Raw genomic sequence first — 55407 nt, 5'->3', positions numbered from 1 at the left:
CGTCTCCCCCGACGGGGGTGACTTCGCCGTCGGCGCGGCCACCGCGCCCACCCCGACCGGCCCGTGGACCTTCGCCGACGAGCCCGTGGTCGCGCCCCGCCCCGGCGGTGGCGGGGGCTGGCTGTGGACCATCGACCCGAGCCAGTTCACCGACGTCGACGGCCGGCACTACCTCTACCACGGCAGCTACTACGGCGGCATCTCGGTGACCGAGCTCTCCGCCGACGGGCTGCGCGCGGTCGGCACGCCCACCCTGGTCGCCGTCGACAACAAGTTCGAGGGCAGCCACGTGGTGCGCCACGACGGCTGGTACTACCTGTTCGCCTCCGCGGCCAACTGCTGCGCCGGCCCGGCCACCGGCTACTCCGTGCACGTCGGCCGGTCCCGCGACCCGCGCGGGCCGTTCGTCGACCGCGACGGCATCGCGCTGACCGCCTCCCGGGCCGGCGGCACGCCGGTGCTCACCCAGAACGGCAACCGGTGGATCGGCACCGGCCACAACGGCTTCCTCACCGACCTCTCCGGCCAGGACTGGATCGTCTACCACGCGATCGACCGCGCCGACCCGTACCTGGACGAGCCGTTCGGCATCAACGAGCGGCCGATGCTGCTGGACCGCCTCGACTGGATCGACGGCTGGCCGACGGTGAACGCCGGCGCCGGCCCCTCCGAGGGTGCCCGGCCCGCGCCGGTCACCACCGGCCGGGTGAACGAGCGCTTCGACGCCGGGCTGGCCGGCTGGCGACGCGGCGCCGGGGACTGGCGGGTCGCCGACGGCCGGCTCACCGGCAGCGGCGCGCTGACCAGCCGTACGACCGTGGGCGGGGACGTGCGCGCGGAGGCCGACCTGCGGCTGCCCGCCGCCGCAGCGGCCGGGCTCACGCTCGGCGACCGGGTCTCGGTGCGGGTGGACGCCGCCGCCGGCCGGCTGGTCGCCCGAGACGGCGACCGCACCGCGAGCGCGCCGCTGCCCGCCGGCTTCGACGCCGCGGCCGGGCACCACCTCGCCGTCGAGGTCCGCGGCCGGCACCTGGTGGCCGAGCTGAGCCCGGCCCGGCTCGGCGACCAGTTGGCGGTGGTGTCGCTGCCGCTGGCGCGGCCGGTGGCCGGGGGGCTCACGCTCACCGCGACCGGCGGGGCCGCCGGGTTCGACAACGTCAGCGTCGCCCGGCTGCACCGGCCGGTGCGCCACGCCGTGGCCGAGCCGCGGGCGGGCCGCCTGCTGCCGGCGTTCTCCGACGAGTTCACCGGCGGGCTGGACCCGGCGTGGCGGTGGGTCCGGCAGGACCCGGCGGCCACCGTGTCCGGCGGGGCGCTGCGCTGGCCGGTGCAGGGCGCCGACCTGACCGGCACCGGCAACACCGCCGGCGTGCTGCTGCGCGACGCGCCCGACGGCGACTACGTCGTGGAGACGAAGGTGACCCTGGACCTCGGCGAGGAGACCGTCCGCAACTACCAGCAGGCCGGGCTGGTCGCCTACGTCGACGACGACCGGTTCGCCCGGCTGGCGCAGGTCGCCATCTGGAACACCCGGCAGGTGGAGTACGGCTACGAGCTGCCCTTCGCCGGCCAGCCGGTCTACGGCGGAAACATCGTCGGCACCCCGGCGACCACCACCTGGCTGCGGCTGGCACACCGGGTCGACCCGGCCACCGGCGAGCACGAGTTCCGGGCCGGGTCCAGCCGGGACGGGCGGAACTGGACGTGGGGCGGGGTGTGGACCTTCCCGGCCGACACCATCCCCCGGATCGGGCTGGTCGCGCACGGCGGCGCCGACCCGGCGGTCACCGCGCACTTCGACTACCTGCGTTTCCACCGCTGACCCCGCGCGATCGGTCGGGCCCCCGCCGGACGGTGGGGGCCCGGTCCCGTCCCGGGCGCCCGGCGGGGCGCGCCTTCCAGTAGTGCCCGGCGGGGCGCGCCTTCCAGCAGTCAGGTGCGGTGGTCGGCACCGCCGAGGGGGCTGACCGTCCGGCTCTGTCCGTCGTAGCTGCGCCCGGCGACGAAGGCACCGTCGGGGCGGTCGGCGCCCGCCACCGCGCGGGCCAGCCGGCGGTCGGCGTCGCGGAAGCGCAGCGCCAGACTCAGGTGCGGCCGCCAGCGCCCCGGCGCGTGCCAGGGGCGCTGGCCCGGGGCCCCGGCGAGGACGTCCCACACCGACGCGTGCAGGGCGGTCAGCTCCGGCGACGGGTGCACCAGCCACACCAGCGGGGCGCTGCCGTCGAGCACCGCGATCCGGTCCAGCCGCACGGGCAGGGGCAACGCCGCGCCGAACAGGCCGGCCAGCCGCCGCTGCGCGCCGGGCGGGAAGTCGTCGACCGCGGCGAGGGTCAGGTGCGGCCGGTTCGTCGGGTGGGCGTTGCGGGCCAGGCTGGGCAGCCCCACCGCGGCCAGCCGCTCCCAGGCGCCGCGCACGGCGGCCTCCAGGTCGGGCGAGCAGACCAGTTCGACCGTACGCACGCCGCCAGGCTAGCCCTCTGGGCACGGCGACGGGCGCCCGTCGGACCCGCGCGGGAGCCCGTTGTGCCGGTCGGCGAAACGGCGTCGCGGCGGTGATGAAAAGCTTGACGGCATGAGTTCCGCACCCGTACGGCACGACCCGCCCACCGAGCCCGGCCCCGACGCCCTCGACGACACGAGCGCCTTCGCGGACCTCGGGCTGCGCGCCGAGTTGCTGGGCGCGCTGACCGCCCTGGGCTACGAGGAGCCCACTCCGATCCAGCGGGAGGCCATCCCACCCCTGCTGGCCGGTCGGGACCTGCTGGGCCAGGCCGCGACGGGTACGGGCAAGACGGCCGCCTTCGCGCTGCCGCTGTTGCAGCGGATGCCCGACGACCGGCCCGGCGGCGCCCCGGTGGCGCTCGTGCTGGTGCCCACCCGCGAACTCGCGGTGCAAGTCTCCGAGGCGTTCCACCGTTACGGCAAGGACCTGGGCGCGCGGGTGCTGCCGATCTACGGCGGGCAGCCGATCGGCCGGCAGCTGCGCGCCCTGGACCTCGGGGTGGACGTCGTGGTCGCCACCCCGGGCCGCGCGCTCGACCACATCGCCCGGGGCACGCTCGACCTGGGCTCGCTGGCCACGGTGGTGCTCGACGAGGCCGACGAGATGCTCGACATGGGCTTCGCCGAGGACATCGAGGCGATCCTGGAGCACGCGCCGGAGCAGCGCCAGACGGTGCTCTTCTCGGCGACGATGCCGGCGCGCATCGACGGGCTGGCCCGCAAGCACCTGACCGACCCGGTACGCATCCTCATCGCCCGCGAGCAGCCGGTGGCCGGCGAGGCGCCCCGGGTGCGGCAGAGCGCGTACATCGTCGCCCGGGCGCACAAGCCGGCGGCGCTGGGCCGGGTGCTGGACGTCGAGTCCCCCACGGCGGCGATCGTCTTCTGCCGTAGCCGCGAGGAGGTCGACCGGCTCACCGAGACCATGAACGGCCGGGGCTACCGGGCCGAGGCGCTGCACGGCGGGATGAGCCAGGAGCAGCGCGACCGGGTGATGGGCCGGCTGCGCACCGGCACCGCGGACCTGCTGGTGGCCACCGACGTGGCCGCCCGTGGCCTGGACGTCGAGCAGCTCACGCACGTGGTCAACTACGACGTCCCGTCGGCCCCCGAGTCGTACGTGCACCGGATCGGGCGGGTCGGCCGGGCCGGGCGGGAGGGCGTGGCGATCACCCTCGCCGAGCCGCGCGAGCACCGGATGCTCAAGACCATCGAGCGGGTCACCGGCCAGCGCATCGCCATCGACAAGATCCCGACGGTGGCGGACATGCGCACCCGGCGGTTGGAGCTGACCCAGGGCGCGCTGCGGGAGAGCCTGCTGGAGGACGACCTCGACCCGTACCGGGCGATCGTCGAGTCGTTGACCGACGAGTTCGACCTGGTGGAGGTGGCCCTCGCGGCGGTGAAGCTGGCCCACGAGGCGACGTCGCCGGGCTCGGACGACGAGGAGGAGATCCCCCAGGTCCCCGTCCGGGGCCCGCGCGAGGGGCGGCCGGAGGCCGGCGGCCGGGGCGAGCGCCGGGGCGGTGCCCGGCCCCGCACCGGCGGCACCACCCAGGTCTTCATCGGGCTGGGGCGGCGCGCCGGGGTCCGCCCGCAGGATCTGGTGGGCGCGATCACCGGCGAGACGGGGGTCAGCGGCCGGGACATCGGCTCGATCGAGATCGCCGACCGGTTCTCGCTGGTGGAGGTGCCCCAGACCGTCGCCGACGAGGTGATCGCGGGGCTGCGTGGCAGCACCATCAAGGGCCGCAAGGCGACCGTACGCCGGGACCGTGACGGCGACGGCGGCGGCGAGCGCCGCTTCGACGGGGCCGACCGGCGCGAGCGCCGCGACCGGGACTTCGACCGCCGCGACCGCCGCTAGGACGGTGTGGGCAGGGGCCTTCCCCTTCCCGCGCCCTGGACGAAGGAAGGGGCCCCTGCCGCGTGGCGGGGCCCCTTCCTCGACGCCTCAGGCGGCGGCGAGAGCCGGATCGGGGCGGGTGTCGGCGTCGGCCGGGCGCAGCGCCAGGGCGAGCACGTCGGCGACGTCGGCCAGGGTGTGCACGGTCAGCGCCTCCCGGACCTCGGCGGGCAGGTCGTCGAGGTCCGGCTCGTTGCGGGCCGGGATGATCACCTCGGTCAGGCCGGCCCGGTGGGCGGCGAGCAGCTTCTGCTTCACCCCGCCGATGGGCAGCACCCGACCGGAGAGGGTCACCTCGCCGGTCATCCCGAACTCGGGTCGCACCGGCCGGCCGCTGGCCAGCGACGCCAGGGCGGTCACCATGGTGATGCCGGCGCTGGGGCCGTCCTTCGGCACCGCGCCCGCCGGCACGTGCAGGTGGATCCGCCGTCCGGCGAGGGCGTTCGGGTCGAGTCCGAGGCGGCGCCCGTTGGAGCGCAGGTACGACAGCGCGATGTGCGCCGACTCCTTCATGACGTCGCCGAGCTGGCCAGTCAGGGTCAGCCCCGGCTCGCCCTCCATGCTGGTCGCCTCGATGAAGAGCACGTCGCCCCCGGCTCCGGTGACCGCCAGGCCGGTGGCCACGCCGGGTACGGCCGTGCGCTCCGCCGACTCCGGGGTGAACTTCGGCCGCCCGAGGTAGGTGGCGAGGTTGCCGGTGTCGACGCGGACCGGCGCCGGGTCGGTCGCCAGGGCCACGGCGACCTTGCGGAGGATCTTCGCCAGGGACCGTTCGAGCTGCCGCACGCCGGCCTCGCGGGTGTACTCGCCCGCGATCCGGGCGAGGGCCTCGTCGGCGACGTCGACCTCCTCGGCGGTGAGCCCGGCCCGCTCGCGCTGCCGGGGCAGCAGGTGGTCCCGGGCGATGGCGACCTTCTCCTCCTCCGTGTACCCGTCGAGGGTGACCAGTTCCATCCGGTCCAGCAGCGGGCCGGGGATGGCCTCCACCACGTTGGCGGTGGCCAGGAAGAGCACGTCCGACAGGTCGAGGTCGACCTCGAGGTAGTGGTCGCGGAAGGTGTGGTTCTGCGCCGGGTCGAGCACCTCGAGCAGGGCGGCGGCCGGGTCGCCGGAGTAGCCGGCGGCGAGCTTGTCGACCTCGTCGAGGAGCACGACCGGGTTCATCGAGCCGGCCTCGCGCAGGGCGCGCACGATCCGGCCGGGCAGCGCACCGACGTAGGTGCGCCGGTGGCCACGGATCTCCGCCTCGTCGCGTACGCCGCCGAGGGAGACCCGGACGAAGTTGCGGCCGAGCGCGTGGGCGATCGACTCGCCGAGGCTGGTCTTGCCGACGCCGGGCGGGCCGGCGAGGGCGAGCACCGCGCCGGAGCCCCGGCCGCCGACGACGCCGAGGTTGCGCTCGGCCCGCCGGTTGCGCACGGCGAGGTACTCCAGGATGCGGTCCTTCACGTCGGCCAGGCCGGCGTGGTCGGCGTCGAGCACGGCGCGGGCCGCGGCCAGGTCGGTGTTGTCCTCGGTACGGGTGCCCCACGGCATCTCCAGCACCGTGTCGAGCCAGGTCCGGATCCAGCCCGCCTCCGGGGAGGCGTCGCTGGCGCGTTCCAGCTTGCCGACCTCGCGCAGCGCCGCCTCGCGGACCTTGTCGGGCAGGTCGGCGGTCTCCACGCGGGCCCGGTAGTCGGCGGAGCCGTCCGGCTCGTCCTCGCCGAGTTCCTTGCGGATGGCGGAGAGCTGCTGGCGGAGCAGGAACTCCCGCTGGGACTTCTCCAGCCCCTCGCGGACGTCGGTGCTGATCTGCTCGGCGATCTCCTGCTCGGCCAGGTGGTCCTTCACCCAGCCGACGAGCAGCTCCAGCCGGGCGGTGACGTCCGGCGCGGCGAGCAGCTCGGTCTTCTGGGCGAGGCTGAGCCAGGAGACGTAGCCGGCCGAGTCGGCCAGCTCGGAGAGGTCGGTCATCCGCTCGATCGCGTCGATGACCTGCCAGGCGCCGCGCTGCTGGAGCACGGACGTCATCAGGGCGCGGTACTCGCGGGCGAGTTCGCGGGCGCGGCCGGCGGGGGCGGGTTCGTCGAGTTCGGTCGCCTCGACCCAGAGGGCGGCGCCGGGCCCGGGCACGCCGGAGCCGATCCGGGCGCGCGACAGGCCCCGGACGACGGCGGCCGGTTCGCCGCTGGGCAGCCGGCCGACCTTCTCGATGGTGGCGACCGCGCCGACGGGGCCGTACTCGCCGTCGAGGCGGGGCACGGCGAGCAGCTTGCCCTCGCCGGTGGCGCGGGCCGCGTCGACGGCGGCCTGGGTGGTCGGGTCGAGGGTCACCGGGATCACCATGCCGGGCAGGAGCACGGCGTCGGTCAGGGGAAGTACCGGGAGAGTTGCCATCGAACACCTGCTATCGCGTTGAGTTGAGCGTGTCCAACTCAAGTAACAAATCGTTCCCCTTGTTCCGGGCTGTGACCCAGACCACCCGCGCCCGTCGGGCGGCGCCGCGGGCGCAGCAGCTCCCGCGCCAGGCCGGCGCCCCCGGCGGCCGCCACGGCGAGCGGGATCGCCAGGCAGGTCAGCGCCAGCGCGGCGACCGTCCAGCCCGGCAGGCCGGCCACCGCGGCGACACCGGTCAGCACGGCGAAGGCGAGGAGCTTGCGACGGGTGCGGGCGATCGGGATCGCGACGGACATCGGGATCTCCCCTCCGTACGGGATCAGAGCAGGACGAGCAGGGCGGCGCCGACGGCCGCCGCCGGAACGGTGGTGACGACGGTGGCGAGCGCCGCCGAGTGCCGGCGCAGCGCGGCGAGCGGGATCAGCGCGTCGCCGTCCTGGCTGATCGCGTTGGCGACCAGGGTGGGCAGCGGCAGGCCGCCGCTGACGTACAGGCCGGTGAAGACGATCTGCACCGCGCACCCGGGAATGAGGCCGATGCCCGCGCCGACCAGCACGCCGACGAGCCCGGTGAGGGCGAGCTGCGAGCCGTCGAAGCCGGTCGTGGTGGTCACCACCTGCCAGCCCAGGTACGCCACGGCGACCCAGACGGTGACGAAGGACGCCTCGTGCGCGCTGTGCCGCAGCGTCTGCCGCAACGACCGGGGCTGCGCCGTCTCCAGGCTGTCGTCGGCCAGCTTCCCGCGCCCCCCGCCGAAGATCAGCGCCGCGGTGAGCGAGCCGAGCACCCCCAGCGCCAGGTACGGGTCGACGCCCCCGAGGGAGCGGGTCAGCGCGCCCGGGTCGACCAGCTGGAAGACCACCGGCACCGACACCGCGAACGCCGGCGTGGTCAACCCCCAGAACGCCGTGGACGCCGGCACGCGGGGCAGCAGCCCGCCGAGCAGCCGCCGCGACCCGGCGAGGTCCGGCCCGCCCGCGGCGGCCAGGCCGACCGGTGCGGGCGCGGGCGCGGCGGCGACCCGGTGGTCGACCGCGCGGGCCGGGTCGATGCCGAGCGCGTCGACGACGTACCCGGTCACCAGGCCGACCGCGAAGAGCAGCGCATGGATCTTGAGGGCGAACACCGGGTTCCAGGCGAGCACCACCCACGACGAGTCGCCCATGGTGGCCGCCAGGGCGGCGACCACGGTGCCGAAGGAGACCTTGCCCCGGGCGTACAGCGGCATCAGGATGATCGCCCCGCCGCAGCCGGGACTGACGCCCAGCAGGGCGCCGACCAGCGGACCGAGGCGGGGCCGGCGGGTGAGCCCGTCGGTGACCCGGTCGCCGTGGCGCCAGCGCAGCCAGCCGAAGAAGGCCACCATGACGGCGACGTAGACACCCACCTGCATGAACGCGTTCGCGAGCGGGCGGAGCACGAGTTCGGTCACGGCACACCTCCTCCGGTGCGGTGCCGCCGGGCCGTCCGCCGCTCGCGGACGACCCGGCGCGACGGCGTCAGGTGAGCTTGCTCTTGACCTTGTTGACGGCGCCCTTGGCGAGGCCCGGGTTCGTGCCGTAGAGCCGCGGGTCGCCGGGCGGCAGGACCGGCTCGGGGGCGTGCGCGCGAGGGCTGTGGTCGTAGCGGAACTCGCCCTTGCCGTCGGGCGCCGGCCCGGACGCCCAGCGCCCCTCCGACGCGTCGGTGCCCGGCGAGAAGTCCAGGTACGTGTAGCTGAACTGCTCGGTGAACTCCTTGGAGTCGGGGAACGCGTCCGGCACCGGCATCTCCTCCAGGCCGTCCTCCTTGAGCTGCTCGATGGCCGCCATCCACATGTTCTGGTGCATGGTGTCCCGGGCCAGCAGGAAGCGCAGCATGTTCTTGACCCCGGGGTCGTCGGTCATGTTGAACAGCCGGGCCACCTGGAGCCGGCCCTGCGCCTCGGCGGTGACGTTGAGCTGGAAGTCGGCCATCAGGTTGCCGCTGGCGGTGATGAAGGCGCCGCTCCAGGGCACGCCGTTGCTGTCGGCCGGCAGCGCTCCGCCGCCGCCGTGGATGAAGTGCGCCGGGTTCGACCCGCCGTAGATCGCCCCCACCATCGGGTTGTCGGCGGCGGCCTCCTGCAACGACAGCGGCGCGTTCTCCAGCAGCCGGGTGATCATCGTGGCGATCATCTCGACGTGGCCCATCTCCTCGGTGCCGACGTCGAGGAACAGGTCCTTGTACTTGCCGGGCAGCCGGCAGTTCCAGCCCTGGTAGAGGTACTGGTTGGCGACGGTCATCTCGCCCCACTTGCCGCCCAGGATCTCCTGGAGCCGGCGGGCGAACGCGGCGTCCGGGCCGTCCGGCTTGGCCTCGAACTGCAGGTCCTTGATGTGGCTGAACACGTGTCCTCCTCGGTGCCGGTCGGGCTGTCACCGAGGCGGTTCCCGCGACGGGCGGCCCTATCGGGCCAACCGGCGACCCGGCGGGGTCAACCTGTCGACGGGAACGCGGGCAGCACCACCTCGAGGGCCACCCCGCGCGGCCGAAGCCGGTGCAGGCGCAGCCGGCCGCCGTCGGCGGCGAGCAGCCGCCGGACGATCCACAGCCCCAGCCCGGAGGCCCCGGAGCCGGGCGCGGGCCGGCACAGCGCCTCGACGAGGGGCGGATCGACCCGCCCCTCGTCGGTGACGACGATGCGCAGGCCGGAGCGGCCGAGCGCGGCGTGGATGCCGATGCGGCCCTCGGCCGGACCGTGCCGCAGCGCGTTCTCCACCAGGTTGGTCACCACCTGCCGGGTCCGCCGCCGCGGCACCGGGCAGTCCCCGGCCCGCCGTGTCACCCCGGTCCGCCGCCGGTGCGGGGCACGAGGGCCGCCGCACCGCGCAGGACCTGCGCCAGCGGTGCCGCCGGGTCCGCCGCCGCCAGCGCCCCGGTGCCGGCGGCGGCGTCACGCAGCAGGCCCTGCAGGTGTACGGCCTGCTCGTGGGCGAGGGCCGTGATGGCACGCCGGTCGTCACCGGTGAGCGGGAGCCTGTCGTCGGCGAGCGCCCGGGTGAGCGAGGTGAGGGCGCTGACCGGGGTACGGAACTCGTGGCAGAGCACGCGCAGCAGCAGTTCCGGGTCGGTGTCCAGCGCCGCCGCGTCGGCCGGACCGGGTTCGGGCCCCGCCCAGCGGAGCAGTCGCAGCGGTCCCCGCCCCCCGTGCCGTCCGCGCATCCGCCCGACCTCCCTCGTTCGGCCGCATGATCGGTACCCGCTCGGGAACGGACCAGGCATGCCCGCTCCCCCCGTCGTCCGGTTGGCCGTGGTGGACGACCACCCGCTGTTCGTCCGCGGGCTGGAACTGCTGCTGCCGGCCACGACCGACGGGCGGGCGGAGGTGGTGGGCTCCACCGGCGACGCGTCGGCCGCCGCCTCGCTGGTCAGCCGATGCCTGCCCGACCTGGCGCTGGTCGACCTGCACATGCCGCCACCGGGCGGGATCCGGGCCGTGGCGGCGATCCGGCGCACCACGCCCCAGGTGCGGGTGGTGGCCATGTCGGGCGCGGAGGACCCGGCCCCCGCCCTGGAGGCGTTGCGCGCCGGCGCGGAGGCCTACCTGCCGAAGACCGCCGAGCCGGAGGAGTTGCTGCCCCCGCTGCTGGCCGTCCTCGACGGCTGGGCGGTGCTGCCGGGGCACCTGCTCCGCGCGCTGCTGCGTCCCGGCCGGGCGGCTCCGGTCGATCTCGACGACGAGGAACGGGCGATGCTCCGGGCCATCGCGGCGGGCCGCAGCACCGTCGAGATCGCCGAACGGATGCACGTCTCGGAACGCACCGTGAAGCGGATGACGGCCGCGCTGCTGCGGAAGTTGCGGGTATCCACCCGGGCCGAGGCGGCGGCGCTAGCCGGGCACGCCGGTCTGCTCGGCGACTGACCCCGGGCTTTGCGTCCAGCCGTTTTCCCGCGATAACGCGACCCGCCGAAATGAACACGACGCGCATTGTTGCGGATTCGCCATGGGATACGTCAAACTTTGACCACACCCCGCCCCACACAGGGAGTAATTAACGATGGCGAGAAAAGTAATCACGGTCCTGACCGACGACCTCGACGGTGGAAAGGCCGACCGGACCGTCGAGTTCAGTCTGGACGGCGTGGCCTACACCATCGACGTCTCCGACGAGAACGCGGGCGTGCTGCGCAAGGCCCTCGACCCGTACATCAACGCTGGCCGGCGAATCGGTCGCGGAACGGCCGACACCGGGCGGGCACCCCGCCGGGCAGGCGCGCCGGGCGGCTCGGGAATGGACCGGGAGCAGAACCGGGCCATCCGGGAATGGGCCACGAAGAACGGCTACAAGATTTCCGAGCGCGGCCGCATCCCGGTCGAGGTCGTGGAGGCGTACAAGAACCGCTGACCGGTGCCGGGCTCACGCTCGGGCTCGCGCGGGGTCACGCTGAGGAATCAGCGCGGCCCCGCCGGTCTTTTCCCACGGCCATCCATTCGCACGAGCCGCACCCGGCCGCGGGTCCATTCTCAGCCCGGTCCATTAGCCGCTCCGGCCATCGGCGAGTCTCCGGGACGCCCCGGGCCGACCGACAACCGGGCGCCCGCCGACCTCACGACCGTGATCATCGCCACGATCGCACCGGTGCGACCGGAGACCGCCGAACTTCCCGAGTGTAATGAGCGACAGCTTTGTCGAGCATTACCTGCACGGATCTCGGGGGTGGCGGATGACGCGATGGTGGAGCCAGACGGCCGGCGGGTTGCCGCGCACCTTCTGGTACCTCTGGACCGCCACGCTGATCAACCGGCTGGGCAGTTTCGTCGCCATCTACCTCGGCGTCTATCTGGTGTCGGTACGCGACCTCAGCCCCGCGTACGCCGGGATCGTGATCGGGTTGCACGGGGCCGGCAGCGCGGCGGGGGGCGTGCTCGGCGGGATCGTCGCGGACCGGTGGGGGCGACGGCCCGCCATGCTCGCCGGAAACGTCGCCGCCGCGACCGCGGCGGTGGCGCTGGGCCTCAGCGGGCACCCGGCTGCGCTCGCGGCCCTGACCCTGCTGCTCGGGCTCTTCCTCGGCGTCGCCCGGCCGGCCTTCACGGCGACCATCATCGACGTGGTGGGCGAGCGGGACCGGCTGCGGGCGCTGACGCTGAACTACTGGGCGATCAACATCGGGTTCGCCGTCGCCGCGACCGTGGCCGGCCTGCTGGTCCGGGTCGACCCGCTGCTGCTGTTCGCGATCAACGCGGCGGTGCTGCTGGGCACCGCCGCGCTGATCGGCCTGAAGGTGCCCGAGTCGCGCCCCGACCCGGTGACCGTCGGGCAGTTCACCCGCGCCGACCCCGGCGGGCTCGGCACCGTGCTGCGGGACCGGGTCTTCCTGACCTTCACCGCCCTCACCGGGCTGGCCTGGCTCTGCGTCCAGGGCAGCGTGATGCTCCCGGTGGCGTTGCAGGCCGACGGGCTGCCGGCGTCGGCGTACGGGCCGGTCATCGCGGTCAACGGCCTGATGATCGTGCTGGGACAGCTCTTCGTGCCCCGGCTGGTGGGCCGCTTCGACCGGTCCCGCACCATCGCGGTCGCGGTCGTGGTGATCGGCGTCGGGTTCGCCCTGACCGCGCTGGCGGACGTCGTCTGGTTCTACGCGCTCACGGTGGCCGTCTGGACGCTCGGCGAGATGCTGATGACCCCGTCGAACTCGGCGCTGACCGCGGACCTGGCGCCGGCCGCGCAGCGCGGTCGCTACCAGGGCGTCTATTCGCTCGGCTACGCGTTCGCCAGCTTCGCCGGGCCGACGGTGGGCGGGCTGGTCGCCGCCCGCTTCTCCACCGACGTCCTCTGGCTGGGCCTGTTCGGGTTGGCTCTGCTGGTGGCCGCCGGCAACCTCGCCGCGGTCCGGCCCCGGGCCCGGCGGATCGCCGCCCTGCGGGCCGCCGCGACGCCGCCGGCCCCGCGCGAGGCGGCGGCACTGGTGTGAGCGCACCGGCGGGGGCCGCTGGGGTACGCCCCGGACGGCCCCGGCCGGTGGTCAGCCGACCTCGATGCGCACCACGTCGAAGGCGGGGGTCTGGTTGGCCCGCTCCATCATCGGCACCCGGTGCGAGCCGTCGCCGGCCCAGACCGCGCACTGGGCGGTGCCGGATCCGGGCAGCCCGGGGATCTGGATGACCACGTCGTCGGGCTCGGCGCCACCACGGCTGTCCTCGGTGGCGACGAAGAACGCCGGCACCTCCTGCGGCTCCGGCGGCTGCCGGAGGCTGTCCAGCATCCGGCAGGCGGTGTGGAAGTGGCCCCGCACCAGGCCCTGCTCGTTGAGCAGCGAACTCTCCACGTAGTACCCGCCCTGCCCGGCGGCGAGGAAGCGGTCCCGCACGAGGTTGCGGGTGGAGACCCGGAGGGTGAACGGCTGGTTCGCGTTCACCCGGTCGGGGAACTCGGTGATCAGCAGCGACGGATTGTTCGCCGCGGCGCCGACCTCGCCGAACGCGGTGCTGACGCAGCGGTTGCCGTTCTGGAAACCGTCGTGCGGCTGCAACCGGCTGTCGTCGCAGTCGTTCGCGATCACCCCCAGCCCGGCACCGGGCCCACCGTTGTCACCACCGCCACCGTTGTTACCGCCGCCGTTGTTGCCGGTGGGGGCCACCTGGCACTCGGCGAGCCGGGCCAGGCCCTGCGGCCGGGGGCCCACCCGGTCGATCGCGACGGTGATCCGCTCCAGCGTCGCCCGGCGCTTGCCGGCCAGCGGCTGGAGGATCGAGGTGCGGACGAACTCCTCGCCCCGCCGGCCCTCGGCGGCCAGCCGCCGGTCCGCCTCGGCGATCTGGGTCTGCAACAGGTTCAGGTTCCGGTCGACCTCGGCGCGGGCGCGGTCGGGCACCCGCGGGAGCCGGCTGGCCACGTCCGGGCAGGCCACGGCCGAGCCGCCGTTGTCGGCGCCGCCGCCCCGCGTCTGCTCGCACTCGGCGACCGACTGCTGCCCGTCTCCCCAGTGGTTGCGCACCCACCGGCCGTCCTGCCAGGTCCGGCTGGTGCCCCGCCCGCTCGGCGCGGTCGCGCCGGGGCTGGGCTCCACGCAGGTGGCGGAGGCCGGTCGGGTGGAGGTCGACCGGCGGTCCTCGGCCGACGAGATCTGGGTCACGGCGACGATCCCGCCGAAGACCGCGAGCGTGCCGACGACGGCCAGCAGTCGCTTGCTCCGCGCACTACCGGATGACCGGCGCGCCCGTGTGGACCTGCGCATCGAATTGCTCTCCTTCGCGATCCGGTGGTTGGTTCGAGATCTCGGCGGACCGACGGAATTGAGGCGGCACACCCCGACGGGGACCGTCGCGGCGAACCGGTGGCACGTCGATGGCCGACGATGCCCTTTCCGCACCGTCCGCCGCGCCGCGCGGCGCGGTCGGGGAGATCCTGTCCATTCCCGCAGGAGTACGGGACGTCCGGCGCGAAGGTTCAACGCGATTCGGGGAATTCGGAAGGGTCCCAGGCATCGCCCGGTGACGTGCGCCGGGCCGGCGACCGGTGGTGCGCCGAGGCGCAGCGGTCAGTCCGCGCAGAGGTGGGCGAACGCGAAGCCGCCCGTCATCTCGCCGTGCCGGGACTCCAGCCGCCGGATCTCGGCGAGCAACGCGTCCCGGGGCGTCAGGACCGGCCCGGCGGCGTCCGGCGCGCGCAGCCGCTCGCCGACGGCCACCGCCGCCAGGTCCTCGGCCAGCCGCCCCGGATCCACCCCGGCCGAGACGCGCTGGGCGTGCACCGTCACCCGCTCCACGAGGCAGGCGTCGGGGCGCACCCGCACCCAGCTCCACCCCTCGGCCGGCCCGCCCGTCCAGCGCACGTGCAACCCCCGCACGATCGGGTCGGCCAGCCGCCGCGCCACGTACGCCTCGACGGCGGCAGCCCGGGCCAGGGCGCCGAGGTCGTTGACGTGCCCGGTCCGCCCGTCGGGCAGCCGACCGAGGATGTCGCGGAAGCCGACCGGGGGCACCCCGGTGTCGTCGGGCTCCCCCGCGCCGAGGGCCGCGTACGCGCGCGCGTCGATCACGTACGCCACGATCCGGCGCCCGTGCTCCGCGGCCCGCAGCGTCGGCGACCCGATCCGCAGCACCGCCAGGCCGACCGCCTCGGCCACCGCGTTCTTCAGCCGCTCGACCCGCTGCCCGGCGGAGCCGGGGGCCGCGACGGGGCCGATCTCGACGGCGAAGACCGGCCGGGCCGTGTCGGCGGCGCAGACGACGAGGTCGTAGCCCTCCCGGCTGGCCGTGCTCCACTGGCTGCCGGTGACGCCCGGCGGACGCCCCTGCACGAGTTCGCCGAGCCGGCGGGGGCCGTGCACGAGCTGGCCGCCCCGGGCGAGCAGCGGGCCGCGCCCACCGTCCCCGGCGACCGCGCGCAGCCAGGAGCCGTCCCCACCACCGGTGCCCGTCATCCGCCTGACCCGTCCGTCCCGCCGCCGATCGGAGGCCGACGCGTCGGCCGGGGCGAGTCTAGGCCGTCGATCATGGCCGGCGTGGTGGTGGTGCCCCCGGGCCGTACGGCCGCAATTCGCTTGAGGTCACCCGCCCGCGCCGGTGGGATGGGCGGGTGAGCGTCTTCCTGTCCACCAGGCGGCTGGTGCTGCGCGAGTTCATCCCCGACGACGCCGACCTGCTCGTCGAGCTGGACGGTGACCCCGAGGTGATGCGGTACCTCACCGGCGGGCGCCCCACCCCGCCCGAGACGGTCCGGGAGCGCGTCCTGCCCCGGATCCTCGCCCACTACCGGCGACCGCCGGGACTCGGGTGGTGGGCGGCGCTGTGCCGCGAGTCGGGCGACTTCCTGGGCTGGTTCGAGTTCCGCCCGACCCGCGACGGCGACTCCCGCGAGGTCGAGCTGGGCTACCGGCTGCGCCGCTCCGCCTGGGGCGTCGGCCTCGCCACCGAGGGCTGCCGGGCGCTGATCGACACGGGCTTCACCGCGCTCGGCGTGGAGCGGGTCACCGCGAACACAATGTCCGTCAACGCCGCGTCGCGTCGGGTCATGGAGAAGTCCGGGCTACGGCTCGTGCGGGCGTACGTCGGGGACTGGCCGGAGACGATCGACGGCGCGGAGCACGGCGAGGTGGAGTACGCGCTGACCCGGCAGCGCTGGCTGCGCGAGATGGCGAGGCCATCGGCCGATCCAGGGGCGAGCTGAAACCGCATCCCTCTACCGGGCCGGCCTTGTCATCGCCGCGCCATCATTTGGCTTCCATAATCGACAGGACGGCCCTGGTACTCCAGCACGAGATCCGTTCAGGGCTCGGTATTTGCCTGCCGGGTTTAGCGCTGGTCCCGGCAGGGTTTTGTCAGCTGTGGCGGTAGAGGACCGGGCGGACGCGAACGGCGAAGATCCCGATCAAGGTTCTTCTGGCATAGCATCTGATCGTGGCGAGTCGCTCGTAGACAGACGAGAGGCGGCGAAACGCAGCCGCCGGAACAACGGAGACGTGGATGACGCGGTACTTGGTTTCGTTCGATGACGGCTCGATGGACCACATCCGGGACGAGGATCTCCCCGAGGTGAACAAGGCCACGCACGCGGTGATGCGGGAGGCCGTGCATGCCGGTGTGTTCGTGACCGGCGGCGGAACCGATCGCCAGAGTGCAAGCACCGTAGCCACGGACGGAACGGTCACCGATGGCCCTTACCCGGAGACCAAGGCGGTCATTGGCGGCTTGGTGGTGATCGATGTGGCCTCACGCGAGGAGGCGTTGACGTGGGCGGCCAAGTTCGCCTCCGCTTGCCGCTGCGCACAAGAGGTTCGGGAAATCATGCCCGATCCTGAACTGGACGCGTTGCTTGCTGTTCCAGCGAGAGATCCGTCCAAGGCTCGGTGACGTCCGGGTCACTCCGCCCCCATCACCAGGCCCTCGATGGTGTGCTTCTGCCGGATCGGCGTCAGGGCGTCGACCACCGGGCAGGGCAGGTGCGCGCGCACCTGCTCGGGCAGGCCCGCCCAGTACTCCCGGGTGACCGCCATGTCGTGGTGGTCGGCGTTGCCCGCTCCCGGCGCGTCGACGCCGAGCACCAGCACCGGGCGGGACAGGGTGGAGACGTTCGGCGTGCCGCGGTGGATGGTGAGCGCGGACCGGGCGGAGATGTCGCCGCGCTGCGGGTACTTGCGGACCGCCCGTTGCGCGTAGCGGGGGTAGCGCTCCCGGGGCGGGAACATCTGGTGGTCGAAGTCCCCTCCGTCGTCCCACTGGGTGCCCGGGGCGATCTCGAACGGGCCCATCTCCTCCACCGTGTCCACCGTGGTGAGGTTGAAGGCCAGCGACGTCAGCCGCCGCTGCCGGCGGGTGTCCTCCGGCATCGGGAAGTCGCGGTGCCACGGCTGCATGGCCGCGCCGGGAAACGGGATGTCGAAACCGAGCTCGACGATCTGGTAGTCGGGCCCGAGCACGGCCCGGCACACCGCCACCACCCACGGGTGGGTCACCAGGTCGACGAAGCCGCGCAGCTGCTCGGGGTGGATCTCCACGTACCACCGCTGCGGACCACGGCCGACCGCGCCGTCGGGGCGGGAGCGGGCCTCCCGGAAGGCGGCCTCGATGTCCTCGCCGACCCGGTCCACCCAGTCCACGGCGAAGGCGCCCCGGCACGCGGTGATGCCGTCCCGGTAGAGGTCGCCGAGCGCCTCCAGGGGGATCTCCTCCTCGGCGGGGGCGGCGGGCTGGTCGGTGCGCGGCGCGGGCGCGGTGGAGTGGGACCTCATCGAACCTCCTGACGGGACCAGCCGAGTATTACAACGTTGTAGAGACGTCGCAAGGGACGCCGGGCCGCGACCCCTGCGGCGGGTCGGGGCATGATCGACCGGTACGCCGGTGGCCGGCGCACGGGACCGGGGAGGTGCGCGGGGTGCGGGTCGTTTCGCTGGTGCCGTCGCTGACCGAGGCCGTCGCCCTGACCCTGCCGGGTCTGCTGGTCGGCGCCACCGACTGGTGCACCCACCCGGCCGGGCTGGACGTGGCGCGGGTCGGCGGGAGCAAGTACCCCGACCTCGACCGGGTACGCGCGCTGCGACCCGACCTGGTCCTGCTCAACGTCGAGGAGAACCGCCGGGAGGACGCCGACGCGCTGACCGCCGCCGGTGTGCCGGTGCGGGTGACCTACCCGCGTACCGTCGACGAGGCGCTCACCGAACTGGCGGAGCTGCTCCGCGACCTGGGCGCCCCGGCCGAACCGGAGTGGCTCGCCGTGGCCCGCCGGGCGTGGGCCGGGCTGCCCGCCGACCGACCCGCCCGCCGGGCGGTCGTGCCGGTCTGGCGGCGGCCGTGGGTGGTGCTGGGCGCCGACACCTTCGCCGGCGACGTGCTGCGCCAGCTCGGCGTCACCAACGCGTACGCCGACGACGCCGAGCGCTATCCGCGGCCGAGCCTCGACGAGCTGCGCGCCCGCGCGCCGGAGCTGGTGGTGCTGCCCGACGAGCCGTACCGCTTCACCGCCGACGACGGGCCGGAGGCGTTCCCCGGCATCCCCTGCGCCCTGCTCTCCGGCAGGCACCTGACCTGGTACGGCCCGTCGCTCGCCGAAGCGCCCGCCGTGCTCTCCGCCCAGCTCGCCGACCCGGTCGTGCACCCGGGCTGACCGCCGCGGCCCCACCTCGACCGGTCACCCGCGCGCCCGCCGGCGCCGTTCCCGACGGGCGTCGACCATGCTCCACCCGATCGCGACCGACAGCGTCAGCACCACCACCGCGAGGGTCAACCAGACCGGCAGCTTGCCGACCGGCGTCTCGGCCAGGATCAGCTTCGCCCCGGCGAACGCCAGCAGGAGGGCCAGCCCGTACCGCAGGTAGCCGAAGTGCCGCAGCAGCCCCGCCAGGCAGAAGTAGAGGCTGCGCAGGCCGAGCACGGCGAACGCGGTCGCCGTCCAGACGAGGAACGTGTCGGTGGTGATGGCCAGGATCGCCGCCACCGAGTCGATCGCGAAGACCACGTCGGTGGCCTCGATCGCGACCAGCGCCACCAGTAGCAGCGTGGCCCTGCGCCGGCCGTCGCCCCGGACGGTGAACCGGCCGCCGTGGTAGCCCGGCTCCGTCGGCACCAGCCGCCGGAACGCCCGCACCGCGAGGATGCGGTCGGGGTCGACATCCGGCTCGCCGCGTACCGCGAGCCGCCACCCCGTCCAGATGAGGAAGGCGCCGAGCACGACGCCGGCCCAGGTCAGCCGCTCCAGCAGCCCCGCGCCGGCGAAGATGAAGGCCAGCCGGAACGCGAGCGCGCCGACGACCCCCCAGAAGAGCACCTTGTGCTGGTACGCGGCCGGCACCCGGAAGTACCCGAACAGCAGCGCGAAGACGAAGACGTTGTCGACGGAGAGCGCCTTCTCCAGCAGGTAGCCGGAGAAGTACGCCCCGGCCGGCTCGCCGCCCCGCCACAGCCAGATGACCAGGCCGAAGGTGAGCCCCGCGGTGATCCAGACGCCGCTCCACAGCAGCGCCTCGCGCAGCTCGATCACGTGGTCGTCGCGGTGGGCGAGCAGGTCCACGGCGAGCATGACGGCGATGACCGCGCCCACCGCCGCCCAGGCCCAGAGGGGTGCCGCGAACGTCGCCTCGTCCACCCGGCGTCCTCCGCATCCCCGACGGCGGCTCCGCTCCCGACGCGCGGCCCCGGCCGGCCCGGGTACGCCCAGGCGGCCTGCGGCGCGGGCCGCCCCCGGTGGCCCGGCGGTGGGCCCGGAGAGCGTCCGATTCGAGCCTAGGCGAGCCGCCCACCGGCCGACGGCGGTCCGGACAAGTCGATGCCACCGGGCCCGCCCAGCGGGGCCCGGTCGATGCTGACTGCGCCCGGACGGTTCGATGCCACCGGCGGGCCGGGCCCGCCCGGCTTTCAGGCAGACCGGCCCGCACGGGCGTCAGGCCACCGGGGTGATCCGGGCCGTGTCCGGATCGGCGAGCGTGGTGTCGTCGACGTCGTAGGCGAGGGTGCTGGTCACCCGGACCACGCCGCTGACCTGCCCCGCGAGCCGGCCTGCCAGCTCGACGGCGCTGCGCCGGTCCAAGCGGCCGTCGAGCGTCACCTCGCCCCCGCGCACCCGGACGGTGACCAGCCCGTCCCGCACCGCGAGCACCCGGCGCAGCACCTCCTGCACCACGTCCTCGCGGATCTCCGCGTCGGTGCGCAGGTGCACCCGCAGCAGGTCGCCGCGCGTGACGATGCCGACCAGCCGGCCCAGGTCGTCGAGCACCGGCAGCCGCTTCACCGACTCCCGGTCCATCTGCCGCGCGGCGGCGGAGATCGTCGCCTCCGCCCAGGTCGCCACCGCCGGGGCGGTCATCAGGTCACGCGCCAGCAGCGCCTCGGCCTTCTCCCGGACGGTGCGGCGCCGGCGCCCCTCGAAGACCCGCCGCTCGTCCGGGCGGCCGGCCCGTTCGACCTTGTGCAGCAGGTCCGACTCGGAGACCACGCCGAGGACCCGACGGGAGCCGTCCACCACGGGCACCCCGCTGATGCCCCGCCGGACCAGCGCGTCGACGATCTTCCGGTAGGGGGTCTCCTCCCCCACCGTCGCGACCTCCCGGGTCATCACGTCGCCCACCTGCCACGTTCTCATCGCGACCTCCCTGTCGTTCCCACCGCGACGCTACGGCCGCGGCGGGCCGCCGGGTCAGGGCCGCCGGACCGGGCCGGCACGGCCGGACGGACCGGTACGGGAGGGGTCGAAGGTCCCGGTCCGGTGGGGCCCGGTCGGCCCTGCCCGACCGGCGCCGGCGGGCGTCCAATGGAGATGCCACCGGAAAGCGCGGTGCCAGGCACACGAAGGGACGTGGAGACAATGGCCGCGACGATCGAGCGCACCACCGTCGGGACCGACGCTGCGGTGGCGGAGACCCGGCACACCGGCGAGACCACCAGGGAGCGGGCCGCCCGGTACGTCTTCGCCGGCATCCGGATCGCCCTCGGGTGGACCTTCCTCTGGGCGTTCCTGGACAAGGTCTTCGGTCTGGGGTTCGCCACGGAGGCGAAGAACGCCTGGATCAACGGCGGCAGCCCCACCAAGGGCTTCCTGACCTTCGGCGCGGCCGGCCCGTTCGCGGACTTCTACCACGGCATCGCCGGGGCCGCCTGGGCCGACGTGCTCTTCATGGCCGGCCTGGCCGCGATCGGCGTCGCGCTGCTGCTCGGCATCGGGATGCGCCTCGCCGCGGTCGCCGGAGCGGTGCTCTACGTGATGATGTGGACGGTCGTCCTGCCTCCCGAGAACAACCCCTTCATGGACGAGCACCTGATCAACGCGGCGCTGCTGGTCGGTCTCGCACTGGTCAACGCCGGCGCGACCCTCGGCCTGGGCGCGACGTGGGCCAAGCTCCCGATCGTGCGGCGGTTCCCCTGGCTGCGGTGACCCGGCGCGGCACCTCCCCCTGGCGGGCGTCACCACCGGTGACGCCCGCTTCCGCGTGCCCGCCGCGGCACGCCGTCGCCCCGAGGGCCGGCCCGGGGCAGTCGGTAGCGCCACTCGATGATCAGCCGCGCGACGGATGCGCCGGGACCGCCGGGCATCGGCCGGACGCCATCGGGCAGGATCTCGGGTGACGGACATCAGGACCGAAACGGCAGGAGACTCCCGAATGAACCAGGCAGCAGGCGGCAAGCCCGAGGTGGGTCCGATCGAGGGCGCGCCGCCCGCCGATCTCGTCATCGAGGACATCACCGTCGGCGAGGGGCCGGAGGCCCAGCCGGGGCAGTTGGCCAGCGTCCACTACGTCGGGGTCGCGCACTCCAACGGTCGCGAGTTCGACTCCTCGTGGAACCGGAACGAGGCGTTCGAGTTCTCGCTCGGCGGTGGTCAGGTCATCTCCGGCTGGGACCGGGGCGTCGTGGGCATGCGGGTCGGCGGCCGGCGCCGCCTGACCATCCCGCCGCACCTGGGTTACGGCGACCGGGGCGCCGCCGGCGTCATCAAGCCGGGCGAGACCCTGGTCTTCGTCGTCGACCTGCTCGGCGTCCGCTGAGCGAACGACGATCCGCTGAGCGGGTGACGAACCGCTGAGTGGACGGCGAACCGCCGGACCACGGGCCTGTGCGGATGGCGGACGACGCCGTCGGCACCGGCCCGCTCACCACGGCGCTCCAAGGCCGGGCCCCGCAGGTCAGCAGGGCACCAGCTCCCGGTCGGCGCACGGGTCCACGATCGGGATGACCCGGTGCAGGCCGGTGGCCCGCAGCACCCGCTCGACCACCGGGTCGGGGCGGACCAGCACCAGCTCACCGCCCCGGGCCCGGACGCGCAGGTGCGCGCCGACCAGCGCCCGCACCCCGGCCGCGGAGAGCAGGCGGACGCCGGAGAGATCCAGCCGGAGCACGGGCCGGGCCGGGGCGTCCCAGAGCGCGGAGCGGAACGCGGCGACCGTGGCGATGTCGACCTCGCCGGTCGCCCGCACCTCCACCTCGTGGTCGGCCACGGAGATGTCCACGTGGAGCCGGTCGTCGCGCTGTCGCATACGACGAACCTATCCCCCACCACCGACATTTCCGCCCTGCTGAGGGACCGGATCCGGGTACGCCCAGGGTCATACCCCGAGACTCCGGGATCCCCCTCAGGGATGACGCGACGAGGGCCTGCGGGCTGCGCATCGGCGGGCCAGAATGAGCCGATGGTCGCCCCCCGCCGTCGCGCGCCCCGGCTGATTCGCCCCGTGCGCGAGCCCGCCACGGTCCCGCCGCCGCTCGACGGGCCGTGGACGCCCGCCGACCGGCGGCTCGACTCCGTGGAGCTGCTGCCCCTGCCCGAGGGTGTGTCCGGCCCGGAGGACGTGGTCGTCGACCCGTCCGGCCGGGTGGTCAGCGGGACGGAGGACGGCCGGCTCTGGTGGTGGCCGGTCGACGCGCCGCCCGGCACCCGACCCCGGCCGCTCGCCGACACCGGCGGCCGGCCGCTGGGCGTGGAGGTCGACCCGCTCGACGGCAGCCTCGTGGTCTGCGACGCGTACCGGGGGCTGCTGCGGGTGACCGGTGACGGGGCGGTGCGCGAGCTGGGCGGCCTCGGGGCGAGGGCGCACCTGGCCGACAACGCCACCGTCGCCCGCGACGGCACGGTCTACTTCACCGACTCCTCCGACCGCTTCCCGCTCGCGCACTGGAAACGGGACCTGCTGGAACACCGGCCCAACGGGCGGGTGCTGGCGTACGACCCGCGCAGCGGGCGCACCGACGTCGTCCGCACCGGGTTCTACTTCCCCAACGGGCTCGCGCTCACCCCGGACGAGTCGGCGCTGATGCTGGTCGAGACCGCCGCCCATCGACTGGTGCGGGTGGCGCTGGCCGACGGCGCGGTCACCGTGCTGGCCGACCTGCCCGCGTACCCGGACAACCTGACCCCGGTGGGCGACGGGACGTACTGGATCGCGTTGCCCAGCCCCCGCGTGCCGGTGGTCGAGCGGCTGTTGCCCCACCCCCGGCTGCGGCAGCTGGTGGCGGTGCTGCCGGCGGCGGTGCAGCCGAAACCGCTGCGCTACGGCCTGGTGGCCCTCGTCGACGGCGAGGGGCGGGTGCTGCGGACCCTGCACGGCCCGCGCGGGACCTACGACATGATCACCGGCGTCCGCCAGCACGGCGACCACCTGTGGCTGGGGAGCCTCACGGGTCCCGGGGTTGCCCGGGTGCCGCTGGGCTGAGCCGCGACGCCGGACGGGGTCGGCGGGGAACGCCTCGGTGCGGTCGACGCGCCGGGGACCGGCCCGCGTGGCGGCGGACCGGTCCCCCGGGTGTGCGTACGGTCGACTCAGCCGCCGCGGACGGACGGCGCCGGCGCCGGCGAGCCCCCGGCCACCGCACCGGGGTGCGGCACGGGCGACGGGGACGGCCGCAGCCCGGCCGGCACGGGCAGCGCGCTGCCCTTGACGAACTCGTCCCAGCTGACGTTCCAGGCCGTCCAGCCGTTGCCCTCGGTCAACGGCACCTCGGTGCCCTTGACCGTGACCAGGTCGCCGACCTGGGTGACCCCCATCAGCCAGTCCGCGGCGGCGGCGGAGACGTTGGTGCAGCCGTGCGAGACGTTGGTGCTGCCCTGGTCCCCCTCCGACCACGGCGCCCCGTGGATGAACTCGCCGCCCCAGGTCAGCCGCTGGGCGTCCTCGACGTCGACCACGTAGGGGTCGGCCGAGCCCCGCGTGTCGAACGTCGTCTGCTGGTGCTTTTCCATGATCACCATCTTGCCGCTGGAGGTCGGCGTGCTCGGCTTGCCGAGGCTGACCGGGATCCGGCGGACGACCTTGCCGTCGCGCAGCACCGACATCTGCTTGGTCGCGTTGTCGATCTCCAGGGCCACCTGCCGGCCGATCCGGGAGGTGGCGGTGCGGTCGGAGTCGCCGACCCGGTCCTTGCCGATCGGCAGTCCCTCCAGCCCGGCCCGGACGCTGATCCTGGTCCCCGGGCGCCAGAAATCGGGGGCCCGGTAATAGGCCTGGCTGCCGTCGGAGACCCACGACCAGGCGCCCGGCTGCGGCGGATCCGTCTTCACGAACAATCGGCGCTGCACGTCGTCCCTGGCCTCTTTTGGAATGGGTGGGTCGAATGCCACGGTCACCGGCATGGCGGTGCCGTACGTCCGATCGCCGGCGAAGTACAACGTGCTGGTGATTTCCGGCTTCGTCGATTCCGGCATCGTGGTGAAGGTGATCCTGCGGGTCGTCGTCGTACCCGAGTCGCCCGTGGCGGTCACCTCCGCCGTGTAGGTGCGCCGCGGCTTCAGGGGCGCCTTCGGCACCCAGCCCGAGCCGTCCTCCCGGGGCTCCGCCGCGACCTGCGCGCCCTTGTCGTCGGTGATCCGTACGGCGGTGACCTTCCCGTTCCTGACCGCGGTCCCCACCTCGGCGGTGATCGGCACCTCCCGGGCGCGGTCGGCGGGCGTCACGGTCAGCTCCGGCGCCGCCGCCTGCCCCTCGGCCGGCCGGGCACCCGGTTTGCGGTCGGCGGTGCACCCGCCGAGGGCCAACGGCGCGGCCGCGATGGTCACGGCCAGCACCGTCAGTCGCCGCCTCAACTCCATGATGCGTCCCCCCGTTGATTGGTGTCCCTCAGCCACATTCTCTCCACGCCGCGCCGGATGGGCGCGCAATTTCGGAGGAATCGCGAAAGCAATTATGGGAAGCATTTCCCGCACTGCGCGGAATAGGGCCGCACGCGCCGGTTTCCGGGTCCGTCCGGAATCGTCCGACGCGCCACCGCCGGCCCCCGGACTGCCGCCGCGTCCCGGTTCGGGCCACGGCGTCGTCGGTGTCGGCGGACAGGCGTCGGCCCCCACCCGCGATCGGCGTGCGGCACGACGCGGCCCGCCGTCTACGGGGCGGGACCGACGCCGGTCGTCGTCAGCCGTGGTTGCGTTCCCACCGGCCGCCGACCGGTGGGGTGTCCAGTCGGATGGCGGAGTCCGCGTTGCCGACGAAGTCGTTGTCCTCGACCCGGCAGTCCACGCAGCTGCCGCGCTCGGTGATCCACAGGCCGTGGTTCTGCGTGCTCGGCTCCCGGTTGTCCCAGATCCGGTTGCCCCGGATGGTGGCCGACTCGACGGCCGCGTTGATCGCGATGCCGGCCCGCACCGGAGGCCCGGCGGGCAGCTCGTACGGGGTGCCCGGCGCCGGGGTGGCCCCGCTCCACCCGCTCGGGGAGTCCGGCCGGATCGGCGCGAGGGTGAGCTCGGTGTCGTCGTTGGCCGCCACCACGGCGATCCGCTCGCCGACCCGCACCACCTTGCCCCGGTGGCCGTCGTTCGGCCAGTTCGCCCGCCGGTTCACCACCGACTTCTCGGTGTACCGCACCGAGTCCCCGTGTTCGCTCGTCGCCGGCGCCCACTGCCGCCCGTTGTTCCGGATCCGGTTGGCGACCAGGAAGGCGTCGCGGACCGGACGGTCGATGCGGATGGCGTCGGCGCTGTTGCCGTAGAAGTCGTTGCTCTCGATGACGATCTCCTCGGCGATCTGCTCCTCGGACCCGCCGAGGTTGCGCTGGTGGTAGCCGTACCGGCCGTTGCCGCTGATCCGGTTGCCGCGGATCGTGTACGGGCCGGGGGTGTTGCCGATGCTGACCCCGTCGCGCAGGTTGCCGTCGATGACGCAGTCGGTGAGGATGCCGCCCCGCCCGGCGGTGTGCGTGGTGCCCTTCGCCGAGACGTGGAAGCCCGCCTCCAGGTTCCCGGTCATCGTGCAGGAGGAGACGATCAGGCCGTTCGCGCCCCAGTCGGAGATGCCGAAGCGGTTGCCCTGGGCGTGGCAGCCGATGATCCGCACTCCCCGTGGCCGCAGGTGGTCCGCCTCCTGCAACTCCAGGAAGATGCCGTTGGTGGCGTTGGCCACGGCGCTGCAGTTGACGATGTTGAACCGCTCGACGCTGCCCCAGCCGCCGATGCCGACGCCGATGCCGGCCCCGCCCATCTCGGTGCCGCTGTCCAGCCGTCCGCACCCGACCACCAGCACCCCCTCGATCAGGCAGTCCTGGAGGAAGTCGCAGCCCAGGCCGGTGGCGGCGGTGTGGTGGATGTACAGGTTGCGGAAGACGCCCCGCACGACGTACTGCAACCCGAGCCCCTTGGCCAGCGGGTTGTAGTCCGCCGACGCCACGCCCGAGCCGTCGATCTCGAAGTCGGAGAAGGTGCAGTCGGCCAGGTGCCGGTTCCGGTCGGCACCGTGCTCGTTCGTGGTGTAGAAGGCCAGCGGCGCCGGATCGGCCCGGTTGCCCGAGTTGCTGAGCACGAAGCGGGTCGCCCCCGGGCCGGCGCCGACGAGCGAGACCCCGGTACGCCACACGGTGCCCGAGTTCCGCATCGAGTAGACCCCGGGCGGGCAGTGGATGATCCGGGCCCGGCCGTCGGCGGCGTACGCGTCGCCGAGCCGGTCCACCAGCGCGGCGAGCGCCGGCTGGTCGTTGGTCACCCCGTCGCCGATCAGGCCGTGCTCCCGGGCGTCGCAGAGCAGCGGGGCGCCGGCCACCGCGTGACGGCGCACGCCGCCGGCGGAGGGCATGTCTGGATACGCCACCTCGTCCTCCCCTCGGCGAGACTGCCCGGCCCGCATTCCCGGCCCGTCTCCGGGGAAACGCGGGCTGCGACGGCGACGGCCCCGGCGCCGCCGGGAGGCGGAGCCGGGGCCGTCGCGGCCGGGGTCAGACGTTGGCGATCAGCACCGCCGGCCGCTCGACGCAGTCGGCGACGTGCCGCAGGAAGCCGCCGGCCACCCCGCCGTCGCAGACCCGGTGGTCGAAGGTCAGGCTGAGCTGGGTCACCTTCCGCACCGCGAGCTGCCCGTCCACCACCCAGGGCTTGTCCACGATCCGTCCCACCCCGAGCAGCGCCGCCTCCGGGTGGTTGATGATCGGGGTGGAGCCGTCGACGCCGAAGACGCCGTAGTTGTTGAGCGTGAACGTGCCGCCGGTCAGCCGAGCCGGGGGCAGCGTGCCGGCCCGGGCGGCCGTGGTGGTCGCGGTCAGCTCGGCGGCGAGTTCGGCGGTGGTCAGCCGCTGCGCGTCCCGCAGCACCGGCACGACCAGCCCTCGGTCGGTCTGGGCGGCGATGCCCAGGTGCACCCCGGCGGACTGGACGATCCGCTGGCCCTCGGTGTCGACCCGGGCGTTGAGCTGCGGGTACCGGCGCAGCCCGGACAGGCAGATCCGGGCCAGCAGGGCCAGGATGCTCACCGGCGCGTCCGGGGTCGCCGCGTTGATCGCCGCGCGGGTCTCCAGCAGCCCGGTGGCGTCCACGTCCACCCAGATGGTCACCTCGGGGATTTCCCGCCGGCTGCGGGAGAGCTTGTCGGCGATCGCTTTGCGGATGCCGGTCAGCGGGACGACCAGGTCCTCGGCGCCGGGGACGGCCGACGGGGCGGGCACGTCCGGCACCGCGGCGAGCCGGGCGGTGGGCGTGGCCGCCTCGGCGACGGCGGCCTCCACGTCCGCCCGGCGCACCACGCCGCCCGGGCCGGTGCCGCGCAGGGTGGCCAGGTCGAGGCCGTGCTCGCGGGCCAGCCGGCGCACGATCGGCGAGATGACCAGGGGCGCCGCCGCGCCGTGCGGGCGGTCGGCCGAATCCGTCGCGGTCGCCGCCGCCGGGGCGGGAGTCGCCGGCGGACCGGCCGGGGTGGGCTCGGGTGCGGCCACGAGACGGGGCCGGCGACGCCGCCGCCCCGGGCCGCCGTGGCCGGTGCCGTACCCGATGAGGACGTTGCCGGAGCCGGCCCGTTCCTCCTCGCGGTAGGTGGCGTGCCCGGCGGGCTCGTCGCCGGCGCCGCCGTCCAGCGGCGCGATGGTGATCAGCGGCTGGCCGACCGGGCGGGTCTCCCCCGCCGCGCCGTGCAGCGCCACGACCCGTCCGGCGTACGGGCAGGGCACGTCGACGACGGCCTTGGCGGTCTCCACCTCCACGACGCTCTGGTCCACCGTGACCACGTCGCCCACGGCGACCCGCCACTCGACGATCTCGGCCTCGCTCAGCCCCTCGCCCAGGTCGGGCAGGAGGAAGACCTGCGTCCCGTCCACCGTGGTCACGCCGCGCTCCCCCGGCTCAACCAGCGCCCGTCCGGCTGGTCGTCCCACTGGAGCCGGGCCACCGTGTCGAGGACCCGGTCCACCGACGGCAGGTGGGTGTGCTCCAGCATCGGCGGCGGATAGGGGATGTCCAGCCCGGACACCCGCAGCACCGGGGCGTGCAGGGCGTGGAAGCAGCGCTCCTGCACCCGGGCGGCGATCTCGGCACCGACCCCGGCGAAGCCCTGCGCCTCCTGGATCACCACGCACCGGCCGGTGCGGCGGACCGAGGCGGTGACGGTCTCGTCGTCGAACGGCACGATGCTGCGTACGTCCACCACCTCCAGGTCCCAGCCCTCCTCGCGGGCGGCCTCGGCGGCCTCCAGCGCGACCGGCACCGCCGGCCCGTACGCGACGAGGGTGGCGTCGCGGCCGGGGCGGCGTACGACCGCCCGGCCGATCGGCGCGGTGGTCGCGGAAAGCTCCGCCTCGGCGCTGGAGAAGTAGAGCTTCTTAGGCTCCATGAACACGACCGGATCGGGGTCGTCGATCGCCTGGCGCAGCAGCGAGTACGCGTCCTCCACCGTCGCCGGGGTGACGACCTTCAGGCCGGGGGTGTGCGCGTAGTAGGCCTCGCTGGAGTCGCAGTGGTGCTCGACGCCGCCGATGCCGCCGGCGTACGGCACCCGGATGACGATCGGCACGCTGAGCGCGCCCCGGGTGCGGTTGCGCAGCTTCGCCACGTGCGAGGCGATCTGCTCGAAGGCCGGGTACGCGAACGCGTCGAACTGCATCTCGACCACCGGGCGCAGCCCGGACATGGCCATGCCGACGGCGAAGCCGACGATGCCGGCCTCGGCGAGCGGCGTGTCGAAGCAGCGCTTGTCGCCGAAGCGGGCCTGGAGGCCGTCGGTGATCCGGAAGACGCCGCCGAGCGCCCCGACGTCCTCGCCGAAGACGACCACCCGGTCGTCGTCGAGCATCGCGTCGGCGAGCGCGGCGTTGAGCGCCTTCGCCATGGTCAGGGCGGCCATCAGCGCTCACCCTCCTCGTCCTGGGCGGCGGCCAGCTCGGCGCGGACCTGCTCGCGCTGCTCGACCAGCTGCGGGGTGGGCTCGGCGTAGACGTGGTCGAAGAGGCTCATCGGGTCGACCGTCGGCTGCGCGTTCATCCGGGTGCGCAGGTCGGCGGCGTACGCCTCGGCCTCCTCGGCGACCGCGGCGACGGCGGCGTCGTCGAGCGCGCCCCGGGCCCGCAGGTACGTCTCCAGCCGGACCACCGGGTCCCGGTCCCGCCAGGCCTCGACCTCGGCGCCGTCGCGGTAGCGGGTCGCGTCGTCGGCGTTGGTGTGCGCCTCCATCCGGTAGGTGTGCGCCTCGACCAGGAACGGGCCCTTACCCGCACGGGCGTGCTGCACCGCGCGGGTGAGCACCGCGAGCACGGCCACCGGGTCGTTGCCGTCGACCTGCTCGCTGGGTACGCCGTAGCCAACGCCCTTGTACGCCAGCGACGGGGCGGCGGTCTGCCGGGACAGCGGCACGCTGATCGCGTAGCGGTTGTTCTGCACGAAGTAGACGACGGGGGCCTTGAACACGGCGGCGAAGTTGACGCCCTCGTGGAAGTCGCCCTCGCTGGTCGCCCCGTCGCCGATGAACGCCAGGGCGACGGTGTCCCGCCCCTGGTACGCCTCGCCGTAGGCCAGTCCGGCGGCGTGCACGCACTGGGTCGCCAGCGGGGTGCACTGCGGGGCGGTGTGCCGGGCCGCGGGGTCGTATCCGCAGTGCCAGTCGCCGCGAAGCAGGGTCAGCACCTCGACCGGGTCGATGCCCCGGGAGACCAGCGCCATCGACTCCCGGTAGGTCGGGAAGACCCAGTCGTCGTCGCGCAGGGCGAGAACGGCGCCGACCTGGCAGGCCTCCTGGCCGCGCGAGGACGGGTAGACCGCCAGCCGGCCCTGCTTGGTCAGGGCGGTGGCCTGGACGTCGAAGCGGCGGCCGACGACCATCCGCCGGTGCATCTCGACGAGCGCCTCGACGGGCGGCTCGGGGTAGTCGGCGGGGGCGCGCAGCGGCGTGCCCGTCGGATCGAGCAGGCGGACGGGCTCGGTGGCCGGCAGCAGCGGCTTGGCCGGGTCGGGCGGGGTGGCCGCCCGGCGGCTGCGCGGGGATGCCCTGCGGACCGCCTCGGGTGTGGTCGTCACGGCGGGACCTCCTGGACGTGTGGTGGGCCTATGCTCCTGCTGTCGGATGATTGACTCAAGATCCAGGACAAACGCGGGACGGATGGCATGGGGAAGGCGGCGGGATGAGCCAGGAGTCCGGGCGCGCAGCGGAGCCGGCGGCCGGAACGGGACGTTCGGCGCGACCGCTGGACGACGTCGACCGGCGGATCCTCGACGAGCTGGTCCGCGACGGTCGCACGTCGGTGCGCACCCTCGCCGAGCGGATCCACATCTCCCGCACCAACGCGTACGCCCGGGTCGAGCGGCTGCTGCGCGACGGGGTGATCACCGGCTTCCGGGCCCGGGTCGCGCCCGAGGCGGCGGGGCTGGGCACCTCGGCGTACATCGCGTTGAAGATCGAACAGAACACCTGGCGGGAGGTGTCGGCGGAACTGGCCCGGGTGCGCTACATCGAGCACGCCGCCCTGCTCGGCGGCGACCACGACGTGCTCGCCCTGGTCCGGGCGCCGGACAACGCCACCCTGCGCGACGTGGTGCTGGGCCGGGTGCAGGGCATCGCCGGCGTGCTCTCCACCCGCACCTGGCTGGTCTTCGAGGAGTTCGACGGCGAACGCAGCCCGTGGGAGTGAGCCGACGCGCTCAGCTCTCCCGGCGGGCCCCGGCCGGCCGGCTCAGCGCTCCGGCGGGGCCTCCAGCCCTTCCCGGTCGGCCAGCTCCAGCAGCGGCTCCAGGGAGAACCGCCGGTCGTCGAGGCCCGCGTGCGGGTCGCCGCGCTCGGCGAACCGGGCGGGCATCGTGGTCACGGCGAAGTCCTCCGGCCGGACGTCGTCCAGCTCCGCCCAGTCCAGCGGTGCGGAGACCAGCGCCTGCGGGGTGGGACGGATCGAGTACGCCGAGGCCATCGTGTGGTCCCGGGACATCTGGTTGTAGTCGACGAAGACCGGCCGGTCCCGCTGCTCCCGCCACCAGGTGGTGGTGACCAGCTCCGGCAGCCGGCGTTGCATCTCCCGGCCCAGCGCCAGCACCGCCCGCCGGCAGTCGCCGAAGCTCCAGCGGGGCTCGATGGAGAGGTAGACGTGCAGGCCCCGCCCGCCGGTGGTCTTCGGGTAGCCGGTCAGGCCCAGCTCGGCGAGGAACGCGCGTACCTCGTGGGCCACCGGCACCACCTGGTCGAAGCCCACCCCCGGCATCGGGTCCAGGTCGATGCGCAGCTGGTCGGGCCGCTCGACGTCTGCGGCGGAGACCGGCCACGGGTGGAACCGCAGCGTGCCGAGGTTGGCCGCCCAGATCACCACCGCCAGCTCGCTCGGCGCGACCTCGTCGGCCGTACGCCCGCTCGGGAAGGTGATGTGGGCGGTGCGGACCCACTCGGGCGCCCCCGCCGGCAGCCGCTTCTGGTAGAAGGCGTCGCCCCGGTTGTCCTGCCGGGTGCCGATCTTCGCGCCGTCGAAGACGCCGCGCGGCCACCGCTCCAGCATGGTCGGCCGGTCCCGCAGGGCGCGCAGGACGCCGTCGCCGACGGCCAGGAAGTAGCGCACCACGTCCAGCTTGGTCAGCCCGAGTTCCGGGAAGTACGGCTTGTCGGGGCTGGAGACGCGCACCAGCCGCTCCCCCACCTGGATCTCCTCGGCCGGCGTCGCCACGCCTGACACCGTAACCCGCGCGGTCGGCCGGCACGCCCCGTCACGGCCCCGCGCGCCGCACCTCGGCCGGCCGCCGGCTCCGGATGGCGCCGCCGGCACCCCGGCGGTCGTACGCGCGGCGGCCGGGCGGCCCGTCTCCGGCCACCCGGCCGCCGGCGGGTCGAACTCAGCTCATCTCCTCCTGGAGGCGCGCCAGGAGCATCCTCTTGCCCTGCTCGCCCGCCTTGCGGTTGTTCTCCTGCATCTTCCGGAACCAGCTGGCCAGTTCCGTGTCGCCCCGCGCGTCGGCGTCGGCGACGTAGTTCTCCAGCTGCCAGATGTGCTGCAACGACATCTGGAGCGCGTGGACCAGGTCGTAGTTCTGGTCCTTCACCGGGCTCGCCGGCTCCCTGACCATGGTGGCCACGGCGCACCTCCCCGTCTCGGTGATCGATGGACGCACCGCTTACCCGGCCCCGCCTCGATCACGCCCCGCCGCCGCAGGGGCGCCCCGGCGGGCCTGTCGACGCCTTCCGGGCCGGAACCGGACGCCGATGACGACTCCGTCGGCCGTCGGTCGTCGTACCGGTGGGTTACGGTGCGTCGATGATCCGATGACCGGGACGGGGGACGGTTCGTGGGCGAAGGTGGCGCGGGATCGGGCGGGAGCGGGGTGACCGTGGCCGGCGCGGCCCTCCGGTCGGGCGACGAGCAGGCCTTCGCGGAGCTGACCGACCGGCACCGGCGGGAGTTGCAGGTGCACTGCTACCGGATGCTCGGGTCGTTCGACGACGCCGAGGATCTCGTGCAGGAGACGTTCCTGCGGGCCTGGCGCAGCCGGGAGAGCTTCCAGGGCCGCTCCACCGTGCGGGCCTGGCTCTACCGGATCGCCACCAACGCCTGTCTCGACTTCCTCGACCGCCGCCAGCGGCAGCCGGGTCCGCTCGTCGCGCCGACGTCGTCGCGGGTCTCCGGGCCCGGCCGGGCCTCGTTGCCGCAGGCGGAGATCCCCTGGCTCCAGCCCTATCCGGACCGGTTGCTCGATCCGCCCGCCCCGCCCGACGTCGAGCCGGACGCGGCACTGGTGGCCAAGGAGACCATCGAGCTGGCGTTCCTCGCCGCGATCCAGCACCTACCGCCCCGGCAACGGGCGGTGCTCATCCTGCGCGACGTGCTCGGCTGGCCGGCGGCGGACACCGCCGCGCTGCTCGACGGCACGGTCGCCGCGGTCAACAGCGCCCTGCAACGGGCGCGCGCCACCCTCCGGCAGCGCCTGCCGGAACGACGGACGGAGTGGCCGGCGGCGACCGACCCGAGCGCCGAGGAACGAGCGGTGCTCCAGCGGTACGTGGCGGCGACCGAAAGCGCCGACCTGACGGCGCTGGCGGCGTTGCTGCGCGAGGATGCCCGCTTCACCATGCCGCCCAAGCCGACCTGGTACGAGGGACGGGACGCGATCATCGAGTGCTGGGCGCCCGCGCTGGTCGGGCCCACCGCCTGGAAGGACTGGTGTCACGTGCCCACCCGGGCCAACCGCCAGCCCGCCGTCGCCTGCTACGTGCGTGAACCGGGCCGGTCCCGCTACCACGCGCTGGGCCTCGACGTGCTCCGCATCGAGGATGGCGAGGTCGCGGAGGTCACCGCGTTCCCGCCCCGCGTCTTTCCGGCCTTCGGGCTGCCGCTGACCCGTTGACGGTTGGCGGCGGCGATGAGTTCCTACGCGCCCCGCCGTCTCAATGGGGTGGCCGGCGGTGCGGCGCGACGCTGACGTCGCCGGAAGGGACGGAGGCAGGAGAGACGCCATGACCCAGCCGAGAGTTGTCAGCCGAGACGAGTGGGCGGCGGCCCGTGCGGAACTGCTCGTCAGCGAGAAGGAGCTCACCCGGGCACGCGACGCGTTGAGCGCTCAGCGGCGCCGGCTACCGATGGTCCGGATCGACAAGGAGTACGTCTTCGACTCCCCGGACGGCCCGGTGGATCTGCCGGGTCTTTTCGACGGTCGTCGCCAGCTCGTCGTCCGGCACTTCATGTTCCACCCGGACTGGGACGAGGGTTGCGTGGGCTGCTCCCTACAGGTCGACAACCTCGGCCACCCGGCTCACCTGCACGCCCGGGACACCAGCCTGGTGCTGGTGTCCCGGGCGCCGCTGAGCAGGATCGAGCCGTTCCGGCGGCGGATGGGGTGGACCGTTGCCTGGTTCTCGTCCTTCGGTGGGGACTTCAATCCCGACTTCGGGGCCACCAGGGACGACGCGGAATGCTCCGGGCTGAGCGTGTTCCTCCGTGACGGGGCGGACGTCTTCCACACCTACTCGTCCTTCTCCCGGGGCGGCGACGCGTTGATCAACACCTACAACTACCTCGACCTGACGGCGTTGGGCCGGCAGGAGGAGGGGCTGGAATATCCGCAGCAGTGGTGGCGGCACCACGACCGGTACGACGACCGACGCCACGGGGCCCGGCGCCGCGACGCGTTGCCCGCGCGGGCCATCGGCCACTCCCCGGAGCTGGAGGTTCACTGACGTGGCGACCTACGTTCTGATCCCGCCCGCGGGCAGCGGGCCCTGGTACTGGCACCTGCTGGCGAAGCAGTTGCGTGACCGGGGGCACGACGTGGTGGCGGTCGACCTGCCGTGCGACGACGACTCGGCGGGCCTGGCGGAGTACGCCGACGCCGCCGTCCGGGCCGTCGGGGACCGCACGGACCTGGTCGTCGTGGCCCAGTCGTTCGGCGCGTTCACCGGCCCGCTGGTGTGCGACCGGGTCCACGCGGACCTGCTCGTCCTGCTGACCCCGATGGTGCCCGCCCCCGGTGAGTCGCCGGGCGAGTGGTGGAGCGGCACCGGCTACGCGCAGGCCCGACGGGTCCAGGCCGAACGCGAGGGCTGGACGCCTGAGCAGGGCGAGGACCCGAATGTCGTCTTCTTCCACGAGTTGCCGCCCCGGCTGGTCGAGGAGGCCACGGCGAACGCCCGGGACCAGTCGGCGACGCCGTTCGGGAAGCCCTGGCCGCTCGCCGCCTGGCCGGACGTGCCGACCCGGGCGCTGCTCTGCCGGGGTGACCGCTTCTTCCCGATCGACTTCCTGCGGAAGCTGGTCTCCGACCGGCTGGGGATCGCCCCGGACGAGATGGACGGCGGGCACCCGGTGGCCCTGAGCCGGCCGCGGGAGCTGGCCGACCGGCTGGAGGAGATCCGGCGGGAGGTCTGCGAGGTCGCCCGTCCCACGCCGGACCGCCGGCGCTGACCGGTGCGCCGGGGGCCGGGTGCGCAACCGGCGCCCGGCGCGCCGTCTCCGTCCGCTGCCCCGGCCGAACGACACCGGTCGCCGGCGCGGTTACCCGGGGCGGGCTTGCGGGTAGGGGTTGCCGCATGGCGGAACTGGCGACGCTCTGGATCGTCCGGCACGGCGAGAGCACGGCGAACGTGGCGGCCACGGCGGCCGAGGCGTCCGGCGCCGAGCTGATCGACCTGACCCACCGGGACGCGGACGTGCCGTTGAGCCCGACCGGGGAGGAGCAGGCCCGGGCCACCGCGCGGTGGCTGGCCGGGCTGCCCGAGGCCCGCCGGCCGGACGTGGCGGTGGTGTCGCCGTACCTGCGGGCGGTGCGGACCGCCGAGCTGGCCCTGGCCGGCACCGGGATCCCGCTCAGCCGCGACGAGCGGCTGCGCGACCGGGAGCTGGGCATCCTGGACGGCCTGACCGGGCAGGGGGTGCGCCGGCGGCACCCGGAGGAGGCGGCGCGCCGCGACCGGCTCGGCAAGTTCTACTACCGGCCGCCGGGCGGGGAGTCCTGGACCGACGTGGCGCTGCGCCTGCGTGCCCTCCTCGGGGACCTGCGCCGCGACCACGAGGGCCGGCGCGTGCTGCTGTTCGGCCACGACGCCCTGGTCTTCCTGACCCGTTACCTCGTGGAGGGGCTCACCGAGGCGGAGCTGATGGCGCTGACCCGCGAGCATGTCATCGCCAACTGCTCGATCACCGGCTGGTCCGCCGGGACCGACGGCCGGCTGACCCCCGACGTGTTCAACGACGTCGGTCACCTGCGCGAGCAGGGCGCCCGACCGACCAGGGAGGACGAGGTCCATGCCGAACCGGTCTGACACCCGGGTGATCACCCCCGGCCTGCTGCGGGACTGGGCGCTGCCCGTGCCGACCGGCGGCAAGGAGGCCCGGGGCACGGTGCTGGTGGTCGGCGGCTCGCGGTTCACCCCCGGCGCGGTGCTGCTCGCCGGCGTGGCCGCGCTGCGGGCCGGGGCCGGCGTGCTCCAGCTCGCCGCCGCCGAGTCCACCGCCGCCGCGCTGAGCATCCAGGTGCCCGAGGCGCTGGTGGTGGGGCTGCCGGAGACCGCCGAGGGGGCGGTCGCGGGACGGCCCGGCGAGCTGCTGGGCGACCTGGTGGCCGAGGCGGACGTGGTGGCCGTCGGCCCCGGCCTGAAGGACATCGACGAGACCGGGCGCCTGCTGCGCCTGGTGCTCGACGCGGCCGGTCCGGAGACGTCGCTCGTGCTCGACGCGTACGCCCTGGGGGCCCTCAGCCACGCCCCGGACCTGCTGGTCGGATCCGGCCGGCCGGTGGTGCTCACCCCCAACCTCACCGAGGCCCGGCACCTGCTCGACCGGGAGCCCGGCGACGACCTCGACGCCGAGGCGACGGAGCTGGCCCGCCGGTACGACGCGGTGGTGTCGCTCTACGGCCACATCGCCACCCCCGACGGCCGGAGCTGGCGGGAGGAGAGCGGCGACGCCGGTCTGGGCACCTCCGGCAGCGGGGACGTCCGCGCCGGGCTGCTGGCCGGGCTGCTGTCGCGGGGTGCGGAGCCGGCACAGGCCGCCTGCTGGGGGGCGTTCGCCCACGCGGTGAGCGGTCAGCGGCTGGTCCCCCGGTTCGGCCGCATCGGTTTCCTCGCCCGGGAGCTGCTCGACGAGATCCCCCACACCCTGGCGACCGTCTGACACCCCCGCCCGGGCCCTGCGGACGCGTGTAACGCCACCGGACGCCACGGCGCTGGAGCCTGCGGAGGCGTGCATCCCTCGACGAGGGCGAGACCCTGGAGGTCTCCGCGGCCGAGGCGGCCAACACGACCGCCGACCCGACCAAGGAGCCCCTCTTCGGTCAGCAGTGGGACATGCCGATGATCGACGTCCCGCAGGCCCACGCCGTCAACGCCGGCCGCGCCGACGTGGTGGTGGGCATGCTGGACAGCGGCATCTCCTCCAGCCACCCCGACCTGGCCAGCCAGATCGCGAAGAACAAGAGCACGTCCTGCATCGGTGGGGTCACCGACACACCGAGTCCGCCTGGAACCCGACCACCTCCGACCACGGCACCCACGTGGCCGGCACCATCGCCGCCGCCGTCAACGGCGTCGGGGTGACCGGTGTCGCCCCGGGCGTCAAGGTGGCCGCCGTCAAGGTGGTCAACGACGACGGCTACATCTTCCCCGGGCCGCGGTCTGCGGGTTCATGTGGGCCGCCGAGCAGGGCATGCGGGTGACCAACAACAGCTACTACATCGACCCGTGGGAGCTCAACTGCCGCAACGACGCGCGCCAGCGTCCGGTGTGGAAGGCGGTCCAGCGGGCCCTGCGTTACTCGCAGAGCAAGGGCGTGCTGCACGTGGCGTCCGCGGGTAACTCGAACTTCGACCTCACTCACAAGATCACCGACACGGGCAGCCCGAACAACGGGACGCCCGAGGAGCGCGAGAACCTCACCAACTCCTGCCTCGTCCTGCCGGGCGAGGCGCCGGGCGTGGTGACGGTGTCGGCGGTCGGCCCGACCGGGCAGAAGAGCTACTACTCCTCGTACGGCCAGGGCGTCATCGAGGTGACGGCGCCGGGTGGCGACACCCGCTTCCGTACCCGGGGTGCCAGCTCGACCCTCGCCGACGGCATCCTGTCCACCACCTACAACACCACCACGAAGACCAACGGCTGGGGCTACAAGCAGGGCACCTCGATGTCCTCGCCGCACGCCGCCGGCGTGGCCGCCCTGGCCGTCTCGGCGCACCCGGGCATGACCTCGGGTCAGCTGTCGGCCTTCCTGGGCAACACCGCCGAGGCGATCGCCTGCCCCGGTGGCGTCTACAACCCGGTGCCGCTGATCGCGGCCGGCCCGAACGCCTACGACGCGACCTGCTCCGGCGGCAAGCGCAACGGCTTCTACGGCACCGGCATGGTCAACGCGTACAACGTGGTGAAGTAACAGCACGGCACGACCAGTGGTGGGGCCCGGCGGTGATCCGCCGGGCCCCACCCGTTTTCGCTGCTCACAGCGGGGGTACGGGAGGAGGTGTCAGACGAGCGAGGAGGTCAACGGTGTCCACCGATGCCATCGTCCTGTTGAAAGAGGACCACAAGGAGATGCGCCGCCTGTTCAAGGCGTTCCAGGATGCCGAGGAGGGTCCGGCGGCGCGGCGGCAGAAGCTGGTGAACGAGATCCTGGAAGCCCTCACGGTGCACACCTACCTCGAGAACGAGGTGATGTATCCCGAGGTCCGCAGGCTCCTGCCCGACCTGGAGGACGACATCCTCGAGTCGTACGAGGAACACCACGTCGCCGACGTGCTCTGCGCCGAGCTGTTCACCATGGACGCCGCCGACGAGCGCTTCAACGCCAAGACCACGGTGCTGATCGAGAACGTCCTGCACCACGTCGAGGAGGAGGAGCAGGAGTGGTTCCCGAAGGTGCGCGAGGCCCTCGGCCGTAAGCAGCTCCAGGAGATCGGCGAGCGGATGATCGAGCTGCGCGCCGACGCGCCCCGCAAGCCGACCGACCCGAAGGCGATCAAGAAGTCGCTGGACGCCGTGACGGCCTGAGCGGACGGCACTCCACGGGCCCCGGTGCGCCGGGGCCCGTCGTCACGCCGGGGGCCCGGGCAGGATCCGCCGCAGCGCCGGGGGCGCGGCCCGGGGCCGCCACTCCCGCGGGTAGCCCACCGAGACCTCCTCGAACCGCACCCCGTCGTGCCAGGTGGTACGGGGAATGTGCAGGTGGCCGTAGACCACTGCGGCGGCGTCGAAGCGCAGGTGCCAGTCGGCGGTGGACTCGGTGCCGCACCACTGGGCGAAGATCGGGTAGCGCAGCACCCGGGTCGGCTCGCGCAGCAGTGGCCAGTGGTTGACCAGCACCGTCGGCAGTCCCGGCTCCCGTTCGGCGAGCCGCCGCGCGGTCTCGGCGACGCGGGCGGCGCACCAGGCCGACCGGCTCGGGTACGGGTCGGGGTGCAGCAGGAACTCGTCGGTGCACACGATCCCCGTCCGGTACGCCTCCTCCAGCGCCGCCTCGGGGGTGTCGAACCCGTCCGGACGCCAACTGTAGTCGTAGAGCAGGAACAGCGGCGCCACGACCACGGGCCCGCCCGCCCCCCGCCACACCGGGTACGGGTCCTCCGGGGTCAGCACGCCCAGCCGCCGGCAGGCGTCGACCAGGTACGCGTAGCGCGCGGTCCCGCGCAGCGCCACCGGGTCGGCCGGCGGGGTCCACAGTTCATGGTTGCCCGGCGCCCAGACCACCTTCGCGAAGCGGCGGCTGAGCAGGCCGAGGGCCCACTCCACGTCGGCCACGGTGTCGCCCACGTCCCCGGCGACCAGCAGCCAGTCCCCCGGCGATCCGGGGCGCAGCCCTTCGACCACCTCCCGGTTGTCCCGGTGACCGACGTGCAGGTCGCTGATGGCGAGCAGGCTGCCGCCCTCGCCCTCCTCCCCCGCCATGCCGCCGATCATAGGCAGCGGCGCGCCCGGCCGCGAAGTTTCCCCGCACCGGCGGCGGGCCCCACGACCGGCCCGCCGCGATCCGGAAGGGTCAGCTGCCGGAGCCCGGCTCGGCCATCCTGCGGTGCTGCGCCGCCTTGAGCTTGTCCGGGACGATCTTGCCGGCGGCGGTCTGCACCTTGTTGAGCAGCGAACCCGCGGTCACCGTCTGGTCGCCCCGCATCATCGCCGCGAAGCCCTGCTCGGCCACGGTCCGCGGGTCGTCCTTGCGTCCCGAGCCGACCCGGGTGTCCTCCATCTCGGCACGGGCGAAGAACTCCGTGTCGGTCGGCCCCGGCATCAGCGGGGTCACCGTCACGCCGGTGTCCTTCAGCTCGTTGCGCAGCGCCTCCGCGAAGGACTGCACGAACGACTTCGAGGCGTTGTAGACGGCCTGGAAGGGCCCCGGCATGGTGGCGGCGATCGACGAGGTGAACAGGACCCGGCCGGCGCCGCGCCGCACCATGCCCGGCAGCAGCAGTTTGGCCAGGTGCACCGTCGAGCGCACGTTCAGGTCGACGACGGCCAGCTCGTCCGCGAGCGTGGTGCCCCCGACGAACTCCCCGCCGGCGCCCCGCCCGGCGTTGAGGGCCAGCGCGTCGACCGGGCGGCCGGTCGCGGCCACCGCCGCCGCCAGCTCCTCGACCCCCTCGGCGCGGGTCAGGTCGGCCCGGACGGGATCCACCCGCGCCCCCCGTCGCGCCGCAGCCGCTCCGCCGCCGTGCCGATCCCGTCGTCCTCGGCGGCGACCACCAGGGCCGGTTAATCCCCACGTCGACACCCGCCCACCCCGCCGGGGGCCGCCGCCGGGACGAGGTGGGCCGGGGACCGCCGGGGTCGACCCGGTAGGATCGGCACGGGCCGTGACTGGCGCGTAGGGATGGAGAACCATCGGGAAGCGGTCCCGTCATGAGGACGCATGCCGAGCGCCTGGGCCTTCCGCACGTCACTGGAGGTCGCATGTCGTCGCTGAACGCCGAATCCACCGCCTTCCGCAGCGCCCTCGAGGTGATCCGCGCCGTCGAGCCCCGGGTGGCCGACGCCATCGGCGCCGAACTCGCCGACCAGCGCGAGTCGCTCAAGCTCATCGCCAGCGAGAACTACGCCTCCCCCGCGACTCTGCTGACCATGGGCAACTGGTTCAGCGACAAGTACGCCGAGGGCACCGTCGGCCGCCGCTTCTACGCGGGCTGCCAGAACGTCGACACCGTCGAGGCGCTCGCCGCCGAGCACGCCCGGGAGCTGTTCGGCGCCGCCCACGCGTACGTGCAGCCGCACTCCGGCATCGACGCCAACCTGGTGGCGTTCTGGGCGATCCTGGCCGACCGGGTGGAGTCGCCGGCGCTGAAGAAGGCCCAGGTGCGGCAGGTCAACGACCTCACCGAGGCGGACTGGTTCGCACTGCGCCGGGAGCTGGGCAACCAGCGGATGCTCGGCATGTCGCTGGACGCCGGCGGCCACCTCACCCACGGGTTCCGGCCGAACATCTCCGGCAAGATGTTCGACCAGCGCAGCTACGGCACCGACCCGGTCACCGGCCTCGTGGACTACGACAAGGTCGCCGAGGCGGCACGCGAGTTCAAGCCGCTGATCCTGGTCGCCGGCTACTCGGCGTACCCGCGGAAGGTCAACTTCCGGATCATGCGGGAGATCGCCGACTCGGTCGGCGCCACCTTCATGGTCGACATGGCGCACTTCGCCGGCCTGGTCGCCGGGAAGGTCTTCACCGGCGACTTCGACCCGGTGCCGCACGCGCACATCGTCACCACCACCACGCACAAGTCGCTGCGCGGTCCGCGCGGCGGCATGGTGCTCTGCCAGCCCGAGCTGGCCGACCAGGTCGACCGGGGCTGCCCGATGGTGCTCGGTGGCCCGCTGCCGCACGTGATGGCCGCCAAGGCCGTCGCCCTCGCCGAGGCCCGCCGCCCCGACTTCGCCGACTACGCCCAGCGGATCGTCGACAACGCCCAGGCACTCGCCGAGGGGCTGCTGCGGCGCGGCGGCAAGCTGGTCACCGGCGGCACCGACAACCACCTGGTGCTGATCGACGTCTCCGGCTACGGGCTGACCGGCCGGCAGGCCGAGCAGGCGCTGCTCGACTCGGGCATCGTCACCAACCGCAACTCCGTGCCGCAGGACCCGAACGGCGCCTGGTACACCTCCGGCATCCGGATCGGCACCCCGGCGCTCACCAGCCGGGGGCTGGGCACCGCGCAGATGGACGAGACGGCCGAGCTGATCCACACCGTGCTCAGCCAGACCAAGCCGGGCGCGAACCCGGACGGCACCGCGTCCAAGGCCAAGTACGTCCTCGACCCGGCCGTCGCCGACCGGGTCGCCAAGCAGGCCAGCGACCTGCTGACCGGCTTCCCCCTCTACCCGGCCGTCGACCTCGGCTGAACCGCACCACCCGACGCCCCCGCCCGGCCCACCGGGCGGGGGCGTCCCCGTCCCCGCACGCCGCCCGCTGCCCCCGGGGTGACCGCCCGGGTACCGCGTCGATCATGCAGTTCCGGTGCCCGTTTCGCCCACTCTGAGGACGTTTCGCGGCCCACCACAACTGCATGATCGACGCGTGGGGTGGGGGCGGGAAGGGTGGGGTTAGTGGGGGCGGTGGCGGAGGGTGCGGAGGTGGTGCAGGACGTCGGTGCCGCCCCGGCCGAAGTGGTCGTGCAGGGCGCGGTACTCGGCGTACAGCTCGTCGTAGGCCGCCGCCCGGGCCGGGTCGGGGTGCCAGGTCTCGCGCCGGGCGGCGCCCATCGCCGCCGAGGCGGCCGGCACGTCCGGGTACGCACCGGCGGCGACCGCCGCGTGGATGGCCGCGCCCAGCGCCGCCGGGTGCGTGGAGTCGACCACGTGCAGCGGCCGGCCGAGCACGTCGGCGTAGATCCGCAGCAGCAACCGGTTGTCGGTCAGTCCGCCGGCCACGGTCAGTTCGTCGACGGCCACCCCGGCGGCGGTGAACGCGTCGACGACGGTCCGGGCACCGAAGGCGGTGGCCTCCAGCAGCGCCCGCCAGATCTCCTCGGGCCGGGTGGCCAGGGTCAGCCCGACCAGTACGCCGCTCAGCTCGTGGTCCATCAGCACCGAGCGGTTGCCGCTGTGCCAGTCCAGGGCCAGCAGCCCGTGCCCGCCCACCGGCTGGTCGGCGGCGAGGGTGTCCAGCAGCTCGTACGGGCTGAGCCCCCGGCGGCGCGCCTCGTCGGCGTAGCCGGCCGGCAGGGCGTTGCGGGCATACCAGGCGAAGATGTCGCCGACCCCGCTCTGCCCCGCCTCGTAGCCCCAGGCCCCGGTGGTGACGCCCCCGTCGACCACGCCGCACACGCCGGGCACCTCGCGGTACGCCGCCGCGTTCATGATCAGGCAGGTGGAGGTGCCCAGCACCGCCAGCATCCGGCCGGGCTCGACCGCGCGGGCCGCCGCGGCGGTGACGTGCGCGTCGATGGCGCCCGCCGCGACGGTGGTCCCGACCGGCAGCCCGGTCCACGCGGCCGCGTCGGCGGTGAGCCCGCCGGCCCGGGCGCCCATCGGCACGAGCGGACCGTCGACGCGGGGCAGCAGCCCGTCGAGGCGGGGATGCAGGGCCCGCAGGAACTCCGCCGACGGGTACCGCCCGTCCTGCCGCAGCCCCTTGTAGCCCGCGGCGGAGACGTTGCGGGTCTCCCGGCCGCAGAGCTGCCAGACCAGCCAGTCCGCGGTCTCGATGAAGCGCTCCGCCCGGTCGAAGACCGCCGGGTCCTCCTGGAGCACCTCCAGCGCCTTGGCGAGCTGCCACTCGGCGGAGACCCGGCCGCCGTAGCGGGGCAGCCAGCTCTCCCCGCGCGCGGCGGCGACGTCGTTGATCCGGACGGCCTGCCGCTGGGCGGCGTGGTGCTTCCACAGCTTCGGGTACGCGTGCGGCCGCCCGGCCAGGTCGGGCAGCTCGCAGAGCGGGGTGCCGTCGGCGAGGGCGGGCAGCATCGTGCAGGAGGTGGCGTCGACGCCGATGCCGCACACGTCCTCGGGACGGACCCCGGCGGCGCGTAGCGCGGCGGGCACCGCGACGCGGAGCACCTCGCGGTGGTCGTCGGGATGCTGCAACGCCCAGTCCGGCGGCAGCGGCGTGCCGTCCGGCAGCCGCTCGGTGATCACCCCGTGCCGGTACGGGTGGACGGCCTCGCCCCGCACGACGCCGTCGGCGACGTCGACCACGACCGCCCGACCGGAGAGGGTGCCGAAGTCGACGCCGACGACGAACCGGGCCGGCCCGCCCGTCGGCCGCGCCGTGTCTCCTCCTGCCGCCACGGCTCCTCCTCCTGCCGCGCGGCGTCGGTGCCCCGGGCGGGCAACCGGCCGGCGACGGCGGGAGAAGACGCTAGCAACAACGCCGCGCGCCCGACATGGCGCCGACGGATGATGGCGGGCTCCGAACCGGCACCGGGGCGGCCGGACCCGGACCGCACCCGGGCGGCCGACCCGGGGCGGACCCGAGCCGCACCCGGGGGCGGCGGGGAGGAGGGGGAGGAGGGGGGCGGCCGAGGCCTCAGGCGACGGGCCGCTTCAGGTGGTAGCGGTGCACCTCGGTGCTGCCCTGCACGTTGTTCACGTCCTCGGCCGCGGAGACCAGTTCCCAGCCCTCCCGGCCGGCCCGGTTGAGGTGCGCGATCGCCGTGTCGCCGTACGCGGTGATGTCCCGGCGCGACCCGTCCGGGCCGTACCAGATGAAGCTGACATGGAAGTTGCGGCCCTGCCCCTGATAACGGCGGACCAGCAACGCGTACTCCCAGGCGACCATGGCGTCCATTATGAGTGTCCACCCAGGACGGCGAAACACGGGCAGTCGCGCTTTGCCGTGCGGTGAACGCGGTGTGTCATCCCACGTCGGCCGTCGCCGCCCGGCGGGCCATCTCGTCGGCGACCAGTGCGGCCAACCGGTCCAGCCCGAGATCGATCTGGTCCGGGGTGACGGCGCTGACCGACAGCCGCAGCGCGTCGACCGGGGCGCCGTCGTCGTAGAAGTGCGCCATCGGCGTCCAGAGCAGCCCGTACTCGCGGGCGGAGCGGTGCAACAGGGCGTCGTCGACACCGAACGGCACGCTGACCACGACGAAGAACCCGCCGGCAGGGACGTTCCAGCGCACCGGTGAGGTGCCCGCCGGGAAGCGCCGGGCCAGGCCGTCGACCAGGTGGCGCAGGTTGCGTCCGTACGCGGCCCGCTCCCGGACGGTGGCCGCCGCGAGGCTGCACCCGTGCTCCAGCAGCGCCCCGCCGACCACCGCCTGGGCGATGGCCGAGGTGTTCACCGTGACCATGCTCTTGATCTTGGCGAGCTGGTCGGCGAGCAGCCCCACCGTGCCGTCGGCGCCGGCGACACGCTGGTCGGCGACCACGTAGCCCACGCGCGCGCCGGGCAGCACCGTCTTGGCGAACGAGCCCAGGTAGACCACCCGCCGCGCGGTGTCCAGCGCCTTGAGCGTCGGCGGCCGACCGGCGTCCGAGGCGGGAAAGAGACCGTACGGGTTGTCCTCCAGCAGCAGCAGGTCCTCCTCGGCGGCCAGGTCGAGCAGCCGCCGCCGGTCGGCGAGGCCGATGCTGGTCCCGGACGGATTGGCGAAGTCCGGCATCACGTAGCAGGCGCGTGGGCGCAGCCCCGCCGCCCGGGCGAGGCGCACCTGCTCGCGCAGGTCGGCCAGGTCGATTCCGGCCGGGCCGCCCCGCACCGGCCGCACCGGCAGGTCCAACAGCCGGGCGGCACCGGTCAGCCCGACGTACGTCGGGGCGACGGCGAGCAGCACGTCGCGCGGGTCGGCCCGCAGCGCCCGCAGCACCAGGAACATCGCCTCCTGGCAGCCGACGGTCACCACGATCGCCTCCGGGTCGACGGTCATCCCCTCGTCGACGGCGAGGTTGCGGGCGACGAGGTGGTGCACGATGCCCTTGGTGCGGCCGTACTGCAACAGCGTCCGCCGCACCTGCGCGGGGCTCTGCCCGAGGTCGTCGGCCAGGTGCCGGCGGAACCTCTCCAGGTGCCGGTGCAGCGCCGCGACGTCGAAGAACTCCTCGTAGGGCCGGCCGGCCGCCAGCGACACCGCGTCGGGGTAGTGCTGCGCCACCTCGTTGAGGAAGTTCATCGAGTTCAGCGCCGGGTCGTCGACCGCAGGGTGCAGGTCGGCGACGTGCAGGTCCACCGGGTCGGCCACCGCTCAGCCCTCCGTCAGCACGCGCAGCTCGCGGGCGGCCGCCGGGTCGGCGCAGCCGGCCAGCGCCAGGGCGTCGCGGAACTCGCCGGCCAGCAGCTCAAGCGCCGTCCGGGCCCCGGCCTCGCCGCCGGCGGCGAGCGCCCACAGCATCGGCCGGCCGACCAGCACCCCCCGCGCGCCGAGGGCGAGCGCGCGCAGCACGTCGACGCCGTCGCGCACGCCGCTGTCCAGCAGCACCTCGCACCGGTCGGCCACCGCCGCCACCACCTCCGGCAGCATGGTCGCGGTGGCCGGCGCCCCGTCGAGCTGCCGGCCGCCGTGGTTGGAGACCACCACGGCGTCCGCGCCGGCGGCCACCGCCAGCTCCGCGTCGCGCGGGTCCAGCACGCCCTTCACCACCAGCGGCAGGGCGGTACGGCCGCGCAGCCACTCCAGGTCGGCCCACGTCAGCGCGGGCGCGAAGACATCGCCGGTGTGGGCGGCGATGGCGGAGACCCCCGGGGTGGCGGTGTGCGCGAGGTCGTCCCGGCCGGCCGGGAGGTTGGCCGCCACGACGTGCGGCGGAATGGCGAACGCGTTGCGCACGTCGCGCCGCCGCGAGCCGAGGATCGGCACGTCCACGGTGACCGTGAGCGCGGTGCAGCCCGCCGCGTGCGCCCGGTCCAGCAGGTCAGCGACCAGGCCCCGGTCGCGCAGCCAGTAGAGCTGGAACCAGACCGTCGCGCCGGTCTCCGCGATCTGCTCGATCGGCACGCTGCCCAGGGTGCTCGCCACGTACGGCACGCCGGCCGCGCCGGCGGCGGCGGCCAGCGCCAGCTCCCCGTCGGGGTGCACCAGCCGCTGGTACGCCATCGGCGCCACGGCCACCGGCATGGCGTACGACGCGCCGAGCAGCCGCGCCTCGGTGCGCGGGGTGCGCACGCCGCGCAGCACCCGGGGCAGCACGGCCACCCGGTCCAGCGCGCGCCGGTTCGCGGCGAGCGTCGTCTCGGCGCCGCTGCCGCCGTCGACGTAGTCCCACACGTCGGGCGGCAGCACCGCCCGGGCCAGCCCCGCGAAGTCGGCCAGGCTGGCCGGCGACGGCTGCGCCACCGGCAGGTCCGACTTCGGCAGCACGCCCTCCACCATCACCGGTCTCCCTTCCCACCGGCGCCGCCCCCACTGGCGGTCGCCGCGCTGCCGGCCGATGCGCCGTCCGTCGCGCCGGCGGCGGTCGCCCCGCTGCCGGCCGGTCCGCTGCGCGCCTCGCCGCCTGCCGCCACGTCGGGCGCTCCGCCACCCACCGCGCCGCCACCCGCCGCGCCGCCACCCGCCGCGCCGAGCCGTGCGCGCAGGAACGCGGCGGCCTCGTCCTGGGCGCGCCGGCCGTCGTCGAACGCCGCCGGCATGGCGAAGAAGCCGTGGATCATGCCGGCGTACCGGGTGAGGGTGGTGGGCACCCCGGCGTCGCGCAGCCGGTGCGCGTACCGCTCCCCCTCGGCGCGCAGCGGGTCGTGCTCGGCGGTGATCACCAGCGCCGGCGGCAGGCCGGTCAGGTCCGCGGCGAGCAGCGGCGACGCCAGCGGGTGCCGCGCGTCGGTGGGGTCGGGAAGGTAGTGGCCCCGGTACCAGGCGACCGAGCGGCGGTTGAACAGCAGCGGGTCCTCGCCGTCGCCGTCGGGTTCGGCGCTCTGGTCGGTGTTCGGGTACACCAGCAACTGGGCGGCGAGGCGGGGCCCGCCCCGCTCGCGGGCCAGCAGGGTGACGGCGGCGGCGAGGTTGCCGCCGGCGCTGTCCCCGCCGACCGCCACGCGCCGCGGGTCGACGCCGAACTCCTCCGGGTGCGTGGCGAGCCACCGGGTGGCCGCGTGGCAGTCGTGCACGGCGGCGGGGAAGGGATGCTCCGGGGCCAGCCGGTAGCCGACGGTGACCACCTGGCAGGGCACCGCGTTGGCGAGGCGCCGGCAGATGCCGTCGGCCGTGTCGACGCTGCCCAGCGTCCATCCGCCGCCGAAGAAGTAGACCAGGGTGGGCAGCGGCCCCTCCCCCGCCGGTCGGTGGATCCGCACCGGCAGGTCGCCGGCCGGGCCGGGCACGATCGCGTCGCGTACCTCGTGCACCGGCTCGACCGCGCCGCCGCCGGCGCGGATCGCGGCGAGGTCGGCGGCGCGGGCCTCGGCCAGCGTCTGGGAGTACAGCGGCGGGGTGCCGGCCGCCTCGCGGGCGGCCCGGTACGCCGCCACCTGCGGATGGACGCTCACGCGAGACCTCCTCGGGGATGCACCGTCAGCTTGTCGACGCCGCGCAGGAAGAGGCTGCCGCTGTACGTCGGCGCCTCGGCGACGGCGAGCCCGGGGAAACGGGCCAGCAGCCGGGGCAGCGCGAGCCGGCCCTCCAGCCGGGACACGGCGGCGCCGAGGCAGAAGTGCGGGCCGGCGCCGAACGCCAGCGACGGCGGGCCGCTCCGGCGCGGGTCGAAACGGTCCGGGTCGGGAAAGCGGGCCGGGTCGCGGTTGGCGGCGGCGAGGATCAGCAGCACGTTGCGGTCCTGCCCGACCGGCGCCCCGCCGACCTCGGTGTCGTGGGGCGCGGCCCGGGCCAGGAAGTGCACGGGTGCCTCCAGCCGCAGGATCTCGTCGACGGCGCCCCGGGTCAGCGCGTCGTCGCCGGGCAGCGCGGCGGCCACCTCGGGGTGGGCCAGCAGCAGCGGCAGCCCGTTGGAGAACATGTAGACGGTGGTGACGAAGGCCGCGTTGAACAGCACGATCAGGTTGCTGACCAGCTCGTCGGCGGTCAGCTCCACGTCGCCGGAGTCGACCGCCTCCACCAGCGCGCTGATCAGATCTTCCCGGGGCCGGCGACGCCGGTTGGCGATCAGCTCCGCGTAGAAGGCCCGCAGCTCGGCGGCGGCGGTGTTGGCGGCGGCGAGGCGCTGCGGGGTCGTGCCCGCCACGTCCAGGAACTCGTCGATGCGCTCCACCCGCTGCCGGTAGAAGTCCAGCTCCCCGGCGGGGATGCCGATAAACTCCGCCATCACCAGGGCCGGCAGCGGGTACGCGAACTCCGCGACGAAGTCGAGGCCGTCGTCCCCGGCGTCGGCCATCCGGTCCAGCAGCCCGTCGACGACCCGGTGCACGGCCGGCTCCAGCGCGCCCAGCCGGCGCGGCGTGAAGGTCCTCGCGAACACCGCCCGCATCCGGGTGTGCTCCGGCGGGTTGACGAACATCATCGAGGTCTGGAGGGTGCGCAGCACCTCCTGCTCCCGCCAGCCCGGCGGGGCCTGCTTGTACCACCGCGGGTCGCGCAGCACCTGGCTGACCAGGTCGTAGCCGACGGCGACGGCGGCGACCGAGCGGTGTTCGGCGCGCGCCGGCACCGGGCTGACGGGCCCCAGGCGGTGCAGGGCGGCGTAGCAGGGGTACGGGTCCTGCCGGCCCTCGTCGCTGTAGAGACGGGTCAGCAGCTGGGTGACGTCCACAGTCCTCCGGTCCCCCCATCGACGGCGCCGCGGGCGGCGGGGGTCGCCCGCCGCCCGCGCCGGTGTCACAGGCCGAGCAGTCGCAGCGGTACGGCGTTCGCCAGCGCCTGGTTGCCGGCGTCGTTCGGGTGGATGTGGTCGCCCGAGTCGTACGCGGGCAGCAGCCGGCTCGGCTGCGCCGGATCGCGCAGCACCCGGTCGAAGTCGAGCAGCCCGTCGAACTCGTCGCTGCCGCGCAGCCACGTGTTCACCGCCTGCCGGGTGGCCTCCTTCTCGGGCGTCCACACCCCCGGGTTGCCGTGCCCCTCGTACGGGGTGAGCGTCGCCCCGAGGCTGCGCAGGCCGCGCGCCTTCACCTGCTGGTTGATCTGCCGCAGCGAGGCGATGATCTGCTCGGCGGAGTCGCCCGACATCCAGACGTCGTTGATGCCGACGTGGGTGATCACGGTCCGGGCGTCGGTCTGCGCGAAGACGTCCTCGTCGAGCCGGGCCAAGGCGTTGGGGCCGAGTTCGTGGTAGCCGGGGAAGCCGCCCGCCCCGGGCTCCGGGCCCTCGTGGTTGAGCCGGTTGCCGGCGAGGCTGAGGTTGAGCACGCCCGGGGTGCGTACGTCCGGGCGGGCGTCGATGAGCCGGTCGGCGAGCAGGTCGGGCCAGCGCTTGTTGGCGTTGACGGTGCTGCCGTTGCCGTCGGCGATGGAGTCGCCGAAGACCACCACCGAGCCGGGGCTGTGCCGGCGCTGCACGTCGATGCCCGACAGGAAGAACCAGCAGCAGTTCGGCCGGATCGTGAACCCGGCCCCGCCGGCGGCGGAGGTCAGGTCGGTGGCGCCGATGAAGTTGGTCTGCCGGGACTGGCCGTGGAAGGTCACCGGCCCGGTGGGGGTCGGGAAGTGCACCGTCAGCACCAGGTCCTGCTGGTCGCCGACGGGCAGCGCGACGGGATCGCTGACCAGCTCGGCGCCGCGGTTCATGGTGGCCGAGGTGGCGCCGCCGAAGGTCAGCGTCCGCAGGGTCGAGGTGTCGATGTCGGACAGGTCGTCGGGGGTCGCGGTGTTCGGCTTCGCGACGGTGGCGCGGCCGACCCGCACGGCCTGCTCGCCGTACGAGTTGCTCAGCCGGACCCGGAACCGCTCTCCGCCGACGGTGGTGTGCACGACCATCCGTACGCTCTGGTCGTTGAGGCCGTTGTTGGTCAGGCCGGTCGCGTTTCCCCTGGTGACCGCAGCGGCCCAGCTGCCCGCCCAGACCGTGCGCCGGTGGGACGCCCCGGTGTCCGACGGGCCGGCGCTGGCCACCATCGCCGGGGTGCCGGCGACGAGCAGGGCGGCGGCGGACGCGACGACATGCCATCTCTTCGGAGTCGACATTGAACCTCCATCGTTGGCAGCCCAGGGCCGTCCGCTGACGGCACCGCCTGGACGATGGTCCAGAAACCTAGCCGTCCCGTTTCACGACCGTCAATCAACCTGATCGACGCGATCAAATGTCCTCCGGGCCGGCCGGAGCGCCGTTCAGGCTCTGTCCGGTGACAGCCGGTGGTACCTACGCTCACGGACGGCGGCGGTGCGGTCGCCCGGCCGCCGCGCCGTCCCGGGGCTGCCCGGCGCACGGCCACACTTCTGCGGCGAGAGGGCTGTCGGATGACCGACCGACCGGAGCGACGGGCCGGCTACGTGCACCGGGCGCTGGAGCTGTTCGCGGGCTTCGGCGACCGGGAGGCGCTGGTCGGAAACGGACACCGGCTCAGCTACGCCGAGGCCGCCGCGCAGGTGCGCGGGCTGGCCGCGACCGTGCTCGGGCACGGCGTACGGCCGGGGCAGGCGGTGCTGCTCGCGCTCGGCAACCCGGTGGAGGGGCCACTGGTGCAGCTCGCCCTGCACCTGCTGGGCTGCCGGACGATGTGGGTCGCCCCGGTCACCTCCCGCCGGGAGGTCGACGAGTTCGTCCGGCTGGCCCGTCCCGACGCGTTCGTCTACGACGCCCGGGACCCGACCGGCCTCGGCCCGGAGCTGGCCGCCGGGCTGTCCGGCGTACCCGTGCTCTGCCTCGGCCCGGGTGGAGCGGGCCCGGACCTCCTCGCCGCGGTCGCGCGCGCCGGGGCGGTCGAGCTGCCGGCCGAGGTGCCGCCGCCGGAGTCCTTCCTGCAGACCAGCGGCACCACCGGCACTCCGAAGCTGGTGCACCACCGGGAGAGTTTCTACGCGCAGATCCTCGCCCTGGCCGCCGACTTCCGCGCCGCCGGCCATCCGCCGCTGCGACACCTGTCGCACTCGCCGATGTGGCTGGCCAGCGGCCAGATCACCACGCTGTTCAACCTCTTCACCGGCGGGGTGCTGTTCCCCCGCGACGGCTGGGACCCGGCGCGGTTCATCGCCACCCTCGACCGGGAGCGGATCAACTCGACCTTCGTCACGCCGCCGATGCTCTACGAGGTGCTCGACCATCCGGCGCTGGAGGGCGCGGACTTCTCCGCCATGTTCATGTTCAACGTGGGCGCCGGGCCCGCCGCGCCCGCCCGCCTGCGCCAGGCCATCGCCCGCTTCGGGCCGGTGCTGCGCATCGTGTACGGCCTCAGCGAGGCCGTCGTGGTCAGCGCCCTGCCGGGGCTGACCGACGACCCGGCGCACCCGCAGCGGCTGCGCTCCTGCGGGCGACCCTACGGCGACGTACGCGTCGAGGTCCGCGCCGAGGACGGCACGGTGCTGCCGCCCGGCGCCGACGGCGAGGTGTGGGTGCACACCGACCTGCGCTTCGCCGGCTACCACGGCCAACCCGAGCTGACCGCCGAGACGCTCGTCGACGGTTGGGTCCGCACCCGCGACGTCGGGCACCTCGACGCCGACGGCTACCTCTACCTCGTCGACCGGTTGCAGGACCGGATCCTCACCCGGCGGCGCAGCTGGCCGATCCACTGCCGCCCGATCGAGGACGTCCTGGCCGGGCACCCGCAGGTGCGGGCGGCGGCGGTGATCGGCGTGCCGGACGAGGCGGCGGGCGAACTGCCGTACGCCTACGTGGTGCCGGCGCCCGGCGCGACGGTGACCGCCGGGGAGCTGATCGACCTGGTGACCGCCGAGCTCAGCGACACCTGGGCGCCGGGCGGGGTGGAGTTCGTCGACCGCCTGCCGCTCAACCGCTCGGCCAAGGTGGACAAGCGCGCGCTACGGGCCCGCCACGCCGCGGACCACCCGTCGTCGGTCGAGCACCCGGAGGCGTCGATCGGCAGCCTGGCGTGACCCCCCGGCGGGAACTGACCGTCCTGGTCGCCGCCGACCTGATCTCCAACCTGGGCAGCCGGATCTCGGTGGTGGCCATCCCCTGGCTGGTGCTGGAGACCACCGGCAGCCCGGCGAAGATGGGCGCGGTGGCCGCTGCCGAGACGCTGCCCTACCTGCTCTCCAGCGCCCTGGGCACGCCCTGGGCGGACCGGATCGGGCTGCGCCGCAGCTCCATCCTGGCCGACGCGGGCAGCGCCGCGCTGATGGCGGCGGTGGCCCTCACCCCATGGCTCGGGTTCGGCGCGCTGCTCGCCCTGGTCGCCCTGGTGGGCGCGCTGCGGGGCGTCGGCGACCGGGTCAAGCACGTGATGTTCCGCCCGGCCGCCGAGGCCGCCGGGGTCCGGCTGATCCGGCTGACCTCCGTCTACGACGGGTTGGGCCGGCTGGTCACCCTGCTCGGAGCGGGGCTGGGCGGGCTGCTCGTCTGGTGGTTCGGGGTGACGCAGGCGCTCCTCATCGACGCCGCCAGCTTCGCCGCCTGCGCCCTGCTGGTCGGCCTGCTGGTCCGGCCGCCGGCCGAGGCGTCGGAACCGGCGGCGCCGGAGCGATACCTGCGCGCGCTCGCGGGCGGGTTCCGCCACCTGGGCCGCGACCGGATGCTGCTGACCATGCTGCTGGTGATCTCGGCGCTGAACATGGTGGTCAACGCGAGCGTCGCCGTCTACATCCCGCTCTGGGTGGCCGACGTGCTGCGCGGTCCCGCCGGGCTGGGCCTGGTGCTCGGGGCGTTCTCGGCCGGCGCGCTGCTGGGCAACCTGCTGTTCACGGCGTACGGGCCCCGGCTGCCCCGGTACCTGACCTTCGTGGTCGGCGCGGCGCTCGGCGGCACCCCGCGGCTGCTGGTCCTGGCGCTGAGCGAGGAACTGGCGGTGGTGCTGGCGGTGACGTTCGCCTCCGGCATCGGCATCGCGGCGGTCAACCCGCTGCTCGGGGTGGCGATCTACGAGCGGGTGCCGGCCGCCCTGCAGACCCGGGTGATCGGGCTGGCCGGGTCGCTGGCGTTCGCGGGCCTGCCGCTGGGCGCGCTGCTGGGCGGCTGGTCGGCCACCGCGCTCGGCCTCGTCCCCGCCCTGCTGGTCATGGCGGCGTTCTGCCTCGTCGTCACCCTGCTGCCGCTCCTGCCCGGCCTGCGTCCACGGTCCACCGCCGCGCCGGCCGAGCGGGCGCCGGGTGTCGTGGGTCGGGCGTAGGGTCGGGACATGGCCACGTGGGAGGACGTACGCCGGATCGCGCTGGGTCTGCCGGAGACGGGCGAGCACCCGTCCTACCAGGGGGCGCCGGCATGGAAGGTCCGCGACAAGGCGTTCGTCTGGGAGCGACCGCTGCGCCGCGCCGACCTCGACGCCTTGGGGGCGGCGGCGCCCGACGGTCCGGTCCTCGGCGTACGGGTGCCGGACCTGGGGGCGAAGGAGGCGCTGCTCGCCGACGACCCGGCCGTCTACTTCACCACCCCGCACTTCGACGGCTACCCGGCGGTCCTCGTCCGGCTCGACCGGATCGACCCCGACGAGCTGGCCGAGCTGATCGTCGAGGCGTGGCAGGACCGGGCGCCGAAGCGGCTCGCGGCGGCCCACCGGGCGGAGCGGCAGGCTTAGGCCGCGCCCCCGCCCGCGGGGCCGCCCGTGCCGCGCGTACACCGATCTGGCCCCGCTCCACGCGCTGCTGTAGAAATACAGGCACTTGGATGCCAGGCTTCGTCGCGGGGTCCTCAATGGACGGCGGGGTGGCCTCGTCAGGAGCGAGGAGACCGCGGGTTATGGCGACGACCGAGCCTCGGCCCTGCTGCGGCGACCTTCGCGGGTCGCCGGCGGTAGGGCGCAGGGAACTGCTGCGAGGTACGGCGGCGGTGGTGACGGGTGTGACACTCGGTGGCCTGGCCCGGCCGGCGACCGCGCTGGCGGCACCACCGGTGATCTACAACCCGTTCGGCGGCTACCGGGTCACGGACGGGTGGGCGGAGCACCTCGCCCGCGGTTCCCTCGGGGGGATCGACTACGGGATGCCGGTCGGCACGCCCCTGCCGGCGTGCGGCGCCGGAACGGTCCGGAACACCCCGTACAACGGCACGGGCGGCCACACCGTCACCATCCACCACTCCGACGGGTACCGCAGCCAGTACCTGCACCTGTCGGAGTTCCTGCTGGCCGACGGCGCCACCGTGCCACCGGGCGCCGTCGTCGGCCGGTCGGGCGGCGCAGCCGGTGCCCCCGGTTCCGGTTCCTCGACCGGGCCGCACCTGCACTGGCACATGATCGACCCCGCCGGCAACAGGATCAATCCGCTGGTCTACATCGCGCAGCATCCGCCGGCACCGGTCTCGACCGGGCCCCGCACCCCCGGGCTGGCCCGGTTCGGGGGTAATACCTGGACGTTCTACACGACGGACATCGCCAACGGCACCGGCGTCACCTACCGCCAGATCAACTGGCCCGGAACGATGGCCTCGGACCGCCCGCTGGTCGGCGACTGGACCGGATCCGGCCGAGCAACACCAGGACTCGCCCGATACGGGGGTGGCACCTGGACCTTCTACACCACAGACGTCGCCAACGGCACCGGCATCACCTACCGACAGATCAACTGGCCCGGAACCCTCCCCACCGACACACCCCTCGTCGGCGACTGGACCGGAACCGGCCGAGCAACACCAGGACTCGCCCGATACGGGGGTGGCACCTGGACCTTCTACACCACAGACGTCGCCAACGGCAC

Annotated in this window: 54 protein-coding genes, 1 pseudogene and 1 riboswitch (1 of these 56 running past the window's edge); of the genes and pseudogenes, 25 read left to right on the top strand and 30 right to left on the bottom strand. The window is 74.4% G+C overall.

The genetic code is table 11. The annotated features are described in order from the left end of the window. A protein-coding gene (locus ACLQ22_RS16150) for a family 43 glycosylhydrolase (RefSeq protein WP_425692991.1) crosses the window boundary here: on the top strand, positions 1 to 1822 show its 3' portion. 398 nt of this gene lie to the left of the window's left edge; the window shows 1822 of its 2220 coding nt (coding positions 399-2220); its start codon lies beyond the left edge, outside the window; its stop codon occupies positions 1820 to 1822. A gap of 110 nt (positions 1823 to 1932) precedes the next feature. On the opposite strand, the gene ACLQ22_RS16145 is transcribed toward ACLQ22_RS16150, so the two are convergent. Beyond that, the gene (locus tag ACLQ22_RS16145; RefSeq protein WP_425692990.1) at positions 1933 to 2460 is read right to left on the bottom strand and encodes a 2'-5' RNA ligase family protein; all 528 of its coding nucleotides are present in this window, start codon (positions 2458 to 2460) and stop codon (positions 1933 to 1935) included. Positions 2461 to 2572: 112 nt separating this feature from the next. Between ACLQ22_RS16145 and ACLQ22_RS16140 the strand changes: the two genes are divergently transcribed. Then, positions 2573 to 4369 carry a DEAD/DEAH box helicase gene (locus ACLQ22_RS16140; protein WP_425692989.1) on the top strand — a complete coding sequence of 599 codons (1797 nt, stop codon included), beginning with the start codon at positions 2573 to 2575 and terminating at the stop codon, positions 4367 to 4369. A gap of 87 nt (positions 4370 to 4456) precedes the next feature. Here ACLQ22_RS16140 and lon read toward each other — a convergent pair whose 3' ends face one another. From lon to ACLQ22_RS16110, 6 genes are all read right to left on the bottom strand, one after another. Next, positions 4457 to 6787 carry an endopeptidase La gene (gene lon / locus ACLQ22_RS16135; RefSeq protein ID WP_425692988.1) on the bottom strand — a complete coding sequence of 777 codons (2331 nt, stop codon included), beginning with the start codon at positions 6785 to 6787 and terminating at the stop codon, positions 4457 to 4459. A gap of 38 nt (positions 6788 to 6825) precedes the next feature. Next, a complete protein-coding gene (locus ACLQ22_RS16130; RefSeq protein WP_425692987.1) occupies positions 6826 to 7083 on the bottom strand; it encodes a hypothetical protein in 258 nt (85 codons plus the stop codon). A 23-nt stretch (positions 7084 to 7106) separates the two neighbouring features. Continuing rightward, on the bottom strand, positions 7107 to 8219 hold the full coding sequence (locus ACLQ22_RS16125) for a putative manganese transporter (protein ID WP_425692986.1): 1113 nt from the start codon (positions 8217 to 8219) through the stop codon (positions 7107 to 7109). A 67-nt stretch (positions 8220 to 8286) separates the two neighbouring features. Continuing rightward, positions 8287 to 9156 carry a manganese catalase family protein gene (locus ACLQ22_RS16120; RefSeq protein WP_425692985.1) on the bottom strand — a complete coding sequence of 290 codons (870 nt, stop codon included), beginning with the start codon at positions 9154 to 9156 and terminating at the stop codon, positions 8287 to 8289. 86 nt (positions 9157 to 9242) lie between these two features. Beyond that, positions 9243 to 9566 (bottom strand): ATP-binding protein, encoded by a 324-nt coding sequence (locus ACLQ22_RS16115; protein WP_425692984.1) that lies wholly within the window; start codon positions 9564 to 9566, stop codon positions 9243 to 9245. A gap of 23 nt (positions 9567 to 9589) precedes the next feature. Further along, positions 9590 to 9970, bottom strand: coding sequence for a hypothetical protein (locus tag ACLQ22_RS16110; RefSeq protein WP_425692983.1), 381 nt, complete (start codon positions 9968 to 9970; stop codon positions 9590 to 9592). A gap of 58 nt (positions 9971 to 10028) precedes the next feature. Here ACLQ22_RS16110 and ACLQ22_RS16105 point away from each other — a divergent pair, with 58 nt between their 5' ends. From ACLQ22_RS16105 to ACLQ22_RS16095, 3 genes are all read left to right on the top strand, one after another. After that, positions 10029 to 10670, top strand: a complete 642-nt coding sequence (locus ACLQ22_RS16105; protein WP_425692982.1) for a response regulator transcription factor — start codon at positions 10029 to 10031, stop codon at positions 10668 to 10670. A 136-nt stretch (positions 10671 to 10806) separates the two neighbouring features. Continuing rightward, on the top strand, positions 10807 to 11154 hold the full coding sequence (locus tag ACLQ22_RS16100) for a histone-like nucleoid-structuring protein Lsr2 (protein ID WP_121398678.1): 348 nt from the start codon (positions 10807 to 10809) through the stop codon (positions 11152 to 11154). Positions 11155 to 11473: 319 nt separating this feature from the next. Next, positions 11474 to 12724: an MFS transporter gene (locus ACLQ22_RS16095; protein ID WP_425692981.1), complete on the top strand. Its 1251-nt coding sequence runs from the start codon at positions 11474 to 11476 to the stop codon at positions 12722 to 12724. 51 nt (positions 12725 to 12775) lie between these two features. Here the strand turns inward: ACLQ22_RS16095 and ACLQ22_RS16090 are convergent, their stop codons facing one another. Both ACLQ22_RS16090 and ACLQ22_RS16085 read right to left on the bottom strand, forming a co-directional pair. Further along, on the bottom strand, positions 12776 to 13987 hold the full coding sequence (locus ACLQ22_RS16090) for a hypothetical protein (protein ID WP_425692980.1): 1212 nt from the start codon (positions 13985 to 13987) through the stop codon (positions 12776 to 12778). Positions 13988 to 14290: 303 nt separating this feature from the next. Next, on the bottom strand, positions 14291 to 15175 hold the full coding sequence (locus ACLQ22_RS16085) for a hypothetical protein (protein ID WP_425692979.1): 885 nt from the start codon (positions 15173 to 15175) through the stop codon (positions 14291 to 14293). 155 nt (positions 15176 to 15330) lie between these two features. Between ACLQ22_RS16085 and ACLQ22_RS16080 the strand changes: the two genes are divergently transcribed. Both ACLQ22_RS16080 and ACLQ22_RS16075 read left to right on the top strand, forming a co-directional pair. After that, positions 15331 to 15921, top strand: coding sequence for a GNAT family N-acetyltransferase (locus ACLQ22_RS16080; RefSeq protein ID WP_425692978.1), 591 nt, complete (start codon positions 15331 to 15333; stop codon positions 15919 to 15921). 296 nt (positions 15922 to 16217) lie between these two features. Further along, positions 16218 to 16604 carry a YciI family protein gene (locus ACLQ22_RS16075; RefSeq protein WP_425692977.1) on the top strand — a complete coding sequence of 129 codons (387 nt, stop codon included), beginning with the start codon at positions 16218 to 16220 and terminating at the stop codon, positions 16602 to 16604. Positions 16605 to 16612: 8 nt separating this feature from the next. Here ACLQ22_RS16075 and ACLQ22_RS16070 read toward each other — a convergent pair whose 3' ends face one another. Continuing rightward, on the bottom strand, positions 16613 to 17482 hold the full coding sequence (locus tag ACLQ22_RS16070; RefSeq protein ID WP_425692976.1) for a phytanoyl-CoA dioxygenase family protein: 870 nt from the start codon (positions 17480 to 17482) through the stop codon (positions 16613 to 16615). 143 nt (positions 17483 to 17625) lie between these two features. On the opposite strand from ACLQ22_RS16070, the gene ACLQ22_RS16065 reads away from it, so the two are divergent. Then, positions 17626 to 18354 (top strand): helical backbone metal receptor, encoded by a 729-nt coding sequence (locus ACLQ22_RS16065; RefSeq protein WP_425692975.1) that lies wholly within the window; start codon positions 17626 to 17628, stop codon positions 18352 to 18354. A gap of 24 nt (positions 18355 to 18378) precedes the next feature. On the opposite strand, the gene ACLQ22_RS16060 is transcribed toward ACLQ22_RS16065, so the two are convergent. Together ACLQ22_RS16060 and ACLQ22_RS16055 are read right to left on the bottom strand one after the other, a co-directional pair. Further along, positions 18379 to 19332 carry a TerC/Alx family metal homeostasis membrane protein gene (locus ACLQ22_RS16060; protein WP_425692974.1) on the bottom strand — a complete coding sequence of 318 codons (954 nt, stop codon included), beginning with the start codon at positions 19330 to 19332 and terminating at the stop codon, positions 18379 to 18381. A 294-nt stretch (positions 19333 to 19626) separates the two neighbouring features. Then, a complete protein-coding gene (locus ACLQ22_RS16055) occupies positions 19627 to 20325 on the bottom strand; it encodes a CBS domain-containing protein (RefSeq protein ID WP_425692973.1) in 699 nt (232 codons plus the stop codon). Between the two features lie 213 nt (positions 20326 to 20538). Between ACLQ22_RS16055 and ACLQ22_RS16050 the strand changes: the two genes are divergently transcribed. Next, positions 20539 to 21114 (top strand): hypothetical protein, encoded by a 576-nt coding sequence (locus ACLQ22_RS16050; protein WP_366643251.1) that lies wholly within the window; start codon positions 20539 to 20541, stop codon positions 21112 to 21114. Positions 21115 to 21340: 226 nt separating this feature from the next. Continuing rightward, positions 21341 to 21724, top strand: coding sequence for an FKBP-type peptidyl-prolyl cis-trans isomerase (locus tag ACLQ22_RS16045; RefSeq protein WP_121398688.1), 384 nt, complete (start codon positions 21341 to 21343; stop codon positions 21722 to 21724). 138 nt (positions 21725 to 21862) lie between these two features. Here ACLQ22_RS16045 and ACLQ22_RS16040 read toward each other — a convergent pair whose 3' ends face one another. Next, positions 21863 to 22213 carry an STAS domain-containing protein gene (locus ACLQ22_RS16040; protein ID WP_425692972.1) on the bottom strand — a complete coding sequence of 117 codons (351 nt, stop codon included), beginning with the start codon at positions 22211 to 22213 and terminating at the stop codon, positions 21863 to 21865. Positions 22214 to 22366: 153 nt separating this feature from the next. Between ACLQ22_RS16040 and ACLQ22_RS16035 the strand changes: the two genes are divergently transcribed. Beyond that, positions 22367 to 23386: an SMP-30/gluconolactonase/LRE family protein gene (locus ACLQ22_RS16035; protein WP_425692971.1), complete on the top strand. Its 1020-nt coding sequence runs from the start codon at positions 22367 to 22369 to the stop codon at positions 23384 to 23386. A 107-nt stretch (positions 23387 to 23493) separates the two neighbouring features. Here ACLQ22_RS16035 and ACLQ22_RS16030 read toward each other — a convergent pair whose 3' ends face one another. The 5 genes from ACLQ22_RS16030 to pdhA all read right to left on the bottom strand — a co-directional run bounded on the left by ACLQ22_RS16030 (position 23494) and on the right by pdhA (position 30423). Then, positions 23494 to 24759: an Ig-like domain-containing protein gene (locus ACLQ22_RS16030; RefSeq protein WP_425692970.1), complete on the bottom strand. Its 1266-nt coding sequence runs from the start codon at positions 24757 to 24759 to the stop codon at positions 23494 to 23496. A 319-nt stretch (positions 24760 to 25078) separates the two neighbouring features. Continuing rightward, on the bottom strand, positions 25079 to 26728 hold the full coding sequence (locus ACLQ22_RS16025; RefSeq protein ID WP_425693057.1) for a right-handed parallel beta-helix repeat-containing protein: 1650 nt from the start codon (positions 26726 to 26728) through the stop codon (positions 25079 to 25081). Positions 26729 to 26867: 139 nt separating this feature from the next. Continuing rightward, positions 26868 to 28244 (bottom strand): dihydrolipoamide acetyltransferase family protein, encoded by a 1377-nt coding sequence (locus tag ACLQ22_RS16020; protein ID WP_425692969.1) that lies wholly within the window; start codon positions 28242 to 28244, stop codon positions 26868 to 26870. Next, positions 28241 to 29257, bottom strand: a complete 1017-nt coding sequence (locus ACLQ22_RS16015) for an alpha-ketoacid dehydrogenase subunit beta (protein WP_425692968.1) — start codon at positions 29255 to 29257, stop codon at positions 28241 to 28243. The genes ACLQ22_RS16020 and ACLQ22_RS16015 overlap by 4 nt, the downstream gene beginning before the upstream one ends. Beyond that, a complete protein-coding gene (gene pdhA, locus ACLQ22_RS16010; protein ID WP_425692967.1) occupies positions 29257 to 30423 on the bottom strand; it encodes a pyruvate dehydrogenase (acetyl-transferring) E1 component subunit alpha in 1167 nt (388 codons plus the stop codon). The genes ACLQ22_RS16015 and pdhA overlap by 1 nt, the downstream gene beginning before the upstream one ends. A 104-nt stretch (positions 30424 to 30527) precedes the next feature. Here pdhA and ACLQ22_RS16005 point away from each other — a divergent pair, with 104 nt between their 5' ends. Next, on the top strand, positions 30528 to 31034 hold the full coding sequence (locus ACLQ22_RS16005; protein ID WP_425692966.1) for an Lrp/AsnC family transcriptional regulator: 507 nt from the start codon (positions 30528 to 30530) through the stop codon (positions 31032 to 31034). A gap of 42 nt (positions 31035 to 31076) precedes the next feature. Here ACLQ22_RS16005 and ACLQ22_RS16000 read toward each other — a convergent pair whose 3' ends face one another. Both ACLQ22_RS16000 and ACLQ22_RS15995 read right to left on the bottom strand, forming a co-directional pair. Continuing rightward, positions 31077 to 32048, bottom strand: a complete 972-nt coding sequence (locus ACLQ22_RS16000; RefSeq protein ID WP_425692965.1) for a DNA polymerase domain-containing protein — start codon at positions 32046 to 32048, stop codon at positions 31077 to 31079. Between the two features lie 166 nt (positions 32049 to 32214). Further along, a complete protein-coding gene (locus tag ACLQ22_RS15995; RefSeq protein WP_425693056.1) occupies positions 32215 to 32445 on the bottom strand; it encodes a hypothetical protein in 231 nt (76 codons plus the stop codon). 219 nt (positions 32446 to 32664) lie between these two features. Here ACLQ22_RS15995 and ACLQ22_RS15990 point away from each other — a divergent pair, with 219 nt between their 5' ends. The 5 genes from ACLQ22_RS15990 to ACLQ22_RS15970 all read left to right on the top strand — a co-directional run bounded on the left by ACLQ22_RS15990 (position 32665) and on the right by ACLQ22_RS15970 (position 36983). After that, positions 32665 to 33720, top strand: a complete 1056-nt coding sequence (locus tag ACLQ22_RS15990; RefSeq protein WP_425692964.1) for a sigma-70 family RNA polymerase sigma factor — start codon at positions 32665 to 32667, stop codon at positions 33718 to 33720. Between the two features lie 109 nt (positions 33721 to 33829). Then, positions 33830 to 34549, top strand: coding sequence for a DUF899 domain-containing protein (locus tag ACLQ22_RS15985; RefSeq protein ID WP_425692963.1), 720 nt, complete (start codon positions 33830 to 33832; stop codon positions 34547 to 34549). A 1-nt stretch (position 34550) separates the two neighbouring features. Next, a complete protein-coding gene (locus ACLQ22_RS15980) occupies positions 34551 to 35273 on the top strand; it encodes an alpha/beta hydrolase (RefSeq protein ID WP_425692962.1) in 723 nt (240 codons plus the stop codon). Positions 35274 to 35398: 125 nt separating this feature from the next. Beyond that, complete coding sequence (locus tag ACLQ22_RS15975) at positions 35399 to 36130, top strand: histidine phosphatase family protein (protein WP_425692961.1); 732 nt, start codon at positions 35399 to 35401, stop codon at positions 36128 to 36130. Then, positions 36114 to 36983, top strand: a complete 870-nt coding sequence (locus tag ACLQ22_RS15970; protein ID WP_425692960.1) for an NAD(P)H-hydrate dehydratase — start codon at positions 36114 to 36116, stop codon at positions 36981 to 36983. The genes ACLQ22_RS15975 and ACLQ22_RS15970 overlap by 17 nt, the downstream gene beginning before the upstream one ends. 160 nt (positions 36984 to 37143) lie before the next feature. On the opposite strand, the gene ACLQ22_RS15965 is transcribed toward ACLQ22_RS15970, so the two are convergent. Then, a complete protein-coding gene (locus tag ACLQ22_RS15965; RefSeq protein WP_425693062.1) occupies positions 37144 to 37311 on the bottom strand; it encodes a hypothetical protein in 168 nt (55 codons plus the stop codon). Between ACLQ22_RS15965 and ACLQ22_RS15960 the strand changes: the two genes are divergently transcribed. The 3 genes from ACLQ22_RS15960 (at position 37294) to ACLQ22_RS15950 (ending at position 38848) form a co-directional block, all read left to right on the top strand. Further along, positions 37294 to 37524: a S8 family serine peptidase gene (locus ACLQ22_RS15960; RefSeq protein ID WP_425693055.1), complete on the top strand. Its 231-nt coding sequence runs from the start codon at positions 37294 to 37296 to the stop codon at positions 37522 to 37524. The two genes, ACLQ22_RS15965 and ACLQ22_RS15960, sit on opposite strands and share 18 nt — an antisense overlap. Next, entirely contained in the window at positions 37515 to 38234 is a 720-nt protein-coding gene (locus tag ACLQ22_RS15955; RefSeq protein WP_425692959.1) for a S8 family peptidase, read from the top strand. The genes ACLQ22_RS15960 and ACLQ22_RS15955 overlap by 10 nt, the downstream gene beginning before the upstream one ends. A gap of 113 nt (positions 38235 to 38347) precedes the next feature. After that, positions 38348 to 38848 (top strand): hemerythrin domain-containing protein, encoded by a 501-nt coding sequence (locus tag ACLQ22_RS15950; protein WP_366643232.1) that lies wholly within the window; start codon positions 38348 to 38350, stop codon positions 38846 to 38848. A gap of 42 nt (positions 38849 to 38890) precedes the next feature. On the opposite strand, the gene ACLQ22_RS15945 is transcribed toward ACLQ22_RS15950, so the two are convergent. Both ACLQ22_RS15945 and ACLQ22_RS15940 read right to left on the bottom strand, forming a co-directional pair. Beyond that, on the bottom strand, positions 38891 to 39742 hold the full coding sequence (locus ACLQ22_RS15945; RefSeq protein WP_425692958.1) for a metallophosphoesterase family protein: 852 nt from the start codon (positions 39740 to 39742) through the stop codon (positions 38891 to 38893). A gap of 91 nt (positions 39743 to 39833) precedes the next feature. Next, positions 39834 to 40466 carry an SDR family NAD(P)-dependent oxidoreductase gene (locus ACLQ22_RS15940; RefSeq protein ID WP_425692957.1) on the bottom strand — a complete coding sequence of 211 codons (633 nt, stop codon included), beginning with the start codon at positions 40464 to 40466 and terminating at the stop codon, positions 39834 to 39836. Positions 40467 to 40634: 168 nt separating this feature from the next. Further along, positions 40635 to 40724: riboswitch (ZMP/ZTP riboswitch) on the top strand. Between the two features lie 17 nt (positions 40725 to 40741). On the opposite strand from ACLQ22_RS15940, the gene ACLQ22_RS15935 reads away from it, so the two are divergent. Next, entirely contained in the window at positions 40742 to 42181 is a 1440-nt protein-coding gene (locus tag ACLQ22_RS15935; RefSeq protein WP_425692956.1) for a glycine hydroxymethyltransferase, read from the top strand. Positions 42182 to 42382: 201 nt separating this feature from the next. On the opposite strand, the gene araB is transcribed toward ACLQ22_RS15935, so the two are convergent. The 7 genes and pseudogenes from araB to ACLQ22_RS15900 all read right to left on the bottom strand — a co-directional run bounded on the left by araB (position 42383) and on the right by ACLQ22_RS15900 (position 50784). After that, complete coding sequence (gene araB, locus ACLQ22_RS15930; protein WP_425692955.1) at positions 42383 to 44065, bottom strand: ribulokinase; 1683 nt, start codon at positions 44063 to 44065, stop codon at positions 42383 to 42385. A gap of 238 nt (positions 44066 to 44303) precedes the next feature. Further along, complete coding sequence (locus ACLQ22_RS15925; RefSeq protein ID WP_121398707.1) at positions 44304 to 44564, bottom strand: hypothetical protein; 261 nt, start codon at positions 44562 to 44564, stop codon at positions 44304 to 44306. Positions 44565 to 44631: 67 nt separating this feature from the next. Beyond that, a complete protein-coding gene (locus ACLQ22_RS15920) occupies positions 44632 to 45960 on the bottom strand; it encodes a PLP-dependent aminotransferase family protein (protein WP_425692954.1) in 1329 nt (442 codons plus the stop codon). Between the two features lie 3 nt (positions 45961 to 45963). Next, positions 45964 to 47088: an alpha-hydroxy acid oxidase gene (locus ACLQ22_RS15915; RefSeq protein ID WP_425692953.1), complete on the bottom strand. Its 1125-nt coding sequence runs from the start codon at positions 47086 to 47088 to the stop codon at positions 45964 to 45966. A gap of 194 nt (positions 47089 to 47282) precedes the next feature. Then, positions 47283 to 48200, bottom strand: a pseudogene (locus tag ACLQ22_RS15910) (alpha/beta hydrolase); the annotation flags it as partial. Then, the gene (locus ACLQ22_RS15905; protein WP_425692952.1) at positions 48197 to 49417 is read right to left on the bottom strand and encodes a cytochrome P450; all 1221 of its coding nucleotides are present in this window, start codon (positions 49415 to 49417) and stop codon (positions 48197 to 48199) included. The pseudogene ACLQ22_RS15910 and the gene ACLQ22_RS15905, both read right to left, overlap by 4 nt. A gap of 65 nt (positions 49418 to 49482) precedes the next feature. Next, positions 49483 to 50784: an SGNH/GDSL hydrolase family protein gene (locus ACLQ22_RS15900; RefSeq protein ID WP_425692951.1), complete on the bottom strand. Its 1302-nt coding sequence runs from the start codon at positions 50782 to 50784 to the stop codon at positions 49483 to 49485. A gap of 273 nt (positions 50785 to 51057) precedes the next feature. Between ACLQ22_RS15900 and ACLQ22_RS15895 the strand changes: the two genes are divergently transcribed. The 4 genes from ACLQ22_RS15895 to ACLQ22_RS15880 all read left to right on the top strand — a co-directional run. After that, a complete protein-coding gene (locus tag ACLQ22_RS15895) occupies positions 51058 to 52653 on the top strand; it encodes a class I adenylate-forming enzyme family protein (protein WP_425692950.1) in 1596 nt (531 codons plus the stop codon). Continuing rightward, positions 52650 to 53885 (top strand): MFS transporter, encoded by a 1236-nt coding sequence (locus ACLQ22_RS15890; protein ID WP_425692949.1) that lies wholly within the window; start codon positions 52650 to 52652, stop codon positions 53883 to 53885. Before ACLQ22_RS15895 ends, ACLQ22_RS15890 begins: the two co-directional genes overlap by 4 nt. Positions 53886 to 53894: 9 nt before the next feature. Beyond that, a complete protein-coding gene (locus ACLQ22_RS15885; RefSeq protein ID WP_425692948.1) occupies positions 53895 to 54290 on the top strand; it encodes an MmcQ/YjbR family DNA-binding protein in 396 nt (131 codons plus the stop codon). Between the two features lie 254 nt (positions 54291 to 54544). After that, the coding region (locus ACLQ22_RS15880; protein WP_425692947.1) for a M23 family metallopeptidase at positions 54545 to 55407 on the top strand (863 nt) is incomplete at its 3' end.

Origin of the sequence: Micromonospora sp. DT178 (assembly GCF_049841695.1) — a bacterium.
In the GTDB taxonomy this organism is placed as follows: domain Bacteria; phylum Actinomycetota; class Actinomycetes; order Mycobacteriales; family Micromonosporaceae; genus Micromonospora.
Note: the sequence above shows the minus strand (reverse complement) of the source record. Positions and strands in the feature narration are given on the sequence as shown.

Excerpts from the sequence above, each read along its gene's own strand:
- ACLQ22_RS16140 (WP_425692989.1), top strand. The coding sequence starts at position 2,573 with ATGAGTTCCGCACCCGTACGGCACGACCCGCCCACCGAGCCCGGCCCC.
- lon (WP_425692988.1), bottom strand. The coding sequence starts at position 6,787 with ATGGCAACTCTCCCGGTACTTCCCCTGACCGACGCCGTGCTCCTGCCC.
- ACLQ22_RS16130 (WP_425692987.1), bottom strand. The coding sequence starts at position 7,083 with ATGTCCGTCGCGATCCCGATCGCCCGCACCCGTCGCAAGCTCCTCGCC.
- ACLQ22_RS16110 (WP_425692983.1), bottom strand. The coding sequence starts at position 9,970 with ATGCGCGGACGGCACGGGGGGCGGGGACCGCTGCGACTGCTCCGCTGG.
- ACLQ22_RS16105 (WP_425692982.1), top strand. The coding sequence starts at position 10,029 with ATGCCCGCTCCCCCCGTCGTCCGGTTGGCCGTGGTGGACGACCACCCG.
- ACLQ22_RS16100 (WP_121398678.1), top strand. The coding sequence starts at position 10,807 with ATGGCGAGAAAAGTAATCACGGTCCTGACCGACGACCTCGACGGTGGA.
- ACLQ22_RS16095 (WP_425692981.1), top strand. The coding sequence starts at position 11,474 with ATGACGCGATGGTGGAGCCAGACGGCCGGCGGGTTGCCGCGCACCTTC.
- ACLQ22_RS16090 (WP_425692980.1), bottom strand. The coding sequence starts at position 13,987 with ATGCGCAGGTCCACACGGGCGCGCCGGTCATCCGGTAGTGCGCGGAGC.
- ACLQ22_RS16085 (WP_425692979.1), bottom strand. The coding sequence starts at position 15,175 with ATGACGGGCACCGGTGGTGGGGACGGCTCCTGGCTGCGCGCGGTCGCC.
- ACLQ22_RS16075 (WP_425692977.1), top strand. The coding sequence starts at position 16,218 with ATGACGCGGTACTTGGTTTCGTTCGATGACGGCTCGATGGACCACATC.
- ACLQ22_RS16070 (WP_425692976.1), bottom strand. The coding sequence starts at position 17,482 with ATGAGGTCCCACTCCACCGCGCCCGCGCCGCGCACCGACCAGCCCGCC.
- ACLQ22_RS16055 (WP_425692973.1), bottom strand. The coding sequence starts at position 20,325 with ATGAGAACGTGGCAGGTGGGCGACGTGATGACCCGGGAGGTCGCGACG.
- ACLQ22_RS16045 (WP_121398688.1), top strand. The coding sequence starts at position 21,341 with ATGAACCAGGCAGCAGGCGGCAAGCCCGAGGTGGGTCCGATCGAGGGC.
- ACLQ22_RS16040 (WP_425692972.1), bottom strand. The coding sequence starts at position 22,213 with ATGCGACAGCGCGACGACCGGCTCCACGTGGACATCTCCGTGGCCGAC.
- ACLQ22_RS16035 (WP_425692971.1), top strand. The coding sequence starts at position 22,367 with ATGGTCGCCCCCCGCCGTCGCGCGCCCCGGCTGATTCGCCCCGTGCGC.
- ACLQ22_RS16030 (WP_425692970.1), bottom strand. The coding sequence starts at position 24,759 with ATGGAGTTGAGGCGGCGACTGACGGTGCTGGCCGTGACCATCGCGGCC.
- ACLQ22_RS16025 (WP_425693057.1), bottom strand. The coding sequence starts at position 26,728 with ATGCCCTCCGCCGGCGGCGTGCGCCGTCACGCGGTGGCCGGCGCCCCG.
- ACLQ22_RS16015 (WP_425692968.1), bottom strand. The coding sequence starts at position 29,257 with ATGGCCGCCCTGACCATGGCGAAGGCGCTCAACGCCGCGCTCGCCGAC.
- ACLQ22_RS16005 (WP_425692966.1), top strand. The coding sequence starts at position 30,528 with ATGAGCCAGGAGTCCGGGCGCGCAGCGGAGCCGGCGGCCGGAACGGGA.
- ACLQ22_RS15995 (WP_425693056.1), bottom strand. The coding sequence starts at position 32,445 with ATGGTCAGGGAGCCGGCGAGCCCGGTGAAGGACCAGAACTACGACCTG.
- ACLQ22_RS15985 (WP_425692963.1), top strand. The coding sequence starts at position 33,830 with ATGACCCAGCCGAGAGTTGTCAGCCGAGACGAGTGGGCGGCGGCCCGT.
- ACLQ22_RS15975 (WP_425692961.1), top strand. The coding sequence starts at position 35,399 with ATGGCGGAACTGGCGACGCTCTGGATCGTCCGGCACGGCGAGAGCACG.
- ACLQ22_RS15970 (WP_425692960.1), top strand. The coding sequence starts at position 36,114 with ATGCCGAACCGGTCTGACACCCGGGTGATCACCCCCGGCCTGCTGCGG.
- ACLQ22_RS15955 (WP_425692959.1), top strand. The coding sequence starts at position 37,515 with ATGCGGGTGACCAACAACAGCTACTACATCGACCCGTGGGAGCTCAAC.
- ACLQ22_RS15945 (WP_425692958.1), bottom strand. The coding sequence starts at position 39,742 with ATGGCGGGGGAGGAGGGCGAGGGCGGCAGCCTGCTCGCCATCAGCGAC.
- ACLQ22_RS15935 (WP_425692956.1), top strand. The coding sequence starts at position 40,742 with ATGTCGTCGCTGAACGCCGAATCCACCGCCTTCCGCAGCGCCCTCGAG.
- ACLQ22_RS15925 (WP_121398707.1), bottom strand. The coding sequence starts at position 44,564 with ATGGACGCCATGGTCGCCTGGGAGTACGCGTTGCTGGTCCGCCGTTAT.
- ACLQ22_RS15915 (WP_425692953.1), bottom strand. The coding sequence starts at position 47,088 with ATGGTGGAGGGCGTGCTGCCGAAGTCGGACCTGCCGGTGGCGCAGCCG.
- ACLQ22_RS15900 (WP_425692951.1), bottom strand. The coding sequence starts at position 50,784 with ATGTCGACTCCGAAGAGATGGCATGTCGTCGCGTCCGCCGCCGCCCTG.
- ACLQ22_RS15895 (WP_425692950.1), top strand. The coding sequence starts at position 51,058 with ATGACCGACCGACCGGAGCGACGGGCCGGCTACGTGCACCGGGCGCTG.
- ACLQ22_RS15885 (WP_425692948.1), top strand. The coding sequence starts at position 53,895 with ATGGCCACGTGGGAGGACGTACGCCGGATCGCGCTGGGTCTGCCGGAG.